Source organism: Xenorhabdus yunnanensis (assembly GCF_028598805.1).
GTDB lineage: Bacteria > Pseudomonadota > Gammaproteobacteria > Enterobacterales > Enterobacteriaceae > Xenorhabdus > Xenorhabdus yunnanensis.
The window spans coordinates 1-57,671 of the sequence record NZ_JAQRFI010000023.1; the positions used below are offsets into that span (position 1 = coordinate 1).

Below are 57,671 nucleotides of genomic sequence, written 5' to 3' on the forward strand. Positions count from 1 at the left end.
CCGGAGGCGGAATCGAACCACCGACACGGGGATTTTCAATCCCCTGCTCTACCGACTGAGCTATCCGGGCTAACGGGGCGCATTAAACCGTATTCAGCCCAATCCGTCAAATACTTTCTGCAAAAAAACTATTAAAATTGATTGGTTGCTTCATTTTTATACCAACTTGGGGTGGTTATTCAGTTAGGGCTGTTTTTTGTTAACTTAACGCCCCATTTTTTCGGCATTTTGTGATGGTTAATATATCCTGTGCCAGCAGTTTCGCTATGCTGACATCTTCAAGCTCTCTGTTCACTAATAACTTACTGAGACATCCCTCAAGGATAAGTTCCATCTGTTTGGCGACTTGATTACTGTCATTAATATCAAGTTGTTGCAATAACACTTCCGTGTAATGGAAAGAATTTTGTTTTTGCAATTCTGCCAATTGGTGAATCGGATGATCAACGTCAGGAAAAGCACTGCAAGCAGCAATGAACAAACAGCCCGGATAACGATGTTCTTGGACTTTCTCCCTAAGGGCATCATAACGTGCCAATAGTTTTTGCTCAGGGCTTAAGGTCTCATCCAGTAGGGTTTGACGCTGCCAGATTTCAATCTGTTGGCTGTGATAGCGAAGACAATCATAGAGCAGCGCTTCACGATCGGGCCAAAAATGCTTTATCTGGCTAATATTAATATTCAGGGGAGTTAAAAGTGTCTCCAGTGTCGCTGATAGTCCATGCTGTTCCAATGAGTTAAGAACATGTCTAAGCACATATTCACGTTGCACAGTAGCTCTCCTTCCAGATTATTTTTGTTGTAGGTTTTGTTGTAGTCGCTGTAGTTGCCGGTTAAAACGCCGTGCGTCCATGAATCCATTGACTCGCAAATCGGTTAGCTCTTTTCCCTGCGTATCAAAAAACAAGATAGTGGGAAGTCCATACACTTTCAGTTTTTGCAACAATTCTTTCTGTTTTGGGCCGTTATCCGTGACATCCATCTGTAACAAAAGGAATTGGTTCAATTGTGCCTGTACTTGTGGATCACTAAAAGTATATTTTTCAAACTCCTTGCAAGCTACACACCACTCAGCATACAGATCCAACATAATCGGTTGATAGTGATTCTCAGCTAAAATTTGGCTTAGCTCCTGCCAATTATTGATTTTTTGAAATTGCAGGGTGGTTTTTTGCTGTTTCGCCGTAGGGCTTCCCCACACCCAATCTTGCAAAGGGCGTGACGCGATAAGAGCCAGAGCCAGTAAGATAATCTGTAAGACCCGCATCCAGCCATTTTTGCTACCTAGTGTTAACGCTAATGCCCAACCAAAGAAAGATACAGCCAATAGGCTCCACAATCTTATGCCCCATGTGTCACCAAGCACCCGTTCAAGCAGGAAGACAGGCAGAGCCAATATAATGAATCCGAAAGCTTCCTTGACGTACTGCATCCACGGGCCACTGCGTGGCAGGAGCTTATGACCAAATAGTGTGACTGCGATAAGCGGCAAACCCATACCCAATGCGTAGAGGTACAGAGTCAAACCTCCGACCAATGTATTACCGCTTTGGGCGATATAAAGCAAAATAGCACTGAGCGGTGCGGTAGTGCAGGGAGAGGCTATTAACCCCGCTAAAGCTCCCATAACGAATACGCCAATGTAAGAGCCGCTTTGCTGTTGGTTGCTCCAATTCACTAAACGAGTTTGGGCAGAAGAAGGAAGTTGTAATGTATATAGCCCAAACATTGATAAGGAGAGCAAGATAAACAGTACTGACAGCCCTATAAGGATGTAGGGATTTTGCAGGGCGGCTTGAAATTGTAAGCCGGCAGTCGCGACGATTACACCAAGTATAGTATAAGTGAGCGCCATCCCCTGAACATAACTCATGGCGAGCCAGAAGATTCGTTTCAAGCTGTCAGGGCGTTTTTGGCCCAAAATAATGCTGGAAATCAGCGGATACAGGGGCAGTACACAGGGGGTAAAAGCGATCCCAATGCCAATTAACAGCGCCCAGAGCGGCGAAAACGGAGTGTCATGAGGCTTGGAGGGAGCATCTCCCTGTTGCACAGATTTTTGTGAGGGTATGTTTTCTTTATTTGTATTTGTCGCGGTGTTGGCTGAAGTTGCGGTTTCATTACTGGATTGGGTGGAAGCAACAACGGCTTGTAATGGTACGTTCAGGGTTTCAGGTGGATAACAATAACCCGCCTCTGCGCATCCTTGATAAGTAACTTGGAGAGAGCCATCGTTGGTGGCTGATAGGATAGGGATATCAATACGCGCTGATTGAAAATAGACCTCTGTCTTACCAAAAAACTCATCTTTATGATCGATGCCTTTAGCATACGTAATTTTACCCAATGATGCTTCTTGATTGGGAGTGATATTGAATTGTTTTCGATAGAGGTAATAACCGGGTTTGATATCCCAGTTCAGTGTGAGTTTATTTCCTTGTTGCTGAAAATCAAACATGAATGCCTGATCAGCAGGAAGGTAGCGATTTTTCTCGGATTGTTCAAACAGTGCGCTAGATTTGTTAGGAGACAGAGCGATACCGCTGAACAGGAGAAACAACATGAGAATACGTTTCATCATAAGATAATCTTTAACCTACCTGTGTCGTGGGTTTGATTCGTAAACTTTATCAGAATCTGAACTATAACCGATGATGTTCATAGCAGAAAGTTAATTGTATGATATTAAGGCAATTCTATGTTTTGAAAGGGAAGAAGATGCAGGAAAGTGAGATTTCAGGGGCCTGACCAGCCCCTGAAATAACATTTAAAAATATTCGATATTATGAATCTATAAAATCATACCACCAAACAGGAAACCGAATGTGACAGCCAATACAACGGCAATAGTGCCTGGAATAAAGAATGGATGATTGAAAACAAAACGCCCGATACGGGTGGTTCCGGTATCATCCATCTGCACGGCTGCAACTAATGTCGGATAAGTTGGCAGGATAAACAGGCCAGATACGGCAGAGAAAGATGCGATCGCTGTTAATGGAGTGACATGCAGCGCCAGAGCCATTGGCATCAAGGCTTTCGCTGTTGCGGCTTGTGAGTAGAGCAAAGCTGAACAGAAGAAGAATATAATTGCCAACAACCACGGTTGGGCATGAATCAAACTCCCCGCAGTTTCTTTGATCCAACCCATATTAGCTTGAACAAAAGTATCTCCCAGCCATGCAACACCCATAATACAGACACATGCGCTCATGCCAGCTTTAAACGTGCTTGAGTTCAGGATGGCATCGGTATCGATGGAGCAAATAATAGTGGTAAGGGTGGCGATGCTGAGCATGATGATCAAAATCGCATTTGTAGTGTTCATCAAGGGTTTCTCAACAAGGCCGATACTCGGACTGTTGATAATGGCATAAATGACGACACTAACGACACCCAGAAGGAACAACAGAACAGATCGTTTTGCTTTGGGCCTGATTTGAATCTGGTTGGCTCCACGCATTTCTACCAAGTTATCTGCAAGGCGTTTTTGGTAAACAGGATCATTCGACAGCTTGGAATCAAAAAGCCATGAAATAATGAATGACATGAGGATGATGGCACAAAATGTTGAAGGCAATAATACCATTAACAGATGGATATAACTGATGCCTTGTCCTTCCATGATGGATGCCATGTAAACAACAGCCGCAGAAATAGGGGAGGCAGTGATCCCGATCTGGGCAGCGACAACGGCGGTCGAGAGTGGACGGCATGGTTTTATACCCTGCTCTTTGGCAACTTCTGCAATAACTGGCAGTGTTGCCAGTGAGATGTTTCCCGTACCTGCAAACAGCGTCAGAAAATAAGTGACGATAGGTGCAAGGATTGTGATGTACTTGGGATTCCTGCGCAGTAATTTCTCAGTTTGCTGAACTAGATAATCTAGCCCACCAGCCACTTGCATGGCTGATATCGCAGCAATGACAGCCATGATTATAGAGATAACATCAAATGGAATACTGCCTGGTTTAACACCGATGGCGGCGAGAATGATCACACCAAGTCCACCCGCGAAACCAATACCTATTCCCCCTAATCTTGCCCCCAGAAAAATGGCCAGCAGAACAATAACCAATTCTACGGCTAACATGTTAAATACTCCTTCATTTATTTAGTCTTATGAAAATCTATGGTTAATATTTTGTGTTTGCTGAAAATTAAAAAGGCACGCTTCCGGTTGGAATTGCGTGCCTTAATAATTAAGACGAACTCGTTATTATAATCATTTAATTAGTCATCAAAACGTTTTGCTTTATAAGTTGGATGTTTTAGGTTCTCAACGGAGAAAATATCATCTAATTCAGCTGCGGTCAGCAAACCGCGCTCAAGTACGACTTCACGGACGTTCTTGCCAGTTTCAGCACAGATCTTGCCCACGATATCGCCATTATGATGGCCAATGAATGGATTCAGGTAAGTGACGATACCGATAGAGTTGAACACGAAGCTTTCACAGACTTCTTTATTGGCAGTGATGCCGTTGACACATTTTTCAACCAGATTACGGCATGCGTTGCTCAGGATAGACATAGATTCAAACATAGCCTGACCAATCGCTGGTTCCATTACGTTAAGCTGCAACTGACCGGCTTCTGCTGCCATCGTGATACACATATCGTTACCAATGACTTTGAAGCAAACTTGGTTAACGACTTCTGGTACAACCGGGTTAACTTTAGCTGGCATGATGGAAGAACCAGCCTGCAATTCTGGCAGGTTGATTTCATTCAGGCCAGTACGGGGACCGGAAGAGAGCAGGCGCAAGTCGTTACAAATCTTGGACATCTTAACAGCCAGACGCTTCAACGCGCCATGAACCATAACGTAAGCCCCGCAGTCAGAAGTAGCTTCGATCAAATCCTCTGCTGGCAGGCAAGGCAGGCCTGTCACTTCCGCCAATTTTTCAACGACCAATTGTTGGTAACCTGGTGCAGTGTTCAAACCAGTACCGATAGCGGTAGCGCCAAGGTTGACTTCCAGCAGCAGTTCTGCTGTACGGGTGATGTTTTTGATCTCTTCTTTCAACAGCATGGAAAAAGCACGGAATTCTTGGCCCAGAGTCATGGGGACAGCATCTTGCAGCTGGGTACGACCCATTTTCAGGATGTCATCGAATTCAATCCCTTTCTTATCGAAGCCTGCTTTCAACAGCTCAATCGAATCAATTAAGTGCATCAGGGAATTATAAACAGCAATACGGAAGCCTGTAGGGTAAGCATCATTGGTTGACTGGCTTCTGTTCAGGTGATCATTTGGGTTCAGGTACTCATATTCACCCTTTTGATGCCCCATCAACTCTAGGCCGATGTTTGCCAGCACTTCATTGGTATTCATGTTCAGTGAAGTACCTGCGCCACCCTGAAAGACATCAACAGGGAATTGATCCATACATTTGCCTGCATTGAGGACTTCATCACATGCTTTGACAATAATATCCGCTACTTTTCCCGGAATAGTATGGAGTTCTTTGTTTGCCAGTGCTGCGGCTTTCTTTACCATCACCATGCCTCGGATAAATTCAGGCACGTTGTTGATGGTACGGTCACTAATATAAAAATTTTCAATCGCACGTAGAGTGTGAATACCATAGTAGGCTTCAGCAGGAACTTCTCGTTTACCTAACAGGTCTTCTTCGATACGAATGTTGTTTGACATGAGAACCTTCTTAAATTAGATGCGTTTTTTACTGTTCTATTATGTGTTTGTTGAGAAATAATGTTGCCGACAACAATTTCCCTGATATTAGTCACTTATCATGGAATTGCTGGCGCGATCATATGTGGATTTGTGAAAAATGCCTTGAACCTGGATCACTTTATAATGCTATTTTACTAATGAAATAACATATGTGTGACTAAAGTCACAATTACGGAGGGAGAAAGTTAAGTATCCGAAGTATTGAAAACTGCCATAATGATCCCCACATATGTTATCTAACCCCATATTATGTGATCTAATATAGTGTGCGTGATTAAATAGTATGCATGATCAAATAGTGTGAACTCTCAATAATGATGAAAGGAGACCCACGTGCGCTGGCTCCCACTTATTCTTATATGCCTTCTGGTTTACATCGAGTCTGTCCTGTTTGTTCGGGTTGCCTCTGAAGTTGGGGTCCTGTTGACTCTGTTGTTGGTTATCCTTACCTCTTGTCTTGGTGTGTCCCTTGTACGTAATCAAGGCATCAAAAATTTTATGTCTATGCAGCAAAAAATCGCAGCGGGTGAGAGTCCAGCGGAAGAAGCAGTCAAAAGTGTTTCTCTGGTAATAGCTGGATTCTTGCTGATACTGCCCGGTTTCTTCACCGATTTTCTTGGATTATTGCTGCTGTTGTCCCCAGTACAAAAACTCCTGACAGCGAAGTTATTGCCTCATATTAATTTTTACCGTCCGAATACTTTTTATGGTTCTGGTAAACATGCCAGTGGTTATGGTCAGAATGGGCAGACATTTGAGGGAGAATATGAGCGCAGGCAAGATGGCTCTCCCTATACATTGGATGATCAAAAATCCGGTGAACAAAAAAATCATGATGATCAGGGCAGCGAGCACAATAAGAAATAATGATCTCTGCTTCGGTTGAAATTTCGGTAGGTAAGAAAAAAGTAAAATATTTTTTGCTGCCTACCCTTGAAGTAATGACCTCAAGCCCCAACTTGTAGCTTCATGGTACTGGTTCTGTTGAGGTCTGGTATCAATCCTCTTACCTGATATGGACTTTATTATTTATAGGAGATCTACCAATGAAAATTCGTCCATTACATGACCGCGTTATCGTCAAGCGTACAGAAGTTGAATCAAAATCCGCTGGCGGGATTGTTCTGACAGGCTCTGCTGCGGGTAAATCTACCCGTGGGGAAATTTTGGCAGTCGGCAATGGTCGCATTCTTGAAAATGGGGAAGTGAAAGCGCTGGATGTAAAAGTGGGTGATACCGTCATTTTTAATGAAGGTTACGGCGTCAAAGCAGAAAAGATCGATAATGAAGAAGTATTGATCATGTCTGAAAGTGACATTCTGGCAATTGTTGAAGCGTAATTGAGTATCTTGTTACATTCAGATCTTCTTAATTGAACGAATTTAAAGGAAAGACACAATGGCAGCAAAAGACGTTAAATTTGGTAATGATGCTCGCAGCAAAATGCTACGTGGTGTAAATGTACTGGCTGATGCAGTTAAAGTGACCCTGGGCCCTAAAGGCCGTAATGTAATTCTGGATAAATCTTTCGGTGCACCTGTCATCACTAAAGACGGTGTATCTGTAGCACGTGAAATCGAATTGGAAGACAAATTCGAGAATATGGGCGCTCAGATGGTTAAAGAAGTCGCTTCTAAAGCCAATGACGCAGCAGGTGATGGTACTACCACTGCAACCGTATTGGCACAAGCTATCGTCACTGAAGGTCTGAAAGCTGTTGCTGCTGGCATGAACCCAATGGACCTGAAGCGCGGTATCGATAAAGCAGTTATTTCTGCTGTTGAAGAGCTGAAAAAACTGTCCGTACCTTGCTCTGATTCTACTGCTATTGCACAGGTTGGTACTATCTCTGCAAACTCCGACGAAACCGTAGGCAAACTGATCGCAGAAGCGATGGACAAAGTCGGCAAAGAAGGTGTAATCACCGTTGAAGAAGGTACTGGTCTGGAAGACGAGCTGGATGTTGTTGAAGGTATGCAGTTCGACCGTGGCTACTTGTCTCCTTATTTCATCAATAAACCAGAGTCTGGTTCCGTTGAACTGGAAAACCCATACATCCTGCTGGTTGACAAGAAAATTTCCAACATCCGTGAACTGTTGCCAGTTCTGGAAGGCGTAGCTAAAGCAAGCAAGCCTTTGATAATTATTGCTGAAGATGTTGAAGGTGAAGCGCTGGCAACTCTGGTTGTTAACAACATGCGTGGTATCGTGAAAGTGGCTGCGGTTAAAGCACCTGGCTTTGGTGATCGCCGTAAAGCAATGCTGCAAGATATCGCTACCCTGACCAACGGTACTGTTATCTCTGAAGAGATCGGTCTGGAGCTGGAAAAAGCGACTCTGGAAGATCTGGGTCAGGCAAAACGTATTGTTATCAACAAAGACACCACAATTATCATTGATGGCGTAGGTGAAGAAGGCACAATTGCTGCACGTGTTACTCAAATCCGTCAGCAAATCGAAGAATCTACTTCTGACTATGACCGTGAAAAACTGCAAGAGCGCGTAGCTAAACTGGCGGGCGGTGTTGCAGTAATCAAAGTCGGTGCAGCAACTGAAATTGAAATGAAAGAAAAACGCGCTCGCGTTGACGATGCACTGCACGCAACCCGTGCGGCTGTAGAAGAAGGTGTTGTTGCTGGTGGTGGTGTTGCTCTGGTTCGCGTAGCTGCTACTATTTCTGAGCTGACTGGTGACAACGAAGATCAAAACGTAGGTATCCGCGTTGCACTGCGTGCAATGGAAGCGCCAATGCGTCAGATCGTAGACAACGCAGGTGAAGAACCATCTGTTGTTGTAAACAACGTGAAAGCAGGTAAAGACAACTACGGTTATAACGCTGCAACCGAACAGTACGGCGATATGATCGATATGGGTATCCTGGATCCAACTAAAGTAACCCGTTCTGCACTGCAATTCGCAGCTTCTATCGCAGGCCTGATGATCACTACCGAAGCAATGGTGACTGAAATGCCTAAAGATGATAAAGCTGACTTAGGTGCTGCTGGTGGTATGGGTGGCATGGGTGGTATGGGCGGCATGATGTAATGCTGTTCACCCTGATGATGGAGTGAGTTCTCCATCTACTAGGATAAGACTTTGAAGGCGAGCAGAAAAATACTGCTCGCCTTTTTATTTTTTTGTCTTAATTGGATACAAAAGGGTATATTTATCATTATGGTAGGAATCCCTATAATCAATGAGGAAAGTTATGCGAATCAAAATGTTGCTTGGTGCGTCAGTATTATTGTTGGCAGGCTGTACAACAAATCATCAATTAACTTCTGCCGGTGCTAATGTGCGTTTTGTCGATACTCAACCAGACAGTGAATGCCAGCGGTTAGGGGAAGTTGCTGGTATGCAAAGCAACTGGCTCAATGGCGTTAGCAATGAGAGCAGTTCTATGCGTAGTGCCGCCAATGACTTACGCAATAAAGCGGCTGAAATAGGTGGCAATGTTATTTATGGTGTAAGCAGCCCATCAGAGGGATTATTGGCTAGTTTTGTTCCCCTTGATAGCAAAATGGTTGGTCAGGTCTATAAGTGTCCATAGGCACTAATGACATATAATCAATGCCATAAAAAAGCAAAAAATATAGCCTCGTAGATGAAATGGTGCTGTTTATCTGTATGTGGATGTAAAAAATCGATGAGGTTGGTGAGAAAGTGGTCTGGGCAATGCTCAGAAAGAATGTTGCCGAAATATCAAGAGTTGCGTATACATTCGGTTTCTGTGCGCTGCCCATCCAGAAGATCTTCAATGATGGTGTGGGATTAATCAGTGATTGATTGGTATGAGGAATATCACTGGTTCTGGGTTAGCCCTAAATCCAGAGGCGTTTTGCTTGGCTCTCCACCAATTTCCCTTGTCAGGCTCGGAACCAGATAGCCAGAGACTTTAGTCAATAATTCTCGCATGATAGCTTTTGCTTCTTCATCTCCCACAAGAAAATGTGCAGCACCTTGTACTTTGTCCAGAACGTGAATGTAGTAAGGCAATATACCTGCATCGAATAGCGCATTACTTAAATCAGCCAGAGTATCTGCATTATCATTGATATCACGCAGCATCACACTTTGATTCAGAAGGGTCACACCCGCTTGCTTTAGCTTCATCATGCTTTTGCGGAACGCATCATCAATTTCATTTGCATGATTGATGTGGGTCACCATGATCACCTGCAAATTGGTTTGTGCTAAACGATTACACAGTGAAAGAGTGATCCGATCGGGGATTACAACCGGCAAGCGCGTATGGATCCGCAACCGCTTAATATGTGGAATGGATTCTATCCGACTGATTAACCAGTCCAGTTCATGATCCTTGGCCATGAGTGGATCACCACCAGAGAAGATAATTTCGTCAAGCTCTGGGTGTTGTTCAATATAATCCAAAGCAAGCTGCCAGTTGTTTTTGTTACCTTTATTGCCTTCATAAGGGAAATGACGACGGAAACAATAACGACAATTGACTGCGCATCCTCCTTTGACCAATAGCAAAGCCCGATTGCGATATTTATGTAAAAGACCAGGAACGACACTGCGCTGTTCATCCAGTGGATCAGTCGAGAAACCAGGGGACGTAGCAAATTCTTCCCGTGAGGTCAGGACTTGTAATAAAAGAGGATCGCGGGGATCTCCCTTTTTCATTCGTGTTACAAATGCTCTTGGTACACGCAGTGGAAACAAACGCTTTGCTTCATTGCCTTCTTGCAGCATTGCATGCGTGTTTAAGGATAATAGTTGTAACAACTCGTTGGGATCAGTAATAACATCTGCAAGTTGTTTTAGCCAGGCTTCTCTGACGGGGTGAATATGGGTTATAATATGTGCCATTTTTTTGGCTAAGCCATTTTGTTAAAAATTAGAGGATCTCCATGGCTACTTATAGTACCAATGAATTCCGTTCAGGTCTTAAAATCATGTTAGATGGCGAGCCGTGCGCTATTCTGGACAGTGAATTTGTTAAACCAGGTAAAGGGCAGGCATTCGCCCGTGTTCGTATTCGTAAACTGATTTCTGGTAAACTGCTGGAAAAAACTTTTAAATCAACAGATTCTGCTGAAAGTGCAGATGTCATGGATGCCAGCCTGACTTATTTGTACAACGATGGTGAATTCTGGCATTTCATGAATAACGAAACTTTCGAGCAGCTGGCGGCGGATGCGAAAGCCGTTGGTGACAATGCAAAATGGCTGATCGATCAGGCTGAATGTATTCTGACTCTGTGGGATGGCCGTCCTATCGCTGTTACTCCCCCAAACTTCGTTGAGCTGGAAGTGGTTGAAACCGATCCTGGTCTGAAAGGTGATACCGCTGGTACCGGTGGTAAACCTGCAACTTTGAGCACAGGCGCTGTGGTAAAAGTACCTCTGTTTGTACAGATTGGCGAAATCATCAAAGTTGATACCCGTTCTAACGAATACGTATCTCGCGTAAAATAATCGCGTTTGTTATTTTAAAAAAACCGCAATCTCTTCGTCTAGAGAATGCGGTTTTTTTTGTTATAGCTCATCGGTCGTTATTATTGCGACTGTCAGATCGGATAGCTATAATCCAGTTTCATTTCTTATCGTTATCCTGGACGGCCTGGATAAACGTCATTTCATTGGGGACGGCCCCACTAGTCATCATATAAAGGGAAAGGCATGTCTTGGTTGATCCTTCTTATTGCTGGTTTGTTGGAAGTAGTGTGGGCTGTAGGCCTGAAATATACCCAGGGTTTTTCACGTTTGATGCCAAGTGTAATTACGATTAGCGCGATGACTGTCAGTGTGGGGCTATTGGCCTATGCGATGAAAAACCTGCCGGCAGGAACTGCTTATGCTGTGTGGACAGGCATTGGTGCTGTAGGTACGGCGATTTTCGGCATTATGGTGTTAGGGGAATCTGCGAATTTTGTCAGAGTGTTGAGCCTTGGCTTGATTGTGATAGGCATTATTGGCTTAAAGCTGGCTAGCTGATCTTATGTGAATAAACCCAGCTAGGCTGGGTCTATTTTACAATCATCATTTTCTTTCATAACGCGAAGGCCATATTTCTTCTGGTGTGCGTTCCAGTGCTGCTGCGATAAGACGCTCGCCTTTTGGCCAGTGTCGTTGCAATGCATTGGCAAGAGTTGATGATGCCAACCCTGCTGCTCGTGATACTTCTGACAATGTGGTTCCGCGCTTTTTCAATTCAGCGATGATATCAGCAGAATGCCAGTCTTTTTTTTCCATCCTTAAGATCTCCAATTATCTATTATTTTTTCAATTAAAAAGTAAGTATTAAGTAGATTATAAGTCACATATCATAGCATAACTCAAATTGAAACGTGACTCATAGTCCGTGGTCGGATAAGTAACACGAATCGATACTTATCGGATGAAAAAATCGAACAGCATCAAATGTCTTTTTGGACAAAGAATTAGGTATCTCAGGAGAGAAGCTGGGATGTCACAGGAAGCTTTTGCTGATAAATGTGGGTTGGATCGAACCTATGTCAGTGGCATTGAGCGTGGTGTCAGGAATCCTACCTTGGAAATTATTTATGTAATAGCAAATGGATTACAGATTGAACTTAATGAGCTGTTCAATTTCGAAACAATACATCCTCCCCATTAAATATTCTCTATATCTACCATCTTTCAAGTTGCAGCCAATAAAGCTGCGACTGAAAAATCATTTTTCCCTTGTTATTTCTCTTTAATACGAAGCTAAGATACATATTCTTTTTTTGAATATGATATTTGTTTTTGTCATATTATGAGTAATGATTGCTGGGATTTGGTGAAAAAATGTCCTTTTATTAGATATAAGCGGGAAAAAGATGGTGTCATTAATCCCTGAGCTTGCGATTGGAGCGATTATTGGTTTAATTATCAGTACTACCGGCGTTGGTGGTGGCGTGGTGGTTTTGCCGATCCTGAGCTATTTTTTCGGATTGGATGCATTGGCTTCTGTAGCGACAGCTAATCTTCTTTCAATGCTGATGAAAATATCATCTTCTTACATTCACTTTCGCATGGGCAATATTCCCTTACGTCAATCTTTGATTATTCTGCTGATCATGATACCCGGTACGGTGTTGGCCAGTTATGGAGTAACGATGTTGAGTCATGTAAGCTATTATCAGGTACAACTTGAATGGGGAATTAATTTATTGGTTTTATTGGCTATCTTATTCTCCCTGTATCTTTTTTATCGTCGAATACGTCAGCCACAGTTAAAAATGAGCCAAATGCAACCACAATCCAGGCTGATTAAGCCTCTTTTACTGCCCGGTACAGGGGCAGGGTTGGTGCTTGGAGCGACGGGAGTTGGTGGTGGCATAGTGGTATTGCCATTACTACTACGCTATGCGCAAATGAATATCAAACAAGCGGTTGGTGTTTCCCTGTTTGTCACAATGATATTATCCGGTTCATCTGCTTTTGCTTATGCGTACGGAGGATATACGGATTGGAAACTGGCATTGGTGCTGTTTGTTGGTTCTTTGCTGGCGATCCCTTTTGCCAAGTATCTGATGAAGCATTTGCCTGACAAGATATTACAATATGCCACATTGTTCTTGATCTTATGCGGTGCTGTATTGATGGGATTCCGGTTAATTTGAAGAAACTTCCTTGACTATTGAGGCGAGCGATAGACCCAACAGCCAAAGAATATATTGAATATAATTAATAAAGCAGTAAGTGGTATTAATAAATAAGTAGTATTAATAAATCAATAAGTAGTTTCGCCAATATTTTTCAGGGCATTAATCACTAATTGCCAGAACTTGCTGTGATCCAATTTGACAGCAACTTGTGTATGGCAATCTTCAGGTGGAGGAGAACGGAAATCTGCCACTGTCATTCCGGTTGTTAATGCTCCCGTTAGCTCAATATTAACGGGAACTTTTTGGGTCGTCATAACATCAGGATCGATCACATAAGCTACAGCACAGGGATCATGCACTGGAGGATAACCAAATCCCTGATGCTCACGATATCTATCCCCATAAAATTTCAGCGCATCCAACACGAATTGCGAGGAACGTGTCTTAATTTGAGCGATTGCCTTGATAATTTCAGGTGTTGCTTGAGCTTGATGAGTGAGATCTAAACCAACCATCGTCAGCGGCCATTTTTCATTAAAAACAATGTGTGCGGCTTCTGGATCGATCACAATATTAAATTCCGCAACTGCACTTCTGTTTCCTTTATGATAACCCCCTCCCATCAATACGACTTCCTTCACCCGCTCAACGATTTGCGGTGCTTTGCGTGCGGCCATAGCGATGTTCGTCAAACCCGCAGTTGGAACCAGAGTCACACTTTTGGGCGGATTTTCCATAATCACATCAATAATTAAATCAACTGCATGGCGAGTATCCAGTTTCATTGCTGGCTCAGGAAGAATGGGGCCATCTAAGCCAGTTTCACCATGAATGTCTGGGGCTGTCTTGATCTCACGAACAAGTGGACGGTGGCATCCTGCTGCGAAAGGAACATTGTGAATATTGGCGATGCGTGCAATGCAAAGGGCATTGCGGGTTACTTTATTCAGGGTTTGATTGCCAACAACGGTTGTGACAGCCAACAGCTCAATATTCGGGTTCCCGTGGGCAAGCAGGAGAGCAATGGCGTCATCATGTCCGGGATCGCAGTCAAGGATAATTTTCTTGGGTAGCATATTTATTCCTTTTAGTGACTATACCCATTATTTTCAAGTCGTTGTTTTATTAGTGATAACTCGAAACCTACTAGGTACATATATAAATATCTTTTCTCAGAATAATTCACTAACAGAAAAAATTCCTCCCAATCCATCACAAAGTGAAAATATAAAAGTTACATCTTGTTAATAAATATTTTAATAATTGTGATTTGATTAACATGAAGGCAACAAATGATTTGAGCATTTCAATTACATATGATTCATATATATATATCAGATAATAAGTGCGTTAATTGTTATTTATATCAATTTGTTAATATTTCGACCCTTTATTGCTTTGTTAATACACTTGAATAACCAATATTCAATAAATGTGATAAATCTCCCTGAGAAATGGAGTAGCAAGGTGATCGTCTGAACACCATCAGGGGATAAGCAGATGCTCATGGGGTATAACATGAATAATCAACTTGATTCATTAACATACTATGCGGCAACAAAAAAATACGATCTTCGTTTCCCAATGCTGACAGAAGATTTGGATGTTGATGTAGTTATCATTGGCGGAGGTTTTTCTGGTATCAATACGGCATTAGAACTGGCAGAAAAAGGCATCACTAATATTGCGATTTTGGAAGGCCGGACTTTGGGATATGGCGGTACAGGCCGTAATGGTGGTCAAGTGATGACGGGCATTGGTCATGACTTGAATAAGATCAAGCGCCATACGGGTACAAAAGGTTTGGAAACCATATTTAAAATCAGTAGCTTGGGTGCAGGGATAATTCGTGATCGAATCGCCAAATATGATATTCAGGCTGATTTTTGCCAAGGTTATGCATATCTTGGCTGGAATCCGCGACATGATAAAACATTGCATAGTTGGTTGCAGGAATTTCGTTCGGCTTCCCCTGATGAAGAAATTGAACTTTATACTGGTGTGGATGTTAAGAAAGTTATTGGTTCGGACCGCTATACCAGCGCATTAAAACACATGGGTGGCGGGCATGTTCATTCGCTCAATCTGCTGTTGGGAGAAGCCAAGGCTGCCACTGAATACGGTGTCAAAATTTTTGAAAACAGTCAGGTTGTGAACGTAGAGTATGGCCCCAGAGTCACAGTTCGCACATCAATGGGGTCAGTTCGTGCCAATAAGATGTTGTGGGCATGCAATGCCTTTTTGGATGGACTCGAACCGACTATTTATAGAAAAACGATCAATACCTATGCCTTCCAATTGATGACTGGAGAACTGTCGGACGATTTGATTGAAAGGATCAGTCCGATTCGTGGAGCATACAGTGATATTAGCCCTGTCATCGATTACTACCGTGTTACCAAAGAAAATCGTTTGCTATATGGCAGCGCGACACATTTCATTGAATATATACCTTCTGATTTAAAAGCATGGAACCGCAATCTCATGCTCAAAACTTTCCCTTACCTGAAAGATGTGAAGGTAGAACTGGCATGGGGCGGGCCATTATGTTGCAGCGCCAATCTGTTTCCGCAAATTGGTTCTCTGCCTGATCATAAAAATGTGTTCTATGTTCAAGGGTATTCGGGGTTTGGTGTGACACCTAGCCACATTATCTGCAAAATTCTGGCTGAAGGAATGAGTGAAGGCTCAGATCGTTATTCGCTACTGAGTTCGATTCCACACCTCAATATTATCGGGAAAGACAGATTGAGAAATGTATTGCTCTCTGCCGGTAAGATCTGGCACCAAACTGCAGGTTATTGGCAAGGACGTCGTTAGTTTTATCACTGTTTAGATTTTTTTTGTCACTATTTTCTTTTTATTATTTTTTTGAACAGTAACTATTTATTTGAACAGTAACTATTAAAAGGTAAAAGTCATGATAAAGCCATTATTGTTAGATAAAGCACTTCCTGAATTAATGCCAATTGGCAGTGTCACCAATCTTGGTTCTGTTGTGGTGGACGGTGATCCACAGGCGAGTGTAGCCATGACCCATGGGAAACCATCGGATAATCTGACATGTGGTATTTTCGCCTGTACCAAGGGCATATTTAAAATGACCTATTCCTTTGATGAAATGGCAACGGTGCATGAAGGCTCAATGAAACTGACTGATGTCAAAACAGGGGTTACGGTCGAATATCATAAAGGCGACTCGTGGTTTGCGGTAAAAGGGACTGAAGTATTGTGGGAAATCACCAGTGAGCGTTTCGTCAAACATTACATGGCTTGTATAAACGGGTAAGTATCCGGCTAGACAGAGGAAAAGATAATGAGTGAAATTAATTTGTTGGGGTCGGTTACTGCTTTCTTGCAGCGTTCTCACGGTCATTATATTAATGGAGTCTCTATTCTTGGTCAGGAAAAGGAAACTTTTTCCATCGTTAACCCAGCTTCTGGTGAAATGATAGCGACGGTCAATCAGGGAGGAGAGGCCGAAGTTAATCAGGCAATGCAGGCGGCATCGGCCGCTTTTCACGGATCATGGGCACAAATTTCCCCTATAGAGCGGGGAAATTGTCTGAATCGGCTGGCTGATCTATTACAGAAAAATGGTGAGGAGCTGGCGCAACTGGAAAGTTTATGTTCTGGTAAACCGATTCAATTATCCCGTATGCTGGAAGTGGGAGCATCAGCCGATTATTTACGCTATTTTGCGGGATGGTCGAGCAAAATCACTGGCGAAACATTGAATGTCTCATTGCCATCGCTTAAAGGAGAAAAATATAGCGCCTTTACTTATCGTGAACCCATTGGCGTTGTGGTCGGTATTATTCCGTGGAATTTCTCCATCATGATAGCGATTTGGAAATTGGGCGCAGCATTGACCAGTGGTTGTACTATTGTGCTTAAACCCAGCGAATATACTCCTTTAACCATACTGCGTGTGGCTGAACTGGCAAAAGAAGCAGGAATTCCAGATGGTGTGATCAATATCGTCAATGGTTCAGGCGCTCGCATTGGATCTTCTCTGATTAGTCATCCTCAATGTGCCAAAGTTACTTTTACTGGCTCAATTCCAACAGGCATGAGCGTGGGTAAATCGGCTCTGGAGCAAGGATTGAAGCGCACAACACTGGAGCTTGGGGGCAAAAACGCAGCGGCGTTTCTGTCGGATATGAGCGTTGAGAAAATCGTTGATGGCATATTGGAAGCGGGATACGTGTATCAAGGGCAAATCTGTGCGGCTGCGGAGCGTTTTTATATTCCATCTGTCCACATGGATGATGTTTTAACGTTACTTTCTGAACGATTATCTGTGATGAAAATCGGCTCCCCTCTTGATGAATCAACGGAAATGGGACCTCTGGCAAACAAAGCACATTATGACAAAATTCTGTCTCTGTTTGAAAAAGCGCGTCAGGAAGATTGCGAAATTGTCTACGGAGGCTACGCACTGGAAGGGCCGGGATTTTTTGTCGCGCCCACGATCGTGAAAGCCAATAGTGCTGAAGACACGTTAATGAAAGAAGAGACATTCGGGCCGATCGGTACTTTCCTCAGTTATGACGATGAGGACGAGTTAATTGGCATGATGAATGCAACGCCATTTGGATTGTCTGCCAGTTTATGGACGAACAATATGAGTAAAGCAATGCGTATGACTTCACGCATTGAAGCAGGAATTGTTTGGATCAACATGCATACGTTCCTGGATCCTGCGCTTCCGTTTGGTGGCTGGAAATCTTCAGGGATTGGCCGTGAATTTGGCAGTGCATTTATTGAACATTATACGGAACTGAAATCGGTCATGGTGCGTTATTGATGGAATAGTGAGTTTATATTTAGGCTTATATTGGTAGAGCGCTGCTCGGTCTTTGGCTGTTGAAGCGCTCATTTTCCCCTTCCTGTCTTGCTGAAACCGTGGCCTTGGATAAAGCCGTACAAGTTGGTCTTAAATTTGCCAAAGAACATGGTGACACTCTTGTGATAGTGACTGTTGATCATGCGCATTCTAGTCAGATCGTTGAGCCTGATGTCAAATCACCCGGCTTGACTCGATCGCTGATTACGAAAGATGGTGCAGTTATGACAGTAAATTATGGTAATTCGGAAGGGAATAGTCAGGAGCATACCGGTACACAGCTACGCGTTGCCGCTTATGGCCCACATGCTGCTAATGTTGTCGGTTTGACTGATCAAACGAATCGGTTTTTTACCATACGTGATGCAATGGACTTGAAATAATAATGGTGATAAATGAAGAAAATACGTCAGTTGTCCCGCTGGGAACTTCCTGATGTCTGGAAGATTGATCGCACTGAGTTAATAGAAAACTTATATATTCAGAAGCAGGATAAATTAATACTTATGCCGCAATGCTTTGACATGAAAGGTTGGCCGGAAGGTGAAGCGGAAACTTATACGCCAATTCTTCTCGATAGCTATGATCGTGGGGCGCTCTTTATGGGCGCTTTCGCAGAGAACGAAAATGACACATTGATCGCTGCTGCCAGTGTTGATCCTCACTGGCGCGGGGAAAACAGTGACCTGCTTCAATTGTCTTTTTTGCATATTAGCAAGGCATATCGCGGTTCAGGCTTGGGAAAACAGCTATTCCATTGCTGCATTGATTTTGCCAAAGCAAAAGGAGCGAAAGGGTTATATATCTCATCAATACCGTCAGAAAATGCCGTGAATTTCTACTGGCATATGGGATGTTTACTGATTGATCAGCCTGATGCTGAACTTTATCAGCGAGAACCTGACGATATTCATTTGATCTATACCATCAATCCTTGATTAACAGCGCGGGAGATTTTTATCCCGCGTCCTTCTTCCTGATTTCGAAAGGGACTTGATGCTTTGAATAAGCGGCAAAATCAGCAAGTAAATTATAAGAAGGATCAAATAAGATTGAGGAAACTATAAGAAGGAAAAGCACAAGATAAGAAAGGGAAGAAAAATGAAACAGTGGTGCGAAGGGGGGGACTTGAACCCCCACGTCCGTAAGGACACTAACACCTGAAGCTAGCGCGTCTACCAATTCCGCCACCCTCGCAGGTACTGCCATTTATCTTATTTGCTTAACCGGTTTTTTTAACTAATAGTTATCTGATTTGGTGCGAAGGGGGGGACTTGAACCCCCACGTCCGTAAGAACACTAACACCTGAAGCTAGCGCGTCTACCAATTCCGCCACCCTCGCATATATCAGACACTATCACTTAAACGGATAGCATGGAGGCGCATTCTAGAGATTTTATGGCTGGCGTCAATCATTATTTGGTGAGAAAACGTGTGATTGGCGCAAAAATCGGCATGTCAATATGCTTGGGGAAGGCAGAGATAATATGCTGAAAAATAGAAATTGCCTGCCCATTAAACTGGAGCAGGCAAAACAGGGATGCATTTAATGCCTGAGTTATTTCTTCGTCGCTTGGTATACTTTGAATTTACCTGTTTGCGCAATGACTTCATGGTTACCGAAGGTATTATCCAGCAGGTCAGGATAAGGTAAGAAAGCGTTTGCGACGATCCGCAATTTACCACCGGATTTAAGATAATTTGGTGCCATGCGAATTATATCATCGGCAGCAACCAAGTTAGTTTTCAAGCCATCATGGAATGGTGGATTAGAAATAATCCAGTTGAATTTTTCATCAATGGCTGAATACACATTACTGGTGACCACATTGCCTTCCAGCTTATTGGCTTTCAGTGTTGCCTTGCTGGATGTGATGGCAGCAGCATTGACATCGCTTAGTGTCAGGGACAGATCAGGGTTCTTTTTACCCAATACGGTTGCTAATACCCCAGCACCACAAGCAACATCCAACAGGCTGCCAGAGATAGGGGCATCAAAAGTGGAAAGCAACAGACGACTGCCGACATCCAAATCATCTTGGCTGAATACACCGGGCAGCGTATTGACCGTGACATCTCCCACCTGATAGCTGTTCCACCAATTGTTTTGATCAAACTGAACCTGATTTTTCAATTGACCATAAAACAGACTGCAACGACGTGCTGTATCAATTTTGTGGAAAGTAGCAATACCTTCCATTAATTTATCAACACTGCGTACACCACTACGGTTCTCACCCACGATAAAAATATCCGTTCCGGGAGACAGGATGGAGAACAGATTGCGTAGTTGGAAACGTGCTTCCTGCTTGCTTTTTGGCCAATAATAAATCAGTGTGTCACATTCTTTGATAAATGTGCTGTCCGCTAAAAGGCCAAACCAGGCATTATCACCAAGCTGACGGATCAGGGATTGCCAATGGTGATATTGGCTAGTATGCACACGCACACTTGCCGCTTCAATTTCTGTTGCCAGATTGTCCTGAAGATCACCGGCAAAGAGTAGATGATGAGAGCGGAATTGCTCATAATGACGCAGGATAACTTCGCTGGCCGGGGTTAATACTGACATCTATGTATAGCTCCTATAAATCTTTATCCAAGTATAAGTATCAGCGTGCAGAACTGAATGCCATGCTGGTTGGCGTAGAGATAAGCCCTCTGATAATATATTACCTGTTATTTTTTATGGCAGATGGAATAAAACACGATGACGAAGCGTGACAGATTACTCTCCCAACTGGGGATCACCCAATGGGTTTTGCGTAGCCCAATGACCTTGCAAGGTGAATTATCTGTCCTCATCCCTGATTCAACCCGTCTATTGATCATTAGTTATGATCAAATTGACTTAAGTCATTCATTGTTTGCTGATATTTTTACAGCCATGGGGATTGATGCCTCATCGGTATATTGCATCACGACAAAAGATGTTGAGCTACTTTCAGAATCAATCCACTGCCCGTGCTGGCTGTTAGGGGTTGATATTACCTTATCAATACAAGGGATTTCTTTGAGAAGCTCGGCATTAAATGACTTATCTCTTGATGGGAATGCAAAACGCGCTCTTTGGCAACAAATTTACCATTATGAAGAATATTTCTCTATTAACTCTCGTTGATCTTCCAGCCGCATTTCAAGTAGAGCAGGCCAGCCATGCGTTTCCGTGGAGTGAAAAAACCTTTTACTCTAATCAGGGAGAACGTTATATCAACTATAAGATAACGCAGAATAACCAGATTATCGGTTTTGCGATAACACAATATGTCATGGATGAAGCCACACTATTTAATATTGCTATTCATCCTGAACATCAATCGTGTGGACATGGCAGGGCATTGCTGATGTATCTCATTAATATATTGCCTGAAAAACAGATCAACACGCTGTGGCTTGAGGTACGGCGCTCGAATCAATCTGCCATTCGTTTATATGAAGATATAGGCTTCAATGAAGTTTCCATCCGCAAGAATTATTACCCGACTGAAACAGGGAAAGAAGATGCCATTATTATGGCATTGCCGTTGTTTGGTGGGTGAAGGATGTTTATGAAAATTGTTGTGAAGTAGTATGCAACATTATCAAATTTCAACTGAATGAATTAATGATTGGCTTATGCTCTATCTTGAATATCATTGGTTGTTTATAAGTCCAAGTTCAGCGAAAATAACCGCCAATCACGATTAACATGACGGATTGAAAAGTGAAGCGCCAACAAGAGGCGCTTCCAAATGGTATCAATCCGTGCACAGACTAGAAGATACCAATTGATGTCAAATTCTCCATTTCTGCAAGAAGTCGCGAAACGGCGCACTTTTGCAATAATTTCTCACCCTGATGCGGGTAAAACAACTATTACTGAAAAAGTATTGCTGTTTGGACAGGCGATCCAGAAAGCGGGGACGGTAAAAGGCCGAGGCTCTAACCAGCACGCTAAATCTGACTGGATGGAAATGGAAAAACAGCGTGGCATCTCCATTACCACTTCCGTAATGCAGTTTCCTTATGGTGATTGTCTGGTTAACTTACTGGATACCCCTGGGCATGAAGACTTCTCTGAAGATACCTATCGTACTTTGACGGCTGTTGACTGCTGTTTGATGGTCATTGATGCTGCGAAAGGGGTTGAAGATCGTACTCGTAAGTTGATGGAGGTTACTCGTCTGCGTGATACGCCGATCCTGACATTCATGAACAAGCTCGACCGTGATATTCGTGATCCGATGGAGCTGATGGATGAAGTAGAAAATGAACTGAAAATTGCTTGTAGCCCGATTACATGGCCAATCGGCTGTGGCAAATCTTTCAAAGGTGTCTATCATCTCTATTTTGATGAAATTTACCTGTATCAGTCTGGTCAAGGGCATACCATTCAGGAAGTTCGTGCTATCAAAGGGTTGGATAATCCTGAACTAGATGCGGCAGTGGGTGAAGAGCTGGCGAACCAATTACGTGAAGAGCTGGAACTCGTCAAAGGGGCCTCCCATGAATTTGATCAGGAAGCTTTTTTGCAGGGCGAACTGACACCTGTCTTTTTCGGCACTGCATTGGGTAACTTTGGTGTTGATCACATGCTGGATGGTCTTGTTAAATGGGCTCCGACTCCAATGCCTCGTCAGACTGATGCGCGTGAAGTGATTTCCAGTGAAGAGAAATTCACAGGCTTTGTTTTCAAAATTCAGGCCAATATGGACCCGAAACACCGTGACCGCGTAGCATTTTTGCGGGTTGTTTCCGGTAAATATGAAAAGGGTATGAAACTGCGCCAAGTCCGCATTAAGAAAGATGTCGTCATTTCTGATGCACTGACTTTTATGGCGGGAGATCGTTCTCATGTTGAGCACGCTTACCCAGGGGATATTATCGGCCTGCACAATCATGGCACCATTCAGATTGGGGATACTTTTACCCAAGGTGAAGAGCTGAAGTTTACTGGTATTCCTAACTTCGCACCTGAATTATTCCGCCGTATTCGTCTGCGTGATCCGTTGAAACAAAAGCAATTGCTGAAAGGTCTGGTGCAATTGTCAGAAGAAGGTGCTGTACAGGTATTCCGCCCTCTTTCCAATAACGATCTGATCGTAGGGGCAGTAGGTGTACTCCAGTTTGATGTTGTTGTCGCTCGTTTGAAAAGTGAATACAACGTTGAAGCGCTGTATGAGCCAGTTAACGTTTCCACGGCCCGCTGGGTAGAGTGCAGCGATGCGAAGAAACTGGAAGAGTTCAAGCGTAAAAATGAGCAGAACTTGGCTTTTGATGGTGGTGATAACTTAACTTACATTGCGCCAACAATGGTCAATTTAAACTTGACCAGTGAACGCTATCCTGATGTTGCTTTCCGTAAGACACGGGAACACTGATATTCTTTTCAGGGCCAACAATCCTGTTGGTTCAGATCGCTGACAAACCCCGTTTAAAATAATAACGGGGTTTGTTTTTCACCATGAAAAATGTTGTGATTATTTTCCCCAATTTGGCCAATCAGATCGTTTACCAAACCCTCAATTTGTACTCCTGCTGCCTTGAACACTACTCAACTCAAACAACACCTCATCAGTAGACCATACCAATGATTCTGTTAGTTATTGTTTTACTTATTATTTTATTCTGACTTTATATTAATTTTAAGAATAATATCCTTGTTTAGTAAGTGTTGATGTTGCTTTCTGTAATATAAGTCGGTCTCAGCTGTCTAATTGATATACTGGCATACTGTGATTGTCTAAATAATGTACTCTTTATTGAAGGTATTATCTCATGTTAAGTAAAGGTGGTAGTATGAATAAGTCTCGAATTGCACACTCACTAGTGGCTGTCGTTTTAGGCTCAGTACTGGTCAGTAGTAGTGCTTTTGCAAATAATCTCTTTTCAGGAAATACACAATCATCGCAAGGAACGGCGAAGAAAATTGATAAACCGCTAAATAACTCAGGGGCAAAAGTTACTAGTCCTGTGCAGAATGCAGGTAACTCTTTTAACGACACTAAGATTACTACCGCAGTAAAAGATAAATTGCGTCTACAAAAGAATATAAACATTAGTGACATTTTAGTGAAAACAGAAAAAGGCATTGTTTATATTGCAGGCTTTGTTAAAAGCCAACCTCAGAAAACTAGAGTAGTTGCTCTGGTTAAGAGTGTAAAAGGCGTTAAGTCTGTGCGGTACGCTCTGGTAGTTAAAAAATAACTGGCATCATTAAAAGGGTGGCTAGTAATAAGCCACTCTTTTTACCTCTTTCTCCCTCAATAAAATCCTGCTCAATTAGTAGATTATCTAATAGAGAATGCTATTCGTCGTTGTATTCCTTTCCGCCACTTTGCAACTTGAAATCTATTGAGTGTATCAGCATTCTATTTTTTTATGATGTAACGGAAGTTTTACAAATAAGTTGTTTGAATAACAATATACTGATAGATATTCAGCGTGTGGGTTAGTCTTGATGCTGTCGTTGACTTTTAGAGGAGGAAGTGTGGGAAAGCATATTCCAATAACGTTGGGTAATATAGAACCCTTAGCTTATAAGTCACAGATAAAGCCAGGAAAAATTGCGCTTGTTTGTGAAGGAGGTGGTCAAAGGGGGATTTTTACCGCTGGCGTTTTGGATGAATTCCTCCGTCTTGGTTTTAATCCGTTTGAGTTGTTCCTTGGGACATCGGCGGGAGCTCAGAACCTTTCTGCCTATATTTGTGGTCAGCGTGGTTATGCACGTAAAGTGATCAGCCGTTATACAACAGATTCAACCTTCTTTAATCCATTCCGTTTTGTTCGCGGTGGGCATTTAATCGATCTGGATTGGTATATTGATACTATATCTGAGCAGTTGCCACTCAATATTCCGGTTGCAATGAGTCAGTTTGATGCTGGGCGTGAATTCTATATGTGCGCTTGCCGCGCTGATAATTTTGAGCCGGATTATCTGCATCCTAATGAGCGAAATTGGATGGATATTGTCAAAGCCTCGAGCGCCATTCCGGGATTTTATCGTAATGGTGTTACTCTTAGTGATGTGGTTTATCAAGATGGTGGCATTTGTGATGCGATTCCAGTGCAAGAAGCTTATCGCCGCGGAGCGGATACTATCGTCGTAATTCGGACAGTTCCTTCACAACTTTATTATACGCCTCAGTGGTTCAAGCGCATGGAGCGCTGGTTAGAGGTTAGTAGCCTGCAGAAAATGGTCAAGATGATCAACCTTCATGCACAGAGTTATCGCCAAACACAGAAATTTATCGAAAATCCACCGGATGGTGTACAAATCTTCGAAATCTATCCACCAGCACCATTGGCTACAATGGCATTAGGAAGTAGGCTCAGTGCACTAAATCAGGATTATCATTTGGGACGGCGTTGTGGACGATATTTTATGGCAACGATTGGGCATACTTTTGTTGAAGGAAAATTTGGATATGCAGAACGTAAGAGTTATGGGGTATGCCGTACGAGATTAAATTCTGATGGTATTAATCATAATCATTTTCGGAGAAATCATTTCCTGAACAGTGTCAATCATTGCCCGATAGTGGAACCTCCAGCATCTGATGTGATGGAAAATGTGCAAACGACAGAGATGAGCATGATGGATAACTTGGACAAATAGATGTTTATTGATACACATTGTCATTTTGATTTTTTCCCTTTTGCGGGGGATGAAATAGAGAGCCTGAACCAAGCCAGACAAATGGGTGTGGGAAAAATTATCGTTCCCACGATAAGTCAAATGAACTTCCAGAGAGTTGCGGCGTTGGCTGATGATTATCCCCCAATCTATGCTGCATTTGGTTTACATCCACTCTATGTTGCTGAACATCAGGCGGTTCACCTGGATGAGTTGGATCAGAAGCTACAGGAAAAAGGTGCTAAATGTGTAGCAGTAGGTGAAATTGGCCTTGACCTTTATATGCCTGAGCCGCAGTTTGAAAAGCAGAAAAATATGTTAGAAGCGCAGCTAAAACTCGCTAAACAACATGACTTACCCGTAATACTTCATTCCAGAAAAAGCCATGATCAATTGGCTGCAATCTTGAGAAAGCACAAGTTACCACGAACAGGGGTTGTTCATGGTTTTTCAGGTAGTTTGTCCCAAGCCCAAGCCTTTATTCGCCTGGGGTTTTACATTGGTGTTGGGGGAACAATTACCTACGATAGGGCACAAAAAACACGTAACACCATTTCACAATTGCCTTTGTCATCTTTGGTATTGGAAACAGATGCACCTGATATGCCATTGTCGGGGTTGCAGGGGCAGCCAAATCGACCAGAAAGAGTTGCACAGATTTTCTCAGTATTGTGTGAGTTGCGCCAAGAACCGTCAGATGAAATTGCCCAGCAAATTTATCAAAATAGTGTGACGCTATTCGCAATTGAGTGATTTATATTTAGGCAATTTATATGAGTTGATTCAAATTGCAACGCAGAAGCAATGTAATGAATCTTCAGGAACATAACTGACTATAAACCGGATGAGATAATATAACCGCAAAGCAGCAACTTAAAAGGTGAAAGGTACAGTAAACATTAATAACGCTTAACTTACATTCCTTGCCTATTTATCCTATTTTTTACCTTTTTCCCTATTAAATTATCTAATCCCACCGAAACTAAGTGGCTTTGTGTGATGCGGATCTCATTTTGCATTTTTATATTACTTTTTGTTGTATTAATTTGTGATGTTAGTTGCTTGTTCCTTTTTAGTGCTAGGTATAATCGGCTCACACAATGTCAGTAGGAACATATAAAACAACTGACATATTTTTTTTATTATTCATTCAGTGAACAGGGATTCTTCCAATGCAACTCCTTATGAGTCTGATAGGGATAGTAGTACTGATTTTTATCGCAGTGCTCTTCTCCAGTAACTACCGAGCCATTAAAATCCGTACTGTCCTGGGCGCCTTTTTGATTCAGGTTGCTATTGGGGCATTTGTACTTTATGTACCAGCCGGCAAAGACATTCTGGGAGGAATGTCAAGAGGCGTTTCCAACGTGATTGGATATGGTCAAAAAGGAACAGATTTTATTTTTGGCGGACTGGTTTCCGACAAAATGTTTGAATTGTTCGGCGGTGGTGGCTTTGTTTTTGCTCTGCGCGTTCTGCCAGTGATTGTTTTCTTCTCATCACTCATTGCAGTGTTGTATTACATAGGCGTTATGCAGCTCATCATCAAAATACTGGGTGGTGGATTGCAGAAAATACTGGGAACATCACGGACTGAATCTCTGTCTGCGACTGCGAATATTTTCGTGGGTCAAACTGAAGCTCCTCTGGTTGTGCGTCCTTATATTGCGACCATGACCCAATCTGAGTTGTTTGCGGTTATGTGTGGTGGTCTGGCTTCCGTTGCGGGTTCAGTATTGGCGGGTTATGCATCGATGGGTGTTCCGTTGGAGTACCTGATCGCGGCTTCATTCATGGCAGCACCAGGTGGTTTGCTGTTTGCGAAACTGCTAGTGCCGGAAACAGAAAAAACTCACGATACTGCTGATGCAATGTCATTGATTGCAGCGGAAGATCGTCCTGCAAATATCATTGATGCGGCTGCATCGGGTGCCGCATCCGGTATGCAACTGGCTCTGAACGTTGGTGCAATGCTGTTGGCATTCACCGCATTGATTGCTTTGCTCAATGGTATCTTAGGTGGTATCGGTGGCTGGTTCGATTACCCTCAATTATCTATGGAACTGGTTTTGGGCTGGGTTTTTGCACCAATTGCCTACCTGATCGGCGTTCCATGGCATGAAGCCACAATCGCAGGTTCTTTCATCGGCCAGAAAATCGTCGTTAATGAATTTGTGGCGTTCATGAACTTTGGTGAATACCTGAAAGCTGACGATATGGTTAAGGCTGCGGGTCTGCAAGTGCTTTCCGATCATACCAAAGCAATTATCGCCTTTGCTTTGTGTGGCTTCGCTAACTTGTCTTCTGTTGCGATCCTTCTGGGCGGCTTGGGTGGTATGGCACCAAACCGTCGCGGAGATATTGCCCGTTTCGGCTTGAAAGCTGTATTGGCAGGGTCACTCTCTAACTTGATGAGTGCAACAATTGCAGGATTCTTCCTCGCATTGTAAGACGCAGAGAACGTATATCAAATTGAATGCAGGTGAGATTTCTCACCTGTTTTTGTTTTTCCTGAAAATATTTAATGTGATTTAATTCACAATAAAATGTTTGTTGTTGCAAGAGTCATGTGATTAGTGTGATTTTAAGCACGAATTATTGTTCATTTACATGTTCAAATAATGATGTGCAGACACCTAATGGCGATGGTTGATCCCCATAACATCAGGCAATATGAAATATAAAGAAAGCTAAGTATAGTAAAGATATAGTGCAGAAAAAATGCGCAAACAGAGACAAATAGCGCAGAAAAACAGCGCGGAGAGAGGGAACTCTGTTGTTGCAGGGGCATATTGCCATAGCAACATCTTCAAGGAACCAAGTCCGCTCGCCAACAAACGAACTTATTGTTAAAAACGAACTTGTTGTTAAAAAAGTAATAGTTAAAAAGTAATGGTTAAAAAACAATTGCCATAAATAATCGTTAAAACTAATCGTTCGTTCAAAATAATCGTACAAAAGAATGTGTGAACTGGTTCAGTCACGATAATAATACCGTTGGAGAGTTCTATGACCGATTTAACCGCCGCCGCTCAGCATGCGCTGAGTTTGATGGATTTAACTACACTTAATGATGATGATACAGATGAGAAAGTGACAGCACTTTGTCGTCAGGCGAACAGTCCCGCCGGACATACGGCAGCTATCTGTATCTACCCACGTTTTATTCCTTTGGCACGTAAGATATTGCGTGAACAAGGAACTCCCGATATTCGCATTGCTACAGTGACCAACTTTCCACACGGTAACGATGATATCGACATTGCACTGGCTGAAACCCGTGCTGCCATCGCTTATGGTGCAGATGAAGTGGATGTTGTTTTCCCTTACCGTGCATTGATGGCAGGTGATGAACAGATTGGCTTTGATTTAGTAAAAGCCTGCAAAATGGCCTGTGCTGAATCAGGCGTATGGCTAAAAGTCATTATTGAAACAGGTGAATTGAAAGATACAGTTTTGATTCGCAAAGCGTCTGAAATTTCAATTAAGGCTGGTGCTGATTTCATCAAAACCTCAACCGGTAAAGTTCCCGTGAACGCGACACTAGAAAGTGCCGAAATTATGCTGAGCGTAATCCGTGATATGGGCGCAGGCGATAGCGTTGGTTTTAAACCAGCAGGTGGCGTGCGTACTGCGGAAGAAGCGGCACAGTATTTGGCGCTGGCGGAACATATCTTGGGAGACAAATGGATTGATTCCCGTCATTTCCGTTTTGGTGCATCCAGTTTATTGGGCAGTTTACTGACTACACTTGGATATCAGGGCCAAAAGCAGAGCAATGGTTATTGAGATCAGCAGTAGTTATTGAGATCAATCGTAATTAATTGAATGCACGCTAAAATAGTGTGTATTACTGCCATTCTTTTCAGATAATAATGATTGGGAGGTAGCTTTGTTTCTGGCACAGGAAATTATCCGCAAAAAACGTGATGGCTATCCATTGAATGAAGAAGAGATACGCTTCTTTATTAACGGGGTCCGCGATAATACAGTTTCCGAAGGGCAAATTGCTGCATTGGCAATGACCATCTATTTCCATGATATGACGATGGAAGAACGTGTCGCACTGACATTAGCGATGCGTGATTCTGGTACGGTTTTAGACTGGAAGAAATTGAATTTACCCGGCCCGGTTGTCGATAAACACTCGACGGGCGGTGTGGGGGATGTCACTTCCCTGATGCTTGGCCCCATGGTAGCGGCCTGTGGGGGATTCGTGCCGATGATATCGGGACGTGGCTTAGGGCATACCGGAGGTACGCTGGATAAATTGGAGTCTATTCCCGGTTTTGACATCTTTCCTGATGAGCACCGTTTCCGTAACATTATTCGTGATGTGGGCGTTGCCATTATCGGACAAACCAGTTCACTGGCACCTGCGGATAAACGTTTTTATGCGACGCGCGATATTACGGCAACAGTGGATTCCATCCCTTTGATTACAGCCTCTATCTTGGGTAAAAAACTGGCTGAAGGGCTGGATGCTTTAGTCATGGATGTGAAAGTAGGGTCTGGGGCATTTATGCCGACCTACGAACAATCGGAAAAGCTGGCCGAATCTATCGTTGAAGTTGCCAATGGTGCGGGGTGCAAAACCACAGCATTATTGACAGATATGAATCAAGTCTTGGCATCCAGTGCGGGTAATGCGTTGGAAGTGCGTGAAGCAGTCCAATTCTTGACGGGGGAATACCGTAACCCTCGGTTATTTGAAGTTACCATGGCGTTATCTGCTGAAATGCTGGTTTCGGGCAATCTGGCCATTGATCGTGATGATGCATATCGTAAGTTACAGGCAGCACTGGACAGTGGCAGAGCGGCGGAAACATTTGGTCGCATGGTGGCTGCACAGAAAGGACCAACTGATTTTGTCGAAAATTACGCCCGCTACCTACCGACTGCGGAATTCATCAAGCCAGTATTGGCCGGACAGGTATTAGACGGACATGTATTAGACGGTCAGATATTAGGCGGTCAAAGAGGCATCGTTGCAGAAATGGATACCCGGGCTTTGGGAATATCTGTTGTTGGATTGGGTGGAGGACGTCGTAAGGCGACAGATCCTATTAATTACAGTGTGGGGCTGAGTGATATCGTTGCGTTGGGCACAAAAGTGAATGCGGATACACCCTTGGCAATGATTCACGCCAACAGTGAACATGCTTGGCATGAAGCCGCAGAAACAATCAGTAAGGCCTTTGTTCTTAATAAGAAAACCGTTCTTGAGGAAACAGGAACACAAGCCGCCACACCGATGGTTTATCGTCATATCAATGGATAAATCAGACAAGAATTGAAATCGATTTTAATAGCTGGCAGTTTCCGCATTGATAGCGTGAATTGACGCAGGAGAAAATAATGAAACGTACATTCATCATGGTATTGGATTCCTTTGGTATCGGTGCAAGTGCTGATGCTGAAAAGTTTGGCGACAAGGGATCTAACACTTTAGGGCATATTGCAGAACAATGTGCCCGTGGTGAGGCTGATATCGGCCGTAAAGGGCCACTGCACTTGCCAAACCTGAGCCGTCTGGGATTGGGCAAGGCAACGGAAGAGTCTTGTGGAACTTTCCCGATTGGTTTGGATAAAGATGCCGAAATAATTGGCGCTTATGGTTACGCGAGTGAACTTTCTTCTGGTAAAGACACGCCATCAGGCCACTGGGAAATTGCGGGCGTTCCGGTTCTGTTTGACTGGGGCTATTTCCATGACGAAGAAAACAGTTTTCCACAGGAGTTGCTGGATAAACTGGTCGAGCGCGCAAACCTGCCGGGTTATCTGGGGAACTGTCACTCTTCTGGTACAGTGATTCTGGATAAACTGGGTGAAGAACATATGAAAACCGGTAAGCCGATTTTCTACACTTCTGCGGATTCTGTTTTCCAGATTGCATGCCATGAAGAGACATTTGGCTTGGATCGTCTGTATGAGCTGTGTGAAATCGCTCGTGAAGAGTTGAATATTGGTGATTATAATATTGGCCGCGTGATTGCCCGTCCATTTGTGGGTGATAAAGTAGGGAATTTCCAGCGTACCGGCAACCGCCATGACTTGGCCGTTGAGCCACCAGCCCCAACTATCCTGAAAAAATTGGTTGATGAAAAGCAGGGTGAAGTAGTTTCCATCGGTAAGATTGCTGATATCTACGCAAATGTGGGCATCACCAAAAAGGTCAAGGCGACGGGAATTGATGCTCTGTTTGATGCTTCATTGATTGAAATGGAGCAAGCGGGGGATAACACCATCGTATTTACCAACTTTGTTGACTTTGATTCTTCTTACGGCCACCGCCGTGATGTTGCTGGTTACGCGGCAGCACTGGAGTTGTTTGATCGCCGTTTGCCAGAAATGCTGAAATTGGTTAAAGAAGACGACATTTTGATCTTCACTGCTGACCATGGTTGTGACCCGACTTGGGCGGGCACTGATCACACCCGTGAGCATATTCCAGTTCTGGTTTACGGGCCTAAAGTTAAACCGGGTTCATTGGGACATCGTGAAACGTTCGCCGACATTGGTCAGACAGTAGCGAAATATTTCGATCTGACGCCAATGGATTACGGTAAGTCGATGTTTTAATTTTTTGTGGAGGCCGATGGGACTCCACACTTTCATCTATTTTGATACGTAATAAAAACAAGGAAATAAATGTATGGCTACCCCACATATTAATGCTGAGATGGGCGATTTTGCTGATGTTGTTTTGATGCCAGGTGATCCACTGCGTGCAAAATACATCGCGGAAACTTTCTTGGAAGATGCTCGTCAGGTTAACAATGTTCGCGGTATGCTGGGTTTCACCGGTACTTACAAAGGCCGCAGCATCTCTGTTATGGGTCATGGAATGGGTATCCCATCTTGCTCGATTTATGCCAAAGAACTGATCACTGAATTTGGTGTTAAAAAAATCATCCGCATTGGTTCCTGTGGTGCGGTCAGTGAAGATGTTAAAATCCGTGATATCGTGATTGGCATGGGGGCGTGTACCGATTCCAAAGTAAACCGCCTGCGTTTTAAAGATCACGACTTTGCAGCGATTGCTGACTTTGATCTGGTTCGTAATGCTGTTGATGCGGCCAAAGCGAAGAATATCAACGCGCGTGTTGGTAATCTTTTCTCTGCTGATTTGTTCTATACGCCAGATCCTCAGATGTTTGACGTCATGGAAAAATACGGCATTCTGGGTGTTGAAATGGAAGCGGCAGGTATTTATGGTGTTGCTGCTGAATTTGGTGCAAAAGCACTGGTTATTTGTACTGTTTCTGACCATATCCGTACTGGCGAGCAGACTACGGCGGAAGAACGTCAAAATACATTTAATGACATGATTGAGATTGCACTCGAATCCATTTTGATGGGTGACAATTAAGAAAGCGTAAATAGTTTTAGTCTTTCATTAAAAAATCATAAGCCCTTTTCATTATTGGAAAGGGCTTTTTATTTATGAATCGTGTTTTCATTTTTCATATTTTGTTAATGATAGGTCAGGTCTATTTACTTACGAGTTATCTTATTACTCAATGATTTTATTAAAAAATAAGTAAAAAATAATAAATTTAACAAAACTAAAACTGTATTTTTTAGTAATTACAATAATTAACAATTAGCTTGATAATTATATTGATCAGGTAAATTTTTTGTATTTATTTTGACTTAATCAATAAGGGTGATAATGAAATATAAACATTATGGTTATGTCGAGATAATAAATCGCCCATTATTTTCAGGAAGATAAAGTAGAGCGATAAAGCAACGCCAATTAAGATACTAAATTACTAAACATCGTTCGATATAACTTAGGGTAATAATCCGAAATAAAAAAATTATTAGAAAAATACACTACTCATTACACGTACTTTTTTATAAAAATTCATATTTCATATGATGTTAAGGCACATAACTAGTTTTATCGGCTGAAATTTGACTTAAGGCCTATTATGTAGAATGATATTGCCGATTTGGTTTATTTTGACCGATTATGATTTATGTCAAAAAACTAAATAATCATTAGCCTAAGTGTCAGAAATTAATTTCTGTGCTTCGGCTTCCCTTTGACTATAAGTATTTATTTTACAATTAAAGGCATAAGTTAAATTATGAAACTTAACAAATTGGCGATGGTTTTAGGTTTTGGTGTGGCTTTAACTGCTGGTATGGCAAATGCAGCATCTACTCAAGGTGACGGCACAGTTAAATTCACGGGTTCTATTATTAATTCAGTTTGTTCAATCAAAAATAATAATGTTGAAGTTGATATGGGGCAAGTGAACAACACTATCCTGCAAAAGGGTGGTGAATCATCTTCTAAAGCTTTCAAAATTGAATTACAAGACTGCGTTCTTGATACTATGAAAGGTGTAACCACAACTTTCACTGGGCCAGAAGCTGATGGCTCTGTGAAAGGCTTGTTGGCTCTTGAAGGTAGATCGCAAGGTGCTGCAATCATGATCACTAATCATGGTAACAAGCATATTCCTCTGGGCCAAAAATCAGAAATGATGTCTCTGCACGATGGCGATAACACCCTGAACTTCGCTGCTCGCCTGAAAGGTTTGCAAGGAGTTGAAGGTGAAAATATAGATGTGAAAACAGGTAGCTTTACTGCTATCGCAAACTTCACTTTGAACTACCTGTAATATTACGATCTGACAGATAATTTTTAATAGTTGAATATCAGGAAACCTATCGCGATTTATATTATGAGTTTCCTGATGGTACTTTCAGGGTATTTCTTGAATATCATATGTTAGCAGAATGGCACTACAGTATTCTGTAATCAGAACAGTGTTATTGATATAAATCAATATTACTAACAATTGAGTAAAAAGAATGTGTCATTAACGAAATGATACCTATAGAGGTAAATTGAAATACCCTTTTTTATTTATTTGATCTACGGTGTTCTCTATTGGCTGTATTAGGAAAATAAATTTTTTTGCCATTCAAAAGTAATTTTTAATGGCATACCGATGGTGACATGCTTTCTCTATTCCCCGCAGTACGGTAAAGCCAGTAAAGCATAAAACAGAGAACGTATTACGGATAAAAGCAGGACATGTGGCTACCTCTGCAACCCCAGTATCGGTCAAGGTCCTCAATTTAGAACGATGAATTTTAATGATGCTATGTAATTGGTGATAACTCCTACACACTTACAAACTTGGTAGTATCAAACAGCGGCTAAATTCAAATTGGATTATTAACGATTCATTGTTTAGAGGGTGCTATGGCTTTGTTTTCAGATTCTATGAATCATGCTCTTTTATCTATTAATAAAAAAACGAACAGTAGTAAAAAAACGAATAGTAGTAAAAAAAAGAATAGTAGTAAAAAAACGAACCGTAATAGAAAAAACACCTTTAATAAAAACAGAGTGGTTAATAAAAAAAAGATAGCTGACAAAATAAAAATAGATCATTTAATCTACGGAATTAAACCTCTTTTTGCTCTGGTATTGTTTGCATTATCGGGTATTCAGGCGGGCTATTCTAAGCCTCCAATTGAATTCAATACCGATGCTCTGGATATCAGTGAACGTGCCAATATTGATTTGGATAAGTTCGCTCGAGCCGGTTATATCATGCCGGGTAACTATATTATGGGTGTCCGGATGAATCAAAACGAATTCCCGGATATGTATCCTGTCGATTTCATTGCGCCACCTGATGATCCAAAAGGTAGCGAAGCCTGTATATCCCCCGAATTAGTGAAGCAAATAGCATTGAAACCGGAGTGGGTAGAAAAACTAGGTTGGCAGAATAATGAAAAATGCCTCGATTTTAATACCCTACCTGGCACCTCAGCCAGAGGTGATTTGGCTACTTATACGCTTTATTTAATCGTACCTAAAATTTATCTGGAATATGATTTGCCGGACTGGGACCCACCTTCTCGTTGGGATAATGGGATGCCTGGGTTATTGTTTGATTATAATTTCAATGCCCAAACATCCAAACCCACTCATGGTAGTAGTAACCAACAGATCAGTGCTAACGGAACTGCGGGGATGAATGCAGGAGCATGGCGTTTTCGGGCGGATTGGCAGGCCAGATATAATCACTTGAAAACTCAGCAGGATGATAAACCGGCTTATTCTAGTGGAAGAGATCGTGCTAGTGGAAGAGATCGTGAGTGGGATTGGAGTCGTTACTACATGTACCGTGCGCTTCCCCGCTTAGAAGCGAAATTGACATTGGGTGAGGATTACCTCAATTCCAATATTTTCGATAGCTTTCGCTATACGGGCGTTAGTTTGGTCACTGATGAAAATATGTTACCACCGAATTTACGTGGATATGCACCGGAAGTCACAGGTGTAGCCCGGACTAATGCCAAGGTAACGGTTAGACAGCAGGGAAGAGTATTATATGAAACTCAGGTCGCTTCTGGCCCATTTCGGATTCAGGATCTCAGGGATGCCGTGTCAGGAACACTGGATGTCCGAGTTGAAGAGCAAGATGGTGGTATACAAGAATTTCAGGTTAATACTGCGACTATTCCTTACCTGACCCGCCCCGGCCGAGTGCAGTACAAAGTTGCTGGCGGTCAATCTACTAATGACAAACACCGTCGTGAAGGGCCAGCGTTTGGTATGGGGGAATTTTCCTGGGGGATCAACAATGGTTGGTCATTGTATGGCGGCTTTTTGGCAGCAGGGGACTATAACGCTTTATCGCTGGGGGTCGGTCGTGATCTAATGATGCTTGGTGCACTGTCATTTGACGTGACGGAATCAAGGGCAAGATTACCGAGAGATAATGCGACTCTTACAGGCGGATCTTATCGCCTCAGTTATTCGAAACGTTTTGATCAATACAATAGCCAAGTGACATTTGCCGGATACCGCTTTTCTGAACGCGATTTCATGAATATGGGGCAGTATATTGATCGTCGTTATCATAACGTTTCTTCCGATAGTGGCAAAGAACTGTATACCATTATTTTCAATAAACAATTTACAGATATCGGTCTGAGTGCCCACCTTAACTATAGCCATCAAACCTACTGGGATCGTCCAACAAATGATCGCTACAACATTTCTTTATCCAAATATTTAGATATTGGGCGTTATAAAAATATCAGCGTTAATCTCTCAGCTTACCGCAACAATTTTGACAATAAAAAAGATGATGGCATGTATCTGAATCTTTCCATTCCGTGGGGAGAAACCGGCACTATCAGCTACAACAGCATGGTTAATCGTCAGGGCAACTCTCATATGGCGGGTTACTATGGTCGCATTGATGATCGCAATAACTATCGTATTTCAGCAGGAACTAACACTGATGGCAAAGCGCTGGTTGATGGTTATTACACTCACTATGGCGATAGGGCGTTATTGACAGCCAGTGCCAGTTATCAGGACGGTGGCAACACCACTGCTGCACTCGGTTTGCAGGGGGGAATAACTGTAACAGCAAACGGAGCCGCACTGCACCGTATCAATATACCGGGTGCTACTCGTTTGATGGTAGATACGGAAGGGGTCAGCAATGTGCCTATTCGAGGATTCGGTTCGGCGGTGCATACCAATCACTTTGGTAAAGCTGTGCTGGTTGATGTGAACAACTACTTCCGTAATACGGCAAATGTTGACTTAGATAACTTACCAGATGATGTAGAGGCGTTACGTTCTGTCCAGCAGGCAACATTGACGGAAGGCGCAATTGGTTATCGTAAATTCCAAGTTATGTCAGGGATCAAGACGATGACTATCATCCGTTTACCTGACGGTTCATTCCCACCTTTTGGTGCTTCTGTCATGAATGCATCTCAACGTGAAATCGGGATTGTCAGTGATGATGGATATGCTTACCTGAGCGGAATGAATCAGGGTGAAAAAATGCAAGTGTATTGGGATGGACGTGCCCAGTGCGAGATTACAGTACCGGATGATATTGCGGCAGAATCTTTAACTGCATTTTTGTTACCTTGTCAGTTTTTAAAAGGCGAAGATAAATAAAATGCAACAAAACAAGCCATAATACCTGTTTTCAATAGCGTATTATATTGCTTTTTTGGCATGGGAAGTGCTGCTATTGGTTAGCACAGCAATATAAACCTGAGCTTCTTTTGAGCATGAGCAAATAACACTATGAAACTGAAAAAAATTCTAATGATAACTGCCATTACGGTAACCGGCTTGATGTCAGTTCATCAGGCAATGGCGGCGATAGCATTGGATCGTACCCGAGTGATTTTTAATGGGGATATGAAATCCGTTAGCCTCAATATTGAAAATCAACATCTTGATTTGCCTTATTTGGCCCAGTCATGGATTGAGGATGACAAGGGAAATAAAATCAATGGCCCACTTGTAGTTGTTCCCCCGGTACAGCGTGTTGAAGCCGGAGCAAAAAGCCAGGTTAAGATTCAAACACTGCCAACAATTGCTCAATTGCCACAAGATCAAGAGAGTTTGTTCTATTTCAACATTCGTGAAATTCCACCACGCAGTGAGAAGCCTAATGTATTGCAACTTGCTTTGCAGACACGCATCAAATTGTTCTACCGTCCGCAAGCTGTCATTGCACGCCGTATTGATCTTGATAACCCATGGCAGGAAAAACTCACCCTGACCCGTCAGGGAAACCAGTATGTGGTGAATAATCCAACACCTTATTACATCACTATTTCAGAAGCATCGAACAAGATAGATGGTAAGAGTGCGGATGGCTTTCAGCCTCTCATGCTGGCTCCCAGAAGCAGTGAAAAACTGGGTGGAACAATCAATTCACTGGGTAATGCACCGGTACTGACCTACGTCAATGATTATGGCGGGCATCCACAATTAACATTTAACTGTAGTGGCAATACTTGTGTGGTGACAAAAATCGTAACTGAAAAAGCGGGTTGAGTTGTGTAGATGATATCCCATCAATAATGATATTGACGGGGTATCAACACAGAACTAGCCGGAATATGGCGAGCTTCTTTCAGTAAATGGTTGGATGAATGTAGGGTAAATGATAATGGGTTCGTTAAGCATCAAATTATCCAAATATGTATTGCCAGCGCTATTTCTTTTTGGCATTAGCAGCCAGCAAAGTGGATATGCACAAGATAGCCTGCGCCAAGATGTCAAGATTACGCTAACTGTACTTGCTCCTACTTGCTCGATTAAAACGAAAGATAAAAAAATGGAAGTGGAGTTGGGGAATATTCTTGATCGTGATCTTTATGTGAAACACCGTACAGAAGGCAAGCCATTTTATCTGAATTTAGAGGACTGCGATCCTCGTATAACAAGACGCCTAAAAATTAAGTTCTTGGGAGAACCGAGTCAAGAGCTACCAGGATTGTTGGCATTTAGCTTTGGCAGTCGTGCATATGGTGCTGCTATTGGTATGGAGAAGATCGATGGTACTCCAATGCCGTTTAATAAAACCAGTGAATTCCCGTTATTAGCCAATAGCAGAAATAATGTCATTTCATTCAGAGCGTATGTACAAGCTGAACCTAGTGCTCTTCAACGGAAAAAAATTGGTTCTGGTGAATTCAGTGCAACGGCGACTTTTGAAGTTAATTACGACTAGTCATGCTGACTGGTTTTTCATCCACGATCTTTAGTCAGAATCTGATGCTATTTGGAAAATAAGTTATGCGCCATATTAAGAAATCGTTGTTGAAGCTAGCAGCCCTATTTTTTTTAGTCAGTGCCACATATGGTTATGCTGGTGCTTATGTGATGCCGGTTAATACGATAATACAAGGGAGCCAAACTTCCACGACCATGGAAATCATTGCATGGACAGAGGAAGAGGGTATTCCTAATCCTTGTTATGGAAGAAGTAAATGCTATGTTGGCCCTGATGTTCAATATAGAAATGGTCAAAAACCAGGCATGTACGGCGCCTGTAAGGAGGCAGGGGCATGCTTGCAAGATGCCCAGAAATATCGGACAACCGCCGATGTGATGAATGCGTATAAACAGCGGATTGGTGTCCCTATACGGGTTACATTTTCTATTATTAGCGCAGAAGCGGACTGCGTAGGTTTATTTTATGCGTCTAGAATAAATAAGGGATATGGTGATGGGGAAAAATTCCCTAACTCCACTTGCAACAAAATGCCCCCTCCGAATCAAAGTTGTCAAATCAGTTTGCCTTCTGAAATTGCCTACGGGGAATTAACTGCACTAGAAGTAAATAATGCGACCCGATCAATTAACGGCCATTTTAAATGTGCTATTTATAGCAACAAAATAATGTTGCATACCAGATCAATTAATGATGATACGAGAGTGTACTTCGATTCTAATAAACAAATGTATTCAACATTACAAATTAATGGAAGAAATGCAGCAGATGGCGTGAACGTTACTGCTCAAGGAGAGAATATACCTACTAATTTCACACTAACATCAATACTGCACACAATAACTCCACCAAAAGCCGGTAAATATGAAGGCACTGCAATAGTTTTTTTAACTTATTTATAAATTGAGAGTAGAGATATCATGCAAGTCAGTATGTTGGTAGGAAAAAGAATCCAAATGAAAAGAAGAGAAATTGGAGTGACAGCAGTAGAGCTGGCAGACAAAATTGGAGTGAGCCATCAGCAATTGTCACGTTATGAACGAGGTACTAATAGAATCAGTCTGGAGCATTTGGTCGCTATTTCTATTGCCTTAGAGACTCCCGCAAACTGGTTTTTGGAGGACTGTTTTACTCCCCCTAAGGTTAATATGAATAATCAATATGCCTGTGTAGCAGAAACAGTATTGGGCTTGTAACACTGAGCTTATATTGATATCAAATGGCACTGGATAATAAATAGCATTGATACTAAATAGTACGGATATTAAATAGTGCGGATATTAAATAGTGCGGATATTAAATAGAAAAAGATTAAAGTATCAAAAAATTAAAGCCATTCCCGTCCAGGAATGGCTTTTTTGTAACTCAAACTTTATCGAGAAACATAAAAAATATCAGGTCAAATGGTTAACATTTAGTACCAAACTGTTAACGCAAGATGATTAAACTAATTTTTAATATTATGTTGGTTTATTATTCTAACATAATTGATGGAGTTAAATTATACCGCTTTCGATGTCGAGCAATTTAAATTTTTGTTCAACGTGATGAAAAAAGAGAAAAATTATGATGAGGAAAAAGTGAAGGGAAATTTTTAAATAGATAATTATTTTTTAAAGATAAATCAAATAGTTGATTTGATTTTTGTAGGTTGGGCGAAGATCAATGGAGTTGAAAAAATGAGATAATTTATTGGTTAACAGTTTGGTACTAATTGTCGACAATTTTCGTTTTCCTCTTTCTAGCCATATCGTCTCGAAGCGGCCCGCATTACTTGCGGTATAGCGAACGGTGTGACGAATGTTCCGATGGCCTAAATAGTCCTGAATCAAGCGGGTATCCACGCCATTGTCCGCCAAGGCATAGCCGCAAGAATGTCGTAACATGTGCGGATTCGCGCAAACCGCTAAATTGGCCTTTAAACTTGTTTGTCGGATGATTTTATAAAACTGCTGGCGAGACATACGTGCGCCTGTTCTGGACAAGAATAGCCAGTCACTCTGATCACTATTCTTATAGCGCTGGCGTAAGGAAAGCCATTTCCGTATTAGTTGTATTTCTCTTGCCACCATTGGATGGATGGTGGAAAAGCCATTTTTCAGTCTCTGCACACGCAGCTTTTTCCCTTCTAAATCTACATCTGCCAACTGTAACCCAAGCAATTCGGATACGCGAAAACCATGGATAAAACCCATAAATATCATACAGATATTTCGGTCTGCATGTGGGTTCTTTTCCAATTCCTTCAGCAACTTTTCAATTTCTGAGTGGGTTAAGTATTTACGCTTTAATATGATATTTGACACAGTATTCGACTCCCTATGATTATCAAAGATACCTACTATGATTGTTGCTGATTATTCACAGACTTCAATGTTAAGCATCATTAATAAACAAAACACCAAATAAAACGGCTTCCTTACTCATTGGATTACCAACTTTGGGGAAGCCGTTTTTAGTAGGAGGATATCGCCAAAGACGATATCCTATTTGATAGAATTATTGCTATTTGGCAATCTTAGCATGCATTTCTTGTACCGAAATGACCTGCTCAGTAGGATTGGCACTGAGTGCCATAGTGGTTGCAAAGCCGCCATTCAGGGTCGTGTCATAGTGCACTTTGTATTGCAGTGCGCTGCGACGCAGCAGTTTTGAATCTTCGATCGCCTGACGACCTGCGGTGGTATTGACGATATAGTCATATTCACCATTTTTGATTCTGTCCTGAATATGTGGACGTCCTTCATGAACTTTATTCACCAGGCGTGGATTGATTCCTGCTTCACCCAATACAATCGCAGTACCGTGTGTCGCATCCAGTTCAAAACCATGCTTAAGTAATTTAGCTGCCAAATCGACAACACGTTCTTTATCTCCCTCGCGTACAGACAGAAGTGCCCGGCCTTTTTTACGCATGGTGGAGTTACTGCCCAGCATCGCTTTTGAAAAAGCTTCGGCAAAGGTATGACCAACGCCCATCACTTCACCGGTAGAACGCATTTCTGGCCCCAGAATTGGGTCAACACCCGGGAATTTATTGAATGGCAGTACCACTTCTTTCACGGAGTAGTAAGGTGGAATAATCTCTTTAGTCGCACCTTGCTCAAGCAAAGACTGACCTGCCATCACGCGCGCTGCTACTTTTGCCAGCGGCAGACCGGTTGCTTTGGAAACGAACGGTACGGTACGTGCTGCGCGTGGGTTTACTTCAATTAGATAAACTTCGTTGTTTTTCACCGCAAACTGGACATTCATCAGACCGCGAACGCGCAGTTCAAAGGCCAGTTTTTCAACTTGCTGGCGCATGACATCCTGAATTTCTTTGCTCAAGGTATAAGCAGGCAAAGAACAGGCTGAGTCACCGGAGTGAACACCCGCTTGCTCGATATGCTCCATGATGCCGCCAATCAGGACACGCTCACCATCACAGATGGCATCCACGTCTACTTCAATTGCATCATCAAGGAAGCGATCCAGCAGGACTGGCGCATCGTTGGATACGCTAACCGCATTCTGGAAATAACGGCGCAAGTCAGATTCGTCATATACGATTTCCATTGCACGCCCACCCAGTACATAAGATGGACGAACGACCAGTGGATAACCAATATCATTACCTTTTTCTACGGCCTGTTCGATAGCGGTAACGGTGGCATTTGCTGGTTGTTTCAGGCCAAGGCGATTAACGGCTTGCTGGAAACGTTCACGATCTTCTGCACGGTCAATGGCATCAGGGCTGGTACCGATAATAGGTACACCTGCTGCTTCCAGTTCACGGGCCAGTTTCAGTGGAGTCTGACCGCCATACTGAACGATAACGCCTTTTGGCTGTTCAACACGCACGATTTCCAGCACGTCTTCCAATGTAACAGGTTCAAAGTAAAGACGATCGGAAGTGTCATAATCGGTAGAAACAGTTTCTGGGTTACAGTTTACCATGATGGTCTCAAAACCATCTTCACGCAGAGCCAGAGAAGCATGTACGCAGCAGTAATCGAACTCAATGCCTTGCCCGATGCGGTTCGGGCCACCACCCAATACCATGATTTTCGGTTTGTCATTGTTCGGATTGGCTTCACATTCGTCTTCGTATGTGGAGTACATGTAAGCGGTATCGGTAGCAAATTCTGCTGCACAGGTATCAACACGCTTATAAACCGGATACAAGTTGTAATCATGGCGTAGTTTACGGATCTCTTTACCCGAGATTCCCACCAGTTTTGCCAGACGCGCATCAGCAAAACCTTTGCGCTTAAGGTGGCGCAGGAAATCAGAAGTCAGGCTGTTAACGCCGTGTTCTGCAACTTGCTCTTCCAGACGGATCAATTCTTCAATTTGTACCAGGAACCAGCGGTCAATGTTAGTCAGGTTGAAAATCCCATCAACGGACATACCAGCGCGGAAAGCATCAGCGATATACCAAATACGCTCAGCACCTGCATTTTTCAATTCACTGCGGATTTTGGTCAGGGATTGTGGATCATCCAAATTGACTTTAGGATCAAATCCGATCGCGCCGACCTCCAGACCGCGCAGGGCTTTCTGCATGGATTCTTGGAAAGTACGGCCAATTGCCATCACTTCACCAACAGATTTCATCTGTGTGGTCAGGCGGTCATTGCTGCCGACAAATTTTTCGAAGTTGAAGCGGGGAATTTTTGTCACAACATAATCAATGGAAGGCTCGAAAGACGCAGGTGTACGCCCGCCTGTGATATCATTCATCAATTCATCAAGGGTATAACCGACTGCCAGTTTTGCCGCGATTTTCGCAATCGGGAAACCTGTTGCCTTCGAAGCCAGCGCCGATGAACGGGATACGCGTGGGTTCATTTCAATGACAATCAGGCGACCATTTTTCGGATTCACAGCAAACTGAACGTTTGAGCCACCCGTTTCTACGCCGATTTCACGCAATACCGCCATCGAAGCGTTACGCATGACTTGATATTCTTTGTCGGTCAGCGTTTGTGCTGGTGCTACTGTGATGGAATCACCGGTATGGATGCCCATTGGATCGAAGTTTTCAATGGAGCAGACGATGATGCAGTTGTCATTTTTATCCCGCACCACTTCCATTTCATATTCTTTCCAGCCAATCAGTGATTCATCGATCAGCAATTCATTGGTTGGAGAAAGATCTAAGCCGCGTTCACAAATTTCTTCGAATTCTTCACGGTTGTAGGCAATACCACCACCGGTTCCGCCCATGGTAAAAGAAGGACGAATAATGCAAGGAAAGCCAACATCTTCTGCTACTGCCAGAGCTTCTTCCATAGTATGGGCGATACCAGAACGTGCAGTATCCAAGCCGATTTTTTTCATCGCCTTGTCGAAACGTTGACGATCTTCGGCTTTATCAATCGCATCAGCCGTTGCACCAATCATGGTTACGCCAAATTCTTTTAGTACACCTTGGCGTTCCAGTTCCAGCGCGCAGTTTAGTGCTGTTTGCCCGCCCATTGTAGGCAAGACTGCATCTGGGCGTTCTTTTTCAATGATTTTACGTACAACTTCCCAATGGATTGGCTCGATATAGGTCGCATCTGCCATTTCAGGATCGGTCATTATTGTTGCTGGATTCGAGTTTACCAGAATGACGCGATAACCTTCTTCCCTCAGCGCTTTACAAGCTTGGGCGCCGGAGTAGTCAAATTCACAAGCCTGACCGATAACAATCGGGCCAGCACCTAAGATCAGGATACTTTTAATATCAGTACGTTTTGCCATTTTTCTTCTTCTCCTGATTATTTGGTGTTCTGGGCGTTTGTCTGGCGATATTCTTCAATAAGCTCAATAAAGTGATCGAACAAAGAAGCTGCTTCATGTGGGCCGGGGCTGGCTTCAGGATGCCCCTGAAAACTGAATGCAGGTTTATCAGTGCGATGAATGCCTTGCAATGTGCCATCGAAGAGTGACTTATGCGTGACGCGCAGATTGGCTGGCAGTGAACTTTCAGCAACCGCAAAGCCGTGGTTTTGTGCTGTGATCATGACGACATCGCGATCCAAATCTTTAACAGGATGGTTGCCACCGTGATGACCAAATTTCATTTTCACGGTTTTTGCACCACTGGCCAGCGCCAGTAATTGATGTCCCAAACAGATACCAAATACAGGGATTTCGGTATTCAGGAAAGTTTTGATTGTTTCAATAGCATAGTCGCATGGTTCTGGATCACCAGGCCCATTGGACAGGAAAATGCCATCTGGTGCCATTTTCAGCACTTCATCAGCCGGGGTTTTTGCCGGAACAACAGTAACGCGGCAGCCGCGATCCACCAGCATCCGCAGGATATTGCGCTTAACTCCAAAATCATAGGCCACAATGTGGTAAGGTAATTCTTGTTCTTTGCGAGCTTCTGGTAGCCCATCCGCTAATGTCCAACTTCCTTGCACCCATTGATAAGATTGTGCTGTCGTGACTTCTTTCGCTAAATCCATGCCTTTCAAGCCAGGGAATGCTTTTGCTTTTTCCAGTGCAACTTGGGTGTCTGCCTCATTACCCGCAATGATACAACCGTTCTGTGCCCCTTTTTCTCTTAATAGGCGGGTCAGTTTACGTGTATCGATATCTGCGATGGCGACAATATTGTGACGTTTCAGGTAATCAGACAGATTTTCTTCACTGCGGAAGTTGCTGGTCACTAAGGGCAAATCACGGATAACTAAGCCTTGGGCTTGAATGGTGGGGGATTCTTCATCAGCGGCATTGATGCCGACATTACCAATATGAGGATAAGTAAGAGTAACAATTTGGCGGGAATAGGAAGGGTCGGTAAGTATTTCTTGATATCCGGTCATTGAGGTATTGAAGACCACTTCTCCAACAGCCACACCTTTTGCACCAATGGCGCGACCGTGAAATTGGGTTCCATCTTCCAGGACCAATATAGCTGACTTAATCAAAACGCCCTCCAGTATGAATAATTAGTCGCATCCAATGCATATTAATTCAGATTTAATCCTTAAAATCAATGCCAATCATGATTTTTTGTCAAAATTTTGGCAAATTGCGCGCATTCTAATGATGAGAAGGGGGGTTGTCTACAAAAAATGGCATTTTTATTGGCTTTTTTACAACTTTTGGTCTTGTATTGGGTAAATGAAGCTGAAAAGTATAAGAGAAGTAGGAGAGGATAATCGATTACTGTGAGAGAAAACTTAAAAACAGAAAAAAAGTATGTTTTTTTTCGTGTTCATGGGAAAAAGGCAACAAAAAGACTCAGTATTATTATGAAAATAGTGGTTAACTCAGTTATTTTATTGAAAATTGTTTTTATATCATAATTACACAGCTATTTAATAAATAACTATGTAATTACAATTGATTATAATTTTTTAAAATTAAATATCATCAAGGTTTAATACATCTTTCATGTTGTACAGGCCACTATTTCTTCCTGTTAACCATAGTGCTGCCTTAATTGCGCCATTAGCAAAGGTCATACGGCTTGAAGCCTTATGGCTTATCTCTACACGTTCACCGATATCTGCAAAGATCGCGGTATGCTCTCCAACAATATCTCCTGCCCGTATGGTGGCAAATCCAATGCTTTTAGGATCTCGCTCTCCGGTATGGCCTTCACGGGTATACACTGCACTGGTTTTGAGATCACGACCTAATGCATTAGCGATGGATTCTCCCATAGCCAGTGCTGTTCCTGATGGAGCATCCACTTTATGGCGATGGTGTGCTTCAACAATTTCGATATCTGTATATTCCCCCATAATGGTGGCGGCTTTTTCCAGCAATTTTAGTACCAGATTAACGCCAACACTAAAATTCGCGGCAAAAACAATGGGGATCTCACGGGAGGCTTCTGCAATGGCTTGTTTTCCGGCATCATCAAAACCTGTTGTGCCGATGACCATTGATTTGTGATGTTGCTGACAAATGGAGAGGTAAGCCAATGTTCCTTCAGGACGAGTAAAATCGACCAATACATCAAATTGTTCAATAACTTGATGAAGATCATCATTAATAACCACCCCATTGTTACCAATTCCCGCCAGCTCTCCAGCATCAGTTCCCATCAATGAGGAACCGGAACGCTCCAATGCAGCACCAAGGGTAACACCATCCAACAGCTGGACGGCCTGAATAAGATTACGTCCCATACGCCCGCCAGCGCCTACGATAGCAACGCGAATATCTGTATCAGCCATAAGGCCCTCTCTATAAATCATTTTTAATTGAGGTGACAAAGGAAATTTTTTAAGGAAATTGTTTTACAGCTTAACTGCCAAGAACTGGCTGCGCCAGACTTATAGTCTGACAATAAGAAAAACAGGGATCCGACGGGAAGTTATAAAAAAAACTAAACAGCGGATATCACCCTATATGTCGTTAGTCTTGTGTAGCTACTGTTTTGTAGTTACTCTCCTGCCTCTGGCAATTCGTAGTTATGGATTGAACGACCTTTGGCTGCTATTTTATCTGAGGTGGGTTCTTTACGAAGGCATTTGGCCAGAAACTCTATGAATACACTAAGTTTTGGTGGCAAATGCCGAGTTGGTGGGTAGAGTATCCAGAGTTCGCCAGTATAGTTGGCCTTAAAGTTCCAATCAGGTAGAACTTGAATTAATCGCCCCTGCTGTAAAGCATGCTTAGCGGTAAAATAAGGTAAACTGCCTATTCCAATGTGTTGTAGGACTGCATCAAGCCTTACCCCTGTATGATTGGCTGCATAACGTCCATGAATATTAACAGTGGCAATTTTGCTACCCTGACTGAATTTCCAGCGCGAATCACCCGGTTCTTCTCCAAGATAAATGCAACTGTGAGTTTTCAGGTCGTGTGGATGCTGTGGAGTGCCGTGTTCTGCAAGGTATTCAGGCGTTGCACATAAAATATGCCAAATATGCAATAAACGTCGTCCCATTAAACCCGGAGGAGGTTGATCTGTAATTCGTATCGCGAGATCAACCTGATCATCTATCAAGTCGACATATCGATCATCAAGTCGTAAATTTACATCTACTTTGGGATAATGCGTAAGGAAAGCAGGTATATGAGGATGAACTACGAAACGTCCTACCGCTTTAGGTACACTGACCCGTATTATTCCTTGTGGCTCATGACTGAAATTCCCTGATACGGTCATAACGTCCTGAGCTGCATTTACCATATCCAAACAACGCTCATAAACTTCTTGTCCACTTTCACTCAAACGTAGTTTACGTGTTGTTCTCTGTAAGAGGCGAGTTCCCAGAGCTTTTTCCAATTTGGCTACAGAACGGCTAATGGCAGAAGGAGTGGCAGCAAGCTGACGGGCTGTTTCAGAGAAACTGCCCGTCTCAACCACTTTCGCGAAAATAGCCATCTCCCGCATTAAATTTATTGTGTTATTTGTGCTCATAAGTCAAAAGTTATTTGGTTTTTCGATGGATTATCGCAATTGAGTTTATTTAATACAATTAGGAAAAGTTTGCTGATACCAGGGAATATTAGTTATGTTTGAACGTCTTTATTTATCCAGCTCCATATTGGCAGGAGAAGTTGAAATCCTAGATTGCTCTCTTTGCGATGATCAACGTTATGCGGTTCAATTAAAAGCAACTCCGTTTCATCCTCAAGGAGGAGGCCAACCTAGTGATACTGGCTGGCTTAATGATGTGGAGGTTATTCATGTCACGTTAGAAAATGACAGAATAATTCATTACACAACATATCCTGTGAGTACAGGTATTGCCTTTGCCCGTGTTGATGAGAAACGTCGCCGATTACATTCACAATTGCATTCTGCGGGGCACCTTATTGGACACATTGTTGAACTTTTGGGTTGGCATCCCATTAAGGCACATCACTGGCCCGGAGAAAGTCGTGTAACCTTTAAATCAGGGGCTGATGCACAAGCCTTTTCAATTGAAGATCTTCAAGAAAAATGTGACCAATTCATTTGTGAAAACTTATCTTGCCAAATTACTCTACGGGATAATGGGTTTAGAGAGGTCGGTTTTAGTGAGCTTACACCTTATCCTTGTGGTGGAACACACGTGGAGTCATTAAAGCAAATTAATGGAATCCTGATACAGGATATACAGCAAAAGAAAGGTAAACTATCGGTGCAATATGATGTGGTATTTCCATCGTAATTTATTTCCATAATAAATACTGTATTTTTACTTGAGCCTGAATTCAAATTAGATTTTGGTATCATTGTTATCTTTCTTTTTACAACAAAAGGATCTATAGTGACCTTTTAAAAAATGGAGTTTAACCCTATAGTATACCATTAATTCATTACATTATTTTATTTGTTAGTTTTAATTAAATAATAATTAATGGCAGCTGTTTTTTGGTCATTATATTAATATGGTAAAAATGAGTAATTTTTATTACAGTCTTGTATGGGGAAGATTATGAGGTTTAGATCAGGATCTTTGAATGTTAGTCAACCTGCAGAATTTGGTCGTTTAACCCGTACTAAATCTACTTCGCATCAGAAATTAACATCAGTTGATGCCAGAATATTTATAGCCATCAAGGAAGTTAGTGCACAAGAAGCATTAAATATAGCAAATAAGATAACTAACACAACTATGATAAAGAATGAGTGGGAATATTATAATCCTTCTGGTTCGATTAATGATGAGCAAGAGAAATGGAATGCCAGATATAAAAGCACACATTATATATTGGATCAAATATCGAGTTCGGCGAAGGATTATATTAATAAAATAGCTAAACCAGAAAAGAAGGTCATTTTTTTTGCTGCATATTTCAAAGGCATACCTATAGGGGTTTTACAATTCTCTCTTAAGAATGACGATTATCCTGAATTACCGATAATCGATTATTTGGTGACTCATTGTGGTATTCGAAATTGTGGTTCTTTACTAATAGAATATGCGTTAAATAAATCACAACAATTAGGAATGAAAGGAAAACTAACACTTTCTTCGGTACCAGCAGCAATGCCGGTATATTTTAATATGGGATTTACTATTTTAGATGATGGCGTGTATTTACAACTAAATCCTACGGAAAGTAACAAATGGTATTCTATAAATGGTCATTATAGATTCAGAGGATAATAAATTAATGCATCCATAAAGGATAAGAGTATTAACTGGACACTCAGACGCCGTAGTATACTCGGCTTTTTGTTGGAGATTGTGTCGGGATTAATTGCTTACGCCTTCCAACCCGAAAAAGCCGAGCTTGAATTTATATGATTCTGAAACTGCTGTCCTTAAGGTTAATTAACCTCTTTCACTTCAACACGCAGCTCTTTTGGTACTTCGAAAACAATGTTTTCTTCTCGACCATGCAGTTCGTTAACCGTTTCTGCACCAAAAGTTTTCAGGCGTTCAATAACCTGCTGTACCAAAATATCAGGCGCAGATGCACCCGCCGTTACGCCTACTGCGTTTACACCAGTAATCCATTCCTCTTTGATATCCTCTGCCGAATCAATCAAATAAGCCGGTTTCCCTACGCGCTGCGCAAGTTCGGCCAAACGATTTGAGTTTGATGAGTTTTTAGAACCTACAACTAAAACAACATCAGCTCCTGAAGCGAGATCACGAACCGCTTCTTGGCGGTTGGTCGTGGCATAGCAGATATCATCTTTGCGTGGGCCGACAATATTAGGGAACCTTGCATTAAGTGCATCAATCACTTCTGAAGTGTCATCAACAGAAAGTGTTGTCTGTGTCATAAAGCAGAGGTTATTTTCATCCTTGACTTGCAATTTCCACACATCTTTCGGTGACTCCACCAGATACATGCCGCCGTTGGGGTTATTGTACTGTCCCATCGTGCCTTCTACTTCAGGATGGCCGGCATGTCCGATTAAAATTGCTTCTTTACCTTTGCGGCTCGCTCTTGCGACTTCCATATGTACTTTGGTGACCAGTGGACAGGTTGCATCAAACAGCATGGTTAAATCACGGGAGCGGGCTTCGGCACGAATGGCTTGGGAAACACCATGTGCGGAGAAGATCAGGATAGCACCATCAGGGACTTCTGAAATTTCTTCAATGAAAATAGCACCACGATTTCTGAGATCGTCAACCACATAGCGGTTATGTACTACTTCATGGCGGACATAAATAGGGGCACCGTACAATTCCAGTGCCCGTTCTACGATGCTGATGGCACGATCAACACCAGCACAGAAACCACGAGGGTTAGCCAGCAATATTTGCATGGGTTTCCTCCAACTGAGGGTCAATTTCCAACACTTCAATCTCAAAAGTGATGTTTTGGTCAGCCAGTGGATGGTTAAAATCAACAGTAATGGAACCTTCAGCGACTTCTTTGACAAGCCCCGGCATTTCACTGCCGTTCATGGCTGTAAATAACATGATGGTTCCTACTTCTGGGATACCGGCATCGGAAAAATCACGAGGAGTGAAGTATTGGACTAAATCAGGGTTATGTTTGCCAAAAATGGTTTCTCCAGCCAGAGTAAATTGGTGTTTATCACCGACTTTCAAACCAAGAAGTTGTTGTTCCAGTGGGGCAGAGAGACTTCCATCACCAAGGCGGAATAAAGCGGGCTTGCCTTGACTGTAAGTCGAGTCTGCCGTAGAGCCATCATCCAGCTTTAATGTGAAATGTAACAAAACTGCACTGTGCGCTTGCACCTGCATTGACATGTTGCTCAAACCTTTTACTTAAAAATGATTGCAAGTATACCTTTCATCTTCCAAGTTTTTGTTTAGTTGCCTGCGTTACCACTTGAAATTTATTGGGTATAGATGAAGTTTTCAGCCCCAGCTCATAAAACTGGGGCTGATTTATTATCATTCTTTCAATAACTATTTATTTAAATAACTATTCATTTAAATAACTATTTTCTCAATGACTATTTTTTCAGTAACTATTTTTCAGTAACTATTTCTATTTCTTTTAATGAATTATGCTTTCGAGGCTGCTTTCTTGTCCTTGTCATCAGGGGTGATAAAGCTCTCTATAATAATGAGAACAGCCCCGATGCAAATTGCAGAATCTGCAATATTAAAGGTAGGCCAGTGCCATTCCCCGACGTAAAAATCGATGAAATCAACAACAAAGCCATGCACCAGCCTATCGAACAAGTTCCCCAATGCCCCACCAATCACTAAGGCGTAGGCAATATTGCTCAGTTTCTGCCTAGCGTTGGAATAATACATTGTCACCAGCAATACAACCGTAATGGCAATTGCCACCAATGAAAAGAACCAGCGCTGCCAGCCGCCTTTATCGGCCAGAAGACTGAAAGCTGCCCCTAAATTCTGGGCATAAGTCAGGTTGAAATAAGGTATCAGTGGAATGGATTCGTGCAGCGTGAAATGCTGCAACACTAAGTACTTACTTCCCAAATCCAGTATTAATACCACAACAACCAGCCAAAGCCAGCGCAGTCCGGTGGAACAAATGGGTTTATTCATCAGGCAAATTTACGCTCTTCACCGTTCCCGGCAACGTTAGTCACACAGCGGCCACAAAGTTCTGCATGCTCCGCCACCAGACCCACATTTTTAGCATAGTGCCAGCAACGTGGACATTTTTCTCCGTCTGCTTTGCGGAAGGCCACTTTCAGGCCAGCAAGTTCGCTTTGCTGCGCATTCTCGTCGGCAGTTGCATAATCTGCAACTTCAGTCTGAGAGGTCAGCAGCACAAAACGCAGTTCATCAGACAGTTTGCTGAGTTTTTCTGCTAATGCTTCATCTGCATAGAGTGTGACGGCAGCTTCCAGAGAACTGCGGATATGTTTGTCAGCACGAGCCTGTTCCAGAACTTTGTTCACTTCGCCACGTACTGCCAACAGATCAGCCCAGAAAGTATCGTTCATATCTTCGCCATCTGCCAGACCAAACAGCCCGTCATACCACTCTTCGGTAAAGACATATTGAGTACGTTTACCCGGCAGTTCATTCCAAACTTCATCAGCAGTGAACGACAGAATCGGTGTCATCCAACGAACCAGTGCTTCTGAGATATGGAATAATGCCGTTTGGCAGCTACGACGAGCAAGGCTGTCATTTTTCGCGGTGTATTGGCGATCTTTGATGATATCCAGATAGAACGAACCCATTTCTACGGAACAAAATTGCATCAAGCGTTGAACTACGGAGTGGAAATCATACTCATCATAGTATTTGAGGATATCTGCCTGAGCTGCCTGAGCGCGACCTACTGCCCAACGATCCAGAACGACCATATCTTCTGCTTTTACCATATGCTCTTCTGGGTTGAAGCCATTCAGGTTTGCCAGCAGGAAGCGGGCGGTATTGCGGATACGGCGGTAAGCATCAGCAGAGCGTTTCAGGATCTCGTCAGAAACAGCTATTTCACCGCTGTAATCGGTGGATGCTACCCATAAACGCAGGATATCTGCTCCCAGTTTGTTCATCACATCTTGTGGGCTGACGGTATTGCCGATGGATTTGGACATCTTACGTCCTTGCTCATCAACGGTGAAACCATGAGTCAGCACCTGACGGTAAGGCGCTTTGCCTTTGATCGCAGTGGATAACATTAGTGAGGACATGAACCAGCCACGGTGCTGGTCAGAGCCTTCCAGATAGATATCGGCTGAATTGCCGTGGAATTCCGGACGAGCATCAACAACAGAAGAATGGGTGCTTCCTGAATCAAACCAGACGTCCAGTGTATCCGGCGCTTTGATGTAATCAACAGCCTCATCACCCAACAGTTCTGCTGCGTCCAGATCCCACCATGCCTGAATACCATCCACTTCAACGCGCTTGGCGACTTCTTCAATCCATTCAACGGTACGTGGATGTGGCTCTTGTGTCTCTTTATGAATAAACAGAGACATTGGTACACCCCATGTACGCTGGCGGGAGATACACCAGTCCGGACGGTTTTCTACCATGGATTCGATACGCGCCTGTCCCCAGCCTGGGATCCACTGAATATCTTTGATCTCTTTCAGAGATTGTTCACGCAAACCATTTTTGTCCATACTGATGAACCATTGAGGTGTTGCACGGAAGATGATTGGTTTTTTGTGGCGCCAGCAGCAAGGGTAGCTGTGCTGGATTTTTGCCAGACTCAGTAATGCGTCTTTTTCTTTCAGCAGTTCAACGATGATATCGTTCGCTTTGAAAACAAACTGACCATCCAGTGAAGGATAAGTGCCAGAGATATAACAACCATTAGGGCCAACAGGATTGGCGATTTCAAGATCGTATTTCAGACTGATACTGTAGTCATCAGAGCCATGGCCCCCAGCAGTATGCACCGCACCTGTACCTGCTTCAAGCGTAACATGATCGCCCAGAATTGCGGGAACGTCATAGCCCATGAATGGATGCTTGAAGCGCAGCAGTTCCAAATCTGCACCTGTGCAATCACTGACGACTTCCCATGAAGTGATGCCTGCACGTTGCATGACGGATTCAACCAATTCCGCCGCCAGAATCAGACATTCATCTTCAACTTTAACCAACTGATACGTAATTTCAGCATTCAGTGAAATCGCTCGGTTAGCTGGTAATGTCCACGGTGTGGTTGTCCAGATAACCAGAGAAACTGGCAGGCTGAGGTGCTGTGCGTCAAATTTGGCGTATATGGCATCAGCATCAACGGCAGTGAAGCGTACGTCGATGGAAGGGGAGGTTTTATCGTAGTATTCAACTTCTGCTTCAGCGAGGGAGGAACCACAGTCAGTACACCAGTGAACGGGTTTTACACCTTTCAGCAAATGCCCATTTTTGATAATGCGGCCCAGTGCCCGAATGATGTCTGCTTCAGTTTTGAAGTCCATGGTCAGGTAAGGTTTATCCCAATCACCCAGTACGCCCAGGCGCTTGAAACCCGCTTTTTGTGCTTCGACTTGAGTCATGGCATATTTGCGGCACTCAGCACGGAATTCAGCGGCGGAAAATTTTTCCCCCGGCTTGCCGATAATTTGCTCAACCTTGAGCTCAATGGGCAAACCGTGGCAGTCCCAACCTGGAATATAAGGCGAATCGAAGCCTGATAGCCCTTTGGACTTAACGACAATATCTTTGAGAATTTTATTAACTGAGTGACCAATATGAATATCGCCGTTTGCATATGGAGGGCCATCATGCAAGATAAACGTTTTTTTGCCAGATTTTGCTTTTCTAATTGCCTGATACAAACCTTCTTTGTACCAACGTTTCAACATATCTGGTTCGCGCTTGGCTAAATCCCCGCGCATAGGGAACCCTGTTTCCGGTAAATTCAGGGTGTCTTTGTAGTCACTCATTATAGATTCTCAGTTCCAATTTTCCGCTATATCCTTCATCTTTCAAGTTGCTACTTTGTTGGCTGTGTTCTCTCACCCCAGTCATATAGAGTTATGTGACTGGGGATTGATTCACTTGCCATCGCGCTGCAACTTGAAATCTATTGGATATCAGATACATGACTCGGATAGCCGCAAGAGATAGTTCCTCGCAGCAATCACATCATTTGCGATTTGCTGTTTAAGCGCATCAAGCGAAGCAAATCGCTGCTCATTACGCAATTTTTTGCGTAATACTACATCGATATGACGCCCATACAGATCCATTTGGGTATCAATCAAATGCACTTCAAGTTGCTGGCCTTGACCAGCAACTGTAGGGCGATTGCCTATGTTTGCAACGCCCGGTAGAGGGTTATCGCCCAATCCGTGGACTTCAACAGCATAAACACCCTTAACGGGCGTAACTAGACGTCTCAACGGTAAGTTAGCTGTGGGAAAGCCAATAGTACGCCCCAATTGCTTACCGTGAACGACTCTGCCACTTATGCTGTAAGGGTGTCCCAGTAATATTTCGGCCAAGGCCAGATCATCATTTTGCAGTGCCTGGCGAATGGCTGTACTGCTGATCCTAAGACCGCTGTCACAAAAACTGTCTGTGCTGGCGACATCAAAATTGTATTGTTTACCTGCTTGCTGCAAATAGTGGAAATCTCCGAAGCGATTTTTGCCAAAACGGAAATCATCTCCTATTGCCAGAAACTTAACACCCAGTTTTTCAACGAGCAACTGTGAAACGAAGGCTTCAGGTGAGTTATCTGCAAAATATTTGTCAAATTTCACACATAACAGATAATCAACGCCATTTTGGGCCAGATACTTTATTTTATCTCTCAGCCTTGTCAGGCGGGCTGGCGCTTTATCTGTAGCAAAAACTTCCAGAGGCTGCGGTTCGAAAATCATGACCATCGTCGGTAATCCGAGACGCTGCCCTTCTTGCTTCAAGTGTTTTAGTAAAGCCTGGTGCCCGCGATGGACACCATCAAAATTACCAATCGTCAGCACGCAACCATGGTGACGCGCCCGGATATTGTGTAGACCGCGAATTAGCTCCATAGCTGGCTCAATACCGTGGAAATTGTCGGATTATACCTTGTACAAAGCTCAAGGTTAACCCACGATCACAAAGGGTTTTAATTAATAACCTGATTCATACAATAAAAATAGGCTAGATGCCCGAAAAATATTTAATTTATCGCATTTCTCTGTGATTCATTCAGTTTTTTATTGCGAAGGACTGTATTCCCTTTCAGTAAGCTGATAAAATCCTGCCCCATCACAACGTAAGCAGCGTCGTCGTACAACGACGTTTATTTGCACAAATTCATTGACAAAAGAAGGCTGAACAGGCATATTTCTCGGCCTTTGAATTGTCCTCGATAGAATATATTTGGGAGTTGGACCTTGGCTAATATCAAATCAGCTAAGAAACGCGCCGTACAGTCTGAGAAACGTCGTCAGCATAACGCAAGCCGTCGTTCTATGGTGCGTACTTTTATCAAGAAAGTATACGCGGCTATCGCTACTGGCGATAAAGAAGCTGCACAGAAAGCATTCAATGATATGCAACCAATTGTTGATCGTCACGCCTGTAAGGGTCTGATCCACAAAAACAAAGCAGCTCGTCATAAATCTGCTCTGGCAGTGCAAATCAAAGCAATGTAATCATTTGATTTGTTTTGATAGTGCTAAAAATTGATAGTGCTAAAAATTGATAGTGCTAAAAAAACCGGCTTAAAGCCGGTTTTTTTGTATCTGTCAGTTTTAATGTGCTGATTTTAATGCAATGATTTTAAGGTCACGGTTTTTACGTCACAGCTTTAAAGATTTTTCAGGGCGACTTTTTGGTGGAGAACTGAATAAAGCAGAAAAGTCTTTGTTACATACTCGCTGGACTGCCGGATGCTGAATCATGCGCTCTGCAAAGATGACATAATATTCTTCCTGTACAGCATCCAATCGACCTATTTCAATAATATCACTATCTGCAAAAATATCATTGGCATAGAAAGAAGGCGCAATGAAAATGGCATTGTGATACATACCAAATGCTTTCATCAAGGCAGCATCATCAAATTCACCCAACACTTCAACTTGAAGGTTTTTATTACGTATCCATGTCAGGAGCTTTCTGCCCAGCATGGAGCGGCGA

General features: G+C 42.8%; 51 protein-coding genes, 2 tRNA genes and 2 pseudogenes (1 of these 55 running past the window's edge). 34 read left to right on the forward strand and 21 right to left on the reverse strand.

The annotated features are described in order from the left end of the window. Positions 1 to 199 precede the first annotated feature (199 nt). From dicD to aspA, 4 genes are all read right to left on the reverse strand, one after another. The gene (gene dicD, locus PSI23_RS11195; protein WP_273555165.1) at positions 200 to 772 is read right to left on the reverse strand and encodes a division control transcriptional repressor DicD; all 573 of its coding nucleotides are present in this window, start codon (positions 770 to 772) and stop codon (positions 200 to 202) included. 18 nt (positions 773 to 790) lie between these two features. Next, on the reverse strand, positions 791 to 2,581 hold the full coding sequence (locus tag PSI23_RS11200) for a protein-disulfide reductase DsbD (protein WP_273555166.1): 1,791 nt from the start codon (positions 2,579 to 2,581) through the stop codon (positions 791 to 793). A 210-nt stretch (positions 2,582 to 2,791) separates the two neighbouring features. Then, positions 2,792 to 4,093: an anaerobic C4-dicarboxylate transporter gene (locus PSI23_RS11205; protein ID WP_273555167.1), complete on the reverse strand. Its 1,302-nt coding sequence runs from the start codon at positions 4,091 to 4,093 to the stop codon at positions 2,792 to 2,794. A gap of 140 nt (positions 4,094 to 4,233) precedes the next feature. Further along, entirely contained in the window at positions 4,234 to 5,658 is a 1,425-nt protein-coding gene (gene aspA / locus PSI23_RS11210; protein ID WP_273555168.1) for an aspartate ammonia-lyase, read from the reverse strand. 375 nt (positions 5,659 to 6,033) lie between these two features. On the opposite strand from aspA, the gene PSI23_RS11215 reads away from it, so the two are divergent. From PSI23_RS11215 to PSI23_RS11230, 4 genes are all read left to right on the forward strand, one after another. After that, positions 6,034 to 6,567 carry an FxsA family protein gene (locus tag PSI23_RS11215; protein ID WP_273555169.1) on the forward strand — a complete coding sequence of 178 codons (534 nt, stop codon included), beginning with the start codon at positions 6,034 to 6,036 and terminating at the stop codon, positions 6,565 to 6,567. A 179-nt stretch (positions 6,568 to 6,746) separates the two neighbouring features. Beyond that, on the forward strand, positions 6,747 to 7,040 hold the full coding sequence (locus PSI23_RS11220) for a co-chaperone GroES (RefSeq protein WP_069316972.1): 294 nt from the start codon (positions 6,747 to 6,749) through the stop codon (positions 7,038 to 7,040). 58 nt (positions 7,041 to 7,098) lie between these two features. After that, complete coding sequence (groL, locus tag PSI23_RS11225) at positions 7,099 to 8,745, forward strand: chaperonin GroEL (RefSeq protein ID WP_273555170.1); 1,647 nt, start codon at positions 7,099 to 7,101, stop codon at positions 8,743 to 8,745. A 163-nt stretch (positions 8,746 to 8,908) separates the two neighbouring features. Continuing rightward, positions 8,909 to 9,250, forward strand: a complete 342-nt coding sequence (locus PSI23_RS11230; RefSeq protein ID WP_273555171.1) for a DUF4156 domain-containing protein — start codon at positions 8,909 to 8,911, stop codon at positions 9,248 to 9,250. Positions 9,251 to 9,501: 251 nt separating this feature from the next. On the opposite strand, the gene epmB is transcribed toward PSI23_RS11230, so the two are convergent. Then, positions 9,502 to 10,533 carry an EF-P beta-lysylation protein EpmB gene (epmB, locus tag PSI23_RS11235; RefSeq protein WP_273555172.1) on the reverse strand — a complete coding sequence of 344 codons (1,032 nt, stop codon included), beginning with the start codon at positions 10,531 to 10,533 and terminating at the stop codon, positions 9,502 to 9,504. A 41-nt stretch (positions 10,534 to 10,574) separates the two neighbouring features. Here epmB and efp point away from each other — a divergent pair, with 41 nt between their 5' ends. After that, on the forward strand, positions 10,575 to 11,141 hold the full coding sequence (gene efp / locus PSI23_RS11240) for an elongation factor P (RefSeq protein ID WP_273555173.1): 567 nt from the start codon (positions 10,575 to 10,577) through the stop codon (positions 11,139 to 11,141). Positions 11,142 to 11,345: 204 nt separating this feature from the next. After that, a complete protein-coding gene (sugE, locus tag PSI23_RS11245; RefSeq protein ID WP_273555174.1) occupies positions 11,346 to 11,660 on the forward strand; it encodes a quaternary ammonium compound efflux SMR transporter SugE in 315 nt (104 codons plus the stop codon). A gap of 45 nt (positions 11,661 to 11,705) precedes the next feature. Here the strand turns inward: sugE and PSI23_RS11250 are convergent, their stop codons facing one another. After that, complete coding sequence (locus PSI23_RS11250) at positions 11,706 to 11,918, reverse strand: helix-turn-helix domain-containing protein (protein ID WP_273555175.1); 213 nt, start codon at positions 11,916 to 11,918, stop codon at positions 11,706 to 11,708. 145 nt (positions 11,919 to 12,063) lie between these two features. On the opposite strand from PSI23_RS11250, the gene PSI23_RS11255 reads away from it, so the two are divergent. Then, on the forward strand, positions 12,064 to 12,303 hold the full coding sequence (locus tag PSI23_RS11255) for a helix-turn-helix domain-containing protein (protein WP_273555176.1): 240 nt from the start codon (positions 12,064 to 12,066) through the stop codon (positions 12,301 to 12,303). Between the two features lie 208 nt (positions 12,304 to 12,511). Beyond that, a complete protein-coding gene (locus PSI23_RS11260) occupies positions 12,512 to 13,294 on the forward strand; it encodes a sulfite exporter TauE/SafE family protein (RefSeq protein WP_373567319.1) in 783 nt (260 codons plus the stop codon). Between the two features lie 110 nt (positions 13,295 to 13,404). On the opposite strand, the gene uriH is transcribed toward PSI23_RS11260, so the two are convergent. Further along, positions 13,405 to 14,355 (reverse strand): uridine-preferring nucleoside hydrolase UriH, encoded by a 951-nt coding sequence (uriH, locus tag PSI23_RS11265; RefSeq protein WP_273555178.1) that lies wholly within the window; start codon positions 14,353 to 14,355, stop codon positions 13,405 to 13,407. A 442-nt stretch (positions 14,356 to 14,797) separates the two neighbouring features. Between uriH and PSI23_RS11270 the strand changes: the two genes are divergently transcribed. From PSI23_RS11270 to PSI23_RS11290, 5 genes and pseudogenes are all read left to right on the forward strand, one after another. Beyond that, on the forward strand, positions 14,798 to 16,099 hold the full coding sequence (locus PSI23_RS11270) for an NAD(P)/FAD-dependent oxidoreductase (protein WP_273555179.1): 1,302 nt from the start codon (positions 14,798 to 14,800) through the stop codon (positions 16,097 to 16,099). A 100-nt stretch (positions 16,100 to 16,199) separates the two neighbouring features. Continuing rightward, positions 16,200 to 16,568, forward strand: coding sequence for a cupin domain-containing protein (locus tag PSI23_RS11275; RefSeq protein WP_273555180.1), 369 nt, complete (start codon positions 16,200 to 16,202; stop codon positions 16,566 to 16,568). A 27-nt stretch (positions 16,569 to 16,595) separates the two neighbouring features. Continuing rightward, entirely contained in the window at positions 16,596 to 18,089 is a 1,494-nt protein-coding gene (locus PSI23_RS11280) for an aldehyde dehydrogenase family protein (RefSeq protein WP_273555181.1), read from the forward strand. A gap of 86 nt (positions 18,090 to 18,175) precedes the next feature. After that, positions 18,176 to 18,511, forward strand: a pseudogene (locus PSI23_RS11285) (alkaline phosphatase); the annotation flags it as partial. Between the two features lie 12 nt (positions 18,512 to 18,523). Further along, complete coding sequence (locus tag PSI23_RS11290) at positions 18,524 to 19,066, forward strand: GNAT family N-acetyltransferase (protein WP_273555182.1); 543 nt, start codon at positions 18,524 to 18,526, stop codon at positions 19,064 to 19,066. A gap of 172 nt (positions 19,067 to 19,238) precedes the next feature. On the opposite strand, the gene PSI23_RS11295 is transcribed toward PSI23_RS11290, so the two are convergent. The 3 genes from PSI23_RS11295 to rsmC form a co-directional block, all read right to left on the reverse strand. Further along, positions 19,239 to 19,325 (reverse strand) — tRNA-Leu (locus PSI23_RS11295). A 59-nt stretch (positions 19,326 to 19,384) separates the two neighbouring features. Then, positions 19,385 to 19,471 (reverse strand) — tRNA-Leu (locus PSI23_RS11300). A gap of 216 nt (positions 19,472 to 19,687) precedes the next feature. Next, positions 19,688 to 20,701: a 16S rRNA (guanine(1207)-N(2))-methyltransferase RsmC gene (gene rsmC / locus PSI23_RS11305; protein WP_273555183.1), complete on the reverse strand. Its 1,014-nt coding sequence runs from the start codon at positions 20,699 to 20,701 to the stop codon at positions 19,688 to 19,690. 138 nt (positions 20,702 to 20,839) lie between these two features. Here rsmC and PSI23_RS11310 point away from each other — a divergent pair, with 138 nt between their 5' ends. The 17 genes from PSI23_RS11310 (at position 20,840) to PSI23_RS11390 (ending at position 40,481) form a co-directional block, all read left to right on the forward strand. Continuing rightward, positions 20,840 to 21,250 carry a DNA polymerase III subunit psi gene (locus tag PSI23_RS11310; protein WP_273555184.1) on the forward strand — a complete coding sequence of 137 codons (411 nt, stop codon included), beginning with the start codon at positions 20,840 to 20,842 and terminating at the stop codon, positions 21,248 to 21,250. Then, positions 21,219 to 21,668 (forward strand): ribosomal protein S18-alanine N-acetyltransferase, encoded by a 450-nt coding sequence (rimI, locus tag PSI23_RS11315; RefSeq protein ID WP_273555185.1) that lies wholly within the window; start codon positions 21,219 to 21,221, stop codon positions 21,666 to 21,668. The genes PSI23_RS11310 and rimI overlap by 32 nt, the downstream gene beginning before the upstream one ends. 231 nt (positions 21,669 to 21,899) lie before the next feature. After that, the gene (gene prfC / locus PSI23_RS11320; protein ID WP_273555216.1) at positions 21,900 to 23,489 is read left to right on the forward strand and encodes a peptide chain release factor 3; all 1,590 of its coding nucleotides are present in this window, start codon (positions 21,900 to 21,902) and stop codon (positions 23,487 to 23,489) included. Positions 23,490 to 23,907: 418 nt separating this feature from the next. Continuing rightward, a complete protein-coding gene (locus tag PSI23_RS11325; RefSeq protein WP_273555186.1) occupies positions 23,908 to 24,315 on the forward strand; it encodes a BON domain-containing protein in 408 nt (135 codons plus the stop codon). Between the two features lie 283 nt (positions 24,316 to 24,598). Then, positions 24,599 to 25,726, forward strand: coding sequence for a patatin-like phospholipase family protein (locus PSI23_RS11330; RefSeq protein ID WP_273555187.1), 1,128 nt, complete (start codon positions 24,599 to 24,601; stop codon positions 25,724 to 25,726). Continuing rightward, the gene (locus PSI23_RS11335; protein WP_273555188.1) at positions 25,727 to 26,497 is read left to right on the forward strand and encodes a TatD family hydrolase; all 771 of its coding nucleotides are present in this window, start codon (positions 25,727 to 25,729) and stop codon (positions 26,495 to 26,497) included. A 431-nt stretch (positions 26,498 to 26,928) separates the two neighbouring features. Beyond that, a complete protein-coding gene (locus PSI23_RS11340; RefSeq protein WP_273555217.1) occupies positions 26,929 to 28,194 on the forward strand; it encodes a NupC/NupG family nucleoside CNT transporter in 1,266 nt (421 codons plus the stop codon). A 559-nt stretch (positions 28,195 to 28,753) separates the two neighbouring features. Further along, positions 28,754 to 29,533: a deoxyribose-phosphate aldolase gene (deoC, locus tag PSI23_RS11345; protein WP_273555189.1), complete on the forward strand. Its 780-nt coding sequence runs from the start codon at positions 28,754 to 28,756 to the stop codon at positions 29,531 to 29,533. A gap of 103 nt (positions 29,534 to 29,636) precedes the next feature. Continuing rightward, positions 29,637 to 31,025, forward strand: a complete 1,389-nt coding sequence (gene deoA, locus PSI23_RS11350; protein WP_273555190.1) for a thymidine phosphorylase — start codon at positions 29,637 to 29,639, stop codon at positions 31,023 to 31,025. 77 nt (positions 31,026 to 31,102) lie between these two features. Next, positions 31,103 to 32,326: a phosphopentomutase gene (gene deoB, locus PSI23_RS11355; protein ID WP_273555191.1), complete on the forward strand. Its 1,224-nt coding sequence runs from the start codon at positions 31,103 to 31,105 to the stop codon at positions 32,324 to 32,326. 73 nt (positions 32,327 to 32,399) lie between these two features. Beyond that, on the forward strand, positions 32,400 to 33,116 hold the full coding sequence (gene deoD, locus PSI23_RS11360) for a purine-nucleoside phosphorylase (protein WP_273555192.1): 717 nt from the start codon (positions 32,400 to 32,402) through the stop codon (positions 33,114 to 33,116). 727 nt (positions 33,117 to 33,843) lie between these two features. Beyond that, positions 33,844 to 34,383 carry a fimbrial protein gene (locus PSI23_RS11365; RefSeq protein ID WP_273555193.1) on the forward strand — a complete coding sequence of 180 codons (540 nt, stop codon included), beginning with the start codon at positions 33,844 to 33,846 and terminating at the stop codon, positions 34,381 to 34,383. A 548-nt stretch (positions 34,384 to 34,931) separates the two neighbouring features. After that, on the forward strand, positions 34,932 to 37,709 hold the full coding sequence (locus PSI23_RS11370) for an outer membrane usher protein (protein ID WP_273555218.1): 2,778 nt from the start codon (positions 34,932 to 34,934) through the stop codon (positions 37,707 to 37,709). Between the two features lie 132 nt (positions 37,710 to 37,841). After that, positions 37,842 to 38,603: a fimbria/pilus periplasmic chaperone gene (locus PSI23_RS11375; protein WP_273555194.1), complete on the forward strand. Its 762-nt coding sequence runs from the start codon at positions 37,842 to 37,844 to the stop codon at positions 38,601 to 38,603. A 115-nt stretch (positions 38,604 to 38,718) separates the two neighbouring features. Next, positions 38,719 to 39,282 carry a fimbrial protein gene (locus tag PSI23_RS11380; protein WP_273555195.1) on the forward strand — a complete coding sequence of 188 codons (564 nt, stop codon included), beginning with the start codon at positions 38,719 to 38,721 and terminating at the stop codon, positions 39,280 to 39,282. 65 nt (positions 39,283 to 39,347) lie between these two features. Next, the gene (locus tag PSI23_RS11385) at positions 39,348 to 40,187 is read left to right on the forward strand and encodes an MrpH family fimbial adhesin (RefSeq protein WP_273555196.1); all 840 of its coding nucleotides are present in this window, start codon (positions 39,348 to 39,350) and stop codon (positions 40,185 to 40,187) included. 30 nt (positions 40,188 to 40,217) lie between these two features. Beyond that, entirely contained in the window at positions 40,218 to 40,481 is a 264-nt protein-coding gene (locus tag PSI23_RS11390) for a helix-turn-helix domain-containing protein (RefSeq protein WP_306309575.1), read from the forward strand. Between the two features lie 417 nt (positions 40,482 to 40,898). Here the strand turns inward: PSI23_RS11390 and PSI23_RS11395 are convergent, their stop codons facing one another. From PSI23_RS11395 to PSI23_RS11415, 5 genes are all read right to left on the reverse strand, one after another. Further along, on the reverse strand, positions 40,899 to 41,579 hold the full coding sequence (locus PSI23_RS11395) for a tyrosine-type DNA invertase (RefSeq protein WP_273555219.1): 681 nt from the start codon (positions 41,577 to 41,579) through the stop codon (positions 40,899 to 40,901). A gap of 211 nt (positions 41,580 to 41,790) precedes the next feature. Continuing rightward, a complete protein-coding gene (gene carB / locus PSI23_RS11400) occupies positions 41,791 to 45,015 on the reverse strand; it encodes a carbamoyl-phosphate synthase large subunit (protein WP_273555198.1) in 3,225 nt (1,074 codons plus the stop codon). 17 nt (positions 45,016 to 45,032) lie between these two features. Continuing rightward, positions 45,033 to 46,193 carry a glutamine-hydrolyzing carbamoyl-phosphate synthase small subunit gene (carA, locus tag PSI23_RS11405; RefSeq protein WP_273555199.1) on the reverse strand — a complete coding sequence of 387 codons (1,161 nt, stop codon included), beginning with the start codon at positions 46,191 to 46,193 and terminating at the stop codon, positions 45,033 to 45,035. Between the two features lie 438 nt (positions 46,194 to 46,631). Then, positions 46,632 to 47,453, reverse strand: a complete 822-nt coding sequence (gene dapB / locus PSI23_RS11410) for a 4-hydroxy-tetrahydrodipicolinate reductase (protein ID WP_273555200.1) — start codon at positions 47,451 to 47,453, stop codon at positions 46,632 to 46,634. Between the two features lie 209 nt (positions 47,454 to 47,662). After that, the gene (locus tag PSI23_RS11415; protein WP_273555201.1) at positions 47,663 to 48,646 is read right to left on the reverse strand and encodes a LysR family transcriptional regulator; all 984 of its coding nucleotides are present in this window, start codon (positions 48,644 to 48,646) and stop codon (positions 47,663 to 47,665) included. Between the two features lie 94 nt (positions 48,647 to 48,740). Here PSI23_RS11415 and PSI23_RS11420 point away from each other — a divergent pair, with 94 nt between their 5' ends. The 3 genes and pseudogenes from PSI23_RS11420 to PSI23_RS23470 form a co-directional block, all read left to right on the forward strand. Next, on the forward strand, positions 48,741 to 49,382 hold the full coding sequence (locus tag PSI23_RS11420) for an alanyl-tRNA editing protein (RefSeq protein ID WP_273555202.1): 642 nt from the start codon (positions 48,741 to 48,743) through the stop codon (positions 49,380 to 49,382). 267 nt (positions 49,383 to 49,649) lie between these two features. After that, complete coding sequence (locus PSI23_RS11425) at positions 49,650 to 50,324, forward strand: GNAT family N-acetyltransferase (RefSeq protein ID WP_273555203.1); 675 nt, start codon at positions 49,650 to 49,652, stop codon at positions 50,322 to 50,324. A gap of 45 nt (positions 50,325 to 50,369) precedes the next feature. Next, positions 50,370 to 50,496, forward strand: a pseudogene (locus PSI23_RS23470) (IS982 family transposase); the annotation flags it as partial. Here PSI23_RS23470 and ispH read toward each other — a convergent pair. From ispH to ribF, 5 genes are all read right to left on the reverse strand, one after another. Then, positions 50,489 to 51,442, reverse strand: a complete 954-nt coding sequence (ispH, locus tag PSI23_RS11430) for a 4-hydroxy-3-methylbut-2-enyl diphosphate reductase (RefSeq protein ID WP_273555204.1) — start codon at positions 51,440 to 51,442, stop codon at positions 50,489 to 50,491. The pseudogene PSI23_RS23470 and the gene ispH overlap by 8 nt on opposite strands. Then, positions 51,423 to 51,893, reverse strand: a complete 471-nt coding sequence (fkpB, locus tag PSI23_RS11435) for an FKBP-type peptidyl-prolyl cis-trans isomerase (protein ID WP_273555205.1) — start codon at positions 51,891 to 51,893, stop codon at positions 51,423 to 51,425. The genes ispH and fkpB overlap by 20 nt, the downstream gene beginning before the upstream one ends. A 261-nt stretch (positions 51,894 to 52,154) precedes the next feature. Further along, entirely contained in the window at positions 52,155 to 52,667 is a 513-nt protein-coding gene (gene lspA, locus PSI23_RS11440) for a signal peptidase II (protein WP_273555206.1), read from the reverse strand. After that, positions 52,667 to 55,480: an isoleucine--tRNA ligase gene (gene ileS, locus PSI23_RS11445; protein ID WP_273555207.1), complete on the reverse strand. Its 2,814-nt coding sequence runs from the start codon at positions 55,478 to 55,480 to the stop codon at positions 52,667 to 52,669. The genes lspA and ileS overlap by 1 nt, the downstream gene beginning before the upstream one ends. Positions 55,481 to 55,630: 150 nt before the next feature. Then, entirely contained in the window at positions 55,631 to 56,575 is a 945-nt protein-coding gene (gene ribF / locus PSI23_RS11450) for a bifunctional riboflavin kinase/FAD synthetase (RefSeq protein ID WP_273555208.1), read from the reverse strand. Positions 56,576 to 56,923: 348 nt separating this feature from the next. On the opposite strand from ribF, the gene rpsT reads away from it, so the two are divergent. Then, positions 56,924 to 57,184 (forward strand): 30S ribosomal protein S20, encoded by a 261-nt coding sequence (gene rpsT, locus PSI23_RS11455; RefSeq protein WP_273555209.1) that lies wholly within the window; start codon positions 56,924 to 56,926, stop codon positions 57,182 to 57,184. A 147-nt stretch (positions 57,185 to 57,331) separates the two neighbouring features. Here the strand turns inward: rpsT and nhaR are convergent, their stop codons facing one another. Continuing rightward, on the reverse strand, positions 57,332 to 57,671 hold the 3' end of the coding sequence (gene nhaR / locus PSI23_RS11460) for a transcriptional activator NhaR (protein ID WP_092517185.1). It continues 593 nt past the right edge of the window; 340 of the gene's 933 nt are visible here — the last part of the coding sequence; its start codon lies off the right edge, out of view; its stop codon occupies positions 57,332 to 57,334.

Excerpts from the sequence above, each read along its gene's own strand:
- PSI23_RS11425 (WP_273555203.1), top strand. The coding sequence starts at position 49,650 with ATGAGGTTTAGATCAGGATCTTTGAATGTTAGTCAACCTGCAGAATTT.
- PSI23_RS11340 (WP_273555217.1), top strand. The coding sequence starts at position 26,929 with ATGAGTCTGATAGGGATAGTAGTACTGATTTTTATCGCAGTGCTCTTC.
- prfC (WP_273555216.1), top strand. The coding sequence starts at position 21,900 with ATGTCAAATTCTCCATTTCTGCAAGAAGTCGCGAAACGGCGCACTTTT.
- deoD (WP_273555192.1), top strand. The coding sequence starts at position 32,400 with ATGGCTACCCCACATATTAATGCTGAGATGGGCGATTTTGCTGATGTT.
- PSI23_RS11420 (WP_273555202.1), top strand. The coding sequence starts at position 48,741 with ATGTTTGAACGTCTTTATTTATCCAGCTCCATATTGGCAGGAGAAGTT.
- fkpB (WP_273555205.1), bottom strand. The coding sequence starts at position 51,893 with ATGTCAATGCAGGTGCAAGCGCACAGTGCAGTTTTGTTACATTTCACA.
- PSI23_RS11255 (WP_273555176.1), top strand. The coding sequence starts at position 12,064 with ATGAAAAAATCGAACAGCATCAAATGTCTTTTTGGACAAAGAATTAGG.
- deoC (WP_273555189.1), top strand. The coding sequence starts at position 28,754 with ATGACCGATTTAACCGCCGCCGCTCAGCATGCGCTGAGTTTGATGGAT.
- epmB (WP_273555172.1), bottom strand. The coding sequence starts at position 10,533 with ATGGCACATATTATAACCCATATTCACCCCGTCAGAGAAGCCTGGCTA.
- PSI23_RS11250 (WP_273555175.1), bottom strand. The coding sequence starts at position 11,918 with ATGGAAAAAAAAGACTGGCATTCTGCTGATATCATCGCTGAATTGAAA.
- PSI23_RS11390 (WP_306309575.1), top strand. The coding sequence starts at position 40,218 with ATGTTGGTAGGAAAAAGAATCCAAATGAAAAGAAGAGAAATTGGAGTG.
- PSI23_RS11380 (WP_273555195.1), top strand. The coding sequence starts at position 38,719 with ATGGGTTCGTTAAGCATCAAATTATCCAAATATGTATTGCCAGCGCTA.
- dapB (WP_273555200.1), bottom strand. The coding sequence starts at position 47,453 with ATGGCTGATACAGATATTCGCGTTGCTATCGTAGGCGCTGGCGGGCGT.
- lspA (WP_273555206.1), bottom strand. The coding sequence starts at position 52,667 with ATGAATAAACCCATTTGTTCCACCGGACTGCGCTGGCTTTGGCTGGTT.
- PSI23_RS11280 (WP_273555181.1), top strand. The coding sequence starts at position 16,596 with ATGAGTGAAATTAATTTGTTGGGGTCGGTTACTGCTTTCTTGCAGCGT.
- rsmC (WP_273555183.1), bottom strand. The coding sequence starts at position 20,701 with ATGTCAGTATTAACCCCGGCCAGCGAAGTTATCCTGCGTCATTATGAG.
- PSI23_RS11335 (WP_273555188.1), top strand. The coding sequence starts at position 25,727 with ATGTTTATTGATACACATTGTCATTTTGATTTTTTCCCTTTTGCGGGG.
- PSI23_RS11415 (WP_273555201.1), bottom strand. The coding sequence starts at position 48,646 with ATGAGCACAAATAACACAATAAATTTAATGCGGGAGATGGCTATTTTC.
- PSI23_RS11325 (WP_273555186.1), top strand. The coding sequence starts at position 23,908 with ATGAATAAGTCTCGAATTGCACACTCACTAGTGGCTGTCGTTTTAGGC.
- PSI23_RS11375 (WP_273555194.1), top strand. The coding sequence starts at position 37,842 with ATGAAACTGAAAAAAATTCTAATGATAACTGCCATTACGGTAACCGGC.
- efp (WP_273555173.1), top strand. The coding sequence starts at position 10,575 with ATGGCTACTTATAGTACCAATGAATTCCGTTCAGGTCTTAAAATCATG.
- PSI23_RS11270 (WP_273555179.1), top strand. The coding sequence starts at position 14,798 with ATGAATAATCAACTTGATTCATTAACATACTATGCGGCAACAAAAAAA.
- uriH (WP_273555178.1), bottom strand. The coding sequence starts at position 14,355 with ATGCTACCCAAGAAAATTATCCTTGACTGCGATCCCGGACATGATGAC.
- ribF (WP_273555208.1), bottom strand. The coding sequence starts at position 56,575 with ATGGAGCTAATTCGCGGTCTACACAATATCCGGGCGCGTCACCATGGT.
- PSI23_RS11275 (WP_273555180.1), top strand. The coding sequence starts at position 16,200 with ATGATAAAGCCATTATTGTTAGATAAAGCACTTCCTGAATTAATGCCA.
- deoB (WP_273555191.1), top strand. The coding sequence starts at position 31,103 with ATGAAACGTACATTCATCATGGTATTGGATTCCTTTGGTATCGGTGCA.
- PSI23_RS11200 (WP_273555166.1), bottom strand. The coding sequence starts at position 2,581 with ATGATGAAACGTATTCTCATGTTGTTTCTCCTGTTCAGCGGTATCGCT.
- groL (WP_273555170.1), top strand. The coding sequence starts at position 7,099 with ATGGCAGCAAAAGACGTTAAATTTGGTAATGATGCTCGCAGCAAAATG.
- PSI23_RS11230 (WP_273555171.1), top strand. The coding sequence starts at position 8,909 with ATGCGAATCAAAATGTTGCTTGGTGCGTCAGTATTATTGTTGGCAGGC.
- PSI23_RS11205 (WP_273555167.1), bottom strand. The coding sequence starts at position 4,093 with ATGTTAGCCGTAGAATTGGTTATTGTTCTGCTGGCCATTTTTCTGGGG.
- PSI23_RS11310 (WP_273555184.1), top strand. The coding sequence starts at position 20,840 with ATGACGAAGCGTGACAGATTACTCTCCCAACTGGGGATCACCCAATGG.
- rimI (WP_273555185.1), top strand. The coding sequence starts at position 21,219 with ATGAAGAATATTTCTCTATTAACTCTCGTTGATCTTCCAGCCGCATTT.
- PSI23_RS11385 (WP_273555196.1), top strand. The coding sequence starts at position 39,348 with ATGCGCCATATTAAGAAATCGTTGTTGAAGCTAGCAGCCCTATTTTTT.
- aspA (WP_273555168.1), bottom strand. The coding sequence starts at position 5,658 with ATGTCAAACAACATTCGTATCGAAGAAGACCTGTTAGGTAAACGAGAA.
- ispH (WP_273555204.1), bottom strand. The coding sequence starts at position 51,442 with ATGCAAATATTGCTGGCTAACCCTCGTGGTTTCTGTGCTGGTGTTGAT.
- sugE (WP_273555174.1), top strand. The coding sequence starts at position 11,346 with ATGTCTTGGTTGATCCTTCTTATTGCTGGTTTGTTGGAAGTAGTGTGG.
- PSI23_RS11290 (WP_273555182.1), top strand. The coding sequence starts at position 18,524 with ATGAAGAAAATACGTCAGTTGTCCCGCTGGGAACTTCCTGATGTCTGG.
- carB (WP_273555198.1), bottom strand. The coding sequence starts at position 45,015 with ATGGCAAAACGTACTGATATTAAAAGTATCCTGATCTTAGGTGCTGGC.
- PSI23_RS11220 (WP_069316972.1), top strand. The coding sequence starts at position 6,747 with ATGAAAATTCGTCCATTACATGACCGCGTTATCGTCAAGCGTACAGAA.
- ileS (WP_273555207.1), bottom strand. The coding sequence starts at position 55,480 with ATGAGTGACTACAAAGACACCCTGAATTTACCGGAAACAGGGTTCCCT.
- PSI23_RS11365 (WP_273555193.1), top strand. The coding sequence starts at position 33,844 with ATGAAACTTAACAAATTGGCGATGGTTTTAGGTTTTGGTGTGGCTTTA.